This is a genomic window from Variovorax sp. PCZ-1 (genome assembly GCF_018413605.1).
Classification (GTDB): Bacteria; Pseudomonadota; Gammaproteobacteria; order Burkholderiales; family Burkholderiaceae_C; genus JANMDU01.
The window spans coordinates 1-57,671 of the sequence record NZ_JAHCDN010000004.1; the positions used below are offsets into that span (position 1 = coordinate 1).

Genomic DNA, 57,671 nt, shown 5'->3' on the forward strand with positions numbered 1-57,671 from the left:
TGAAGGGTTCAATTTTGAATTTGAACTTGCCTTGAAAACGCGCCAACGATGCCATAACCGCACCCTTGCCAAATTGATGGCTGTGGTGCAGGCTGGGAATTGCGATCTTGAAAGCGCTATGCGTTTCGGGATCAGCTTCGCATGCTTCGATGGTGATGACCTCATCGCACATTGGGAACAATTTTTCAGCGGCATCTTGGAGTTTGTTAGCGCCTCCAATGATGACCATGACGTGATTGCTTGCGGTCTTTGCCACTTGGCGCAGTTTGAACAAGGCGTGCATCGTTCCGGAATCGTCAAGCGTCACGCCATTTTGCAGAATAACGTTCCAATCGCCTTGTGCGCTTTGCTTTTCAGTTCCCTTGATGGTTTTGCCAATCACCATGAAGGCGGCATCCGACAACCAATTAAAGCGATGATCCACTTCAAGACTACGGACAAAGCGTTTAACACCAGCGGGTGGTTCGGGGTAGATGTTGTTAGCAGCTTCGACGTGAGCCTTGTTGCGTTCACCTCCACCGTGCCATGTGCGGATGATTTTGGGTTTGGGAAACTGAATACCTAAATCTGCGCCACCTTTCATAACCTGCTGTGCCATTGTCTGACGTGCTACTTCGCAATCGACTGCGCCATCGACGAGAACCACTGTCAAGCCAGTGGAAAGGCTGATGGGGTTATGCATTGCTGCCAAAGTTGGCAGCGATTTTGTTTTCAAGATTTTTTTCATGAAAATCTCCTTGAGAGAAGCTAGATCGCGTAGCGCGATGTGCGCCACTATCCCCTAGCCCAATTTATTTACAGGTGCTATAGTGTGATAAATGAAAATAGGTATGAAATTAGGTAATGATTAATTTAAAAATGCAATCTGATCTGTGGGAAACCATGTGGTCAGCACGGCAAGCTGTGCAATATTTTCTGCTTGACGACAAGCAGATGCGAGAAGATGGTGTTCTCGCAAGACGTATCAATTCAAGGCTCGATTCTTGGTTTGATGGTGCAAAAGGTGCGTTGCTGCAAGATGAGGTTTTGCGAGAAGAAGTGCCAAATCTCTCGCATATTCTTTCGCGCTTAGACGAGCATATGCTTGAGCGTAAGTTGACACGAGAGCTTTTGTTTCCTCCACCGCTCTGGATGCGTTTATTCAAAGAGTTGCAATTTCCCATTCAAGCGCATGCAATGAATGAGTTAAAGTTATGGCAGTTAAGAAACGAGGCTAAAGGCAGGTACTTTTTGTACAAGTACTGGAATGAGAAGAGGCAGAACTACATCGGCCCCAAACATGAGCCAACGGGGAAGCATGGCCGCACAGCACTTGAGCTAGCGAATGGTGATCTGCCTGACAAGCTCACCAAAATGGTGCTCGCCTTAAATTGGATCGTTGAAGCTTATGCAGGCTTCAAAGTAAAAACTAAGATAAAACCTGTTCCTGATGGCAAGGTAACGCCACGTAAGTCAAAACGGAATTTGCAGGAAGTCGAAGCGATCCAGAAAGCTATAGCTTCAAAGCCAAGCAAGCCCGGCAAGCGACGCAACATCAAGGCTCTACGAACACAGTATGGAACTGGCTGCGTAGATGCTGTTGAGCAAGCATTGGAGCACTGCGTTGAACGTCGGAAATCAAACGTCATTAAAGGCAGTAGTGACAATCGTCCTTACTCAACGTCATTAAGCCCGCTAGCGTTGATCGAACATCTGCAAGGCAGATACAGAACTGTCGCAAGGTATGCGGTCAGCACGTTAAAGCCTGTGCTCGGCCATTTTGTTCAAACACCGCGCGGACGACCGCCCACGCTGGCCGAACTGTCTGAGCGCGAATTTCAGGCAGCGAAGAAATCTCAACGCAAAAGCAGATAGCGCTTGATTTTCAGTTGTTCAATAGTCGCTTGCTTCAGGCTTAACATCCAAGATCAACGGCTCATCTCGCTTGCTTTGAATATAGTTTGCCCAATCTTGCATCAATTGCCTGCGTCGTTCGACCATATTAGAGCGTTGATAGGCCTGCACTGTCTTGTCGCCAACAATATGCGCGAGCGCGATTTCCAAAATATCGGGTTCGTATTCACCAACTTCCGCTCCCCATGTTCGGAATGAGGCTCGAAATCCATGAGCCGTATGCGATAGTTGCATGCGCCGCAGCAACTGGGTGAACGTCATGTCACTGAGGATGGCTTTCTTGGTGTTGGGAAAGATCAGACCTGTGAGTTTTTTACCATCCAACAGATTCTGTGGTTGAAGCAACTTGGCTTGCTCAAGCACCGACCATGCCTCGTTCGACAATGGTACGCTGTGTTCGCGATTGGCCTTCATGCGTTCTGGAGGGATTTTCCAGATGCGTTTGGCCAAATCGATTTCTTCCCATACTGCGCCGCGTACTTCACCTGAGCGTGAGGCATTCAAGACAATGAACTGGAAAGCCAACTTGACGGTATCCGATGATGTGCTGTTCATCACTGCTTTCATGACCGCGCCCACTTGTTCGTGTGGGCAAGAAGCGTAGTTGGTCGCCTCTTTCTGCTTGCCTAGTGTCATCTTGATTTGCGTCCATGCTTCACTGTCCAACCCAGCGCAGTAGCCCATTGCCGCAGCATAGTTGATGACAGTACGAATCCGCTGTAGAACACGACTCAAGGTTTCAGATTTCTTTTTCCATTCGGGTTTTAGGGCATTGCGGATGTGATCATTGGTAATGCTGCCGACTGGCTTGTGTCCAAAATGCGGGAAAGCATAGGTGGTGAGGGTGTTGATCCATTGATCGCTGTGCTTTTTGTTCTTCCAATCATCTTTGTGAATCGCGTGGTACTCCTCAGCACATTGTTTGAATGTCCGCGCCAGTTTTTCAGCGTTGGCTTCGGCCACTTCCCTCGCTTGCCGCTCTTCCTTGCGCTGAGTCATGGGGTCAATACCATCGTCAAGCAGTTGACGGCAACGGCGTGCGCGGTCACGAGCCTCAGCCAGTGACCAGTCTGGGAAAGAACCCAGCCCCATATAGTGAATTTTTTTGTTGAGGGTGTACCGAAAAGCCCAAGACTTGCTACCGCTCTTACTCACTTGGAGATAAAGTCCAGCACCATCGTGGTGGAAACCGGGAACATCCAGATTGCGCACGGCAACGGCTGTGAATCGCTCACGTGCGCGACTATGAGGAGCAGGTTCAGATTTCAGTTCGACGGAGGGGTTTTCAGAGCCGGGTTCGCTTTTCATATATGCGATTTTATCCACATTTATTTATGCGATTGACGAGAATCCTTGAGATTAAATGCGAGAACATGAAAGTTCAAACTCTAGAAAAATCTCAATCAAATCAACAGCCTAGCATGCGAATGATAGGTTATGATAGTGTTTGAGTGAAAAGTAAATAACGTCGTCCGCTCCGCCAAATCAAAGAAAAGCCACTTCAAGTTATTGAAGTGGCTTTTTTCATGGTCAAAGCCAATAGCCAAGCACAAAAGATCGAGCCCTCTACCTAAGTCTGCCCAGTGTTTCCCCGATTGTTCTGGGCAAGCACTGCCTCTAGGATGTATCTTTTGCGACCACTACAAGGATTTCCATGGCCTCCTCCAAACTCATTCTCGATTACGTCTACGAGCACGAAACAAATCGCGCCAGTCAGATCTATCTGACGCAGCCTACGGGTGGTGGCAATGTGGTGGACTACACATGGGCGCAATTGATGGATCAATCGCGTCGGATGGCCACGTATTTGAAGGCGCAAGGCTTTGAGCCAGGCGCACGCATCGCTATCCTCTCCAAGAACACCGCGCACTTCATCATGGCCGAGCTGGCTATTTGGATGGCTGGCTACACCACCGTGGCTATCTTCCCAACCGAAGGCGCAGACACGGTGAACTATGTGCTCACGCACAGCGAAGCCAAGATGCTGTTTGTGGGCAAGCTCGATACATGGGATAACCAAATCGGCGGTATTCCTGCAAATCTGCCCTGCATCGCCTTGCCACTCTCACCCAAAACCAGCTACCGCACCTGGGACGACATCACCAAGCAGACGCAGCCGATTGCAGGCAAACCCGCACGTGATGGCAAAGACATCATGTTCATCATGTACACCTCTGGCTCCACCGGCACACCCAAGGGCGTGATGCACAGCTTTGAGCGCGGCACAGCAGCCAGCGTGGGCTTTGATGCCTATACAAACCGCGAAATTGGCGCGAACTCACCTTACCGTGTGCTCTCTTATCTGCCGCTGGCGCATATTTTCGAGCGCGCCTGTGTGGAATGCGCTGGCTTCATCGGTGGCCGTGGCCGTATCTTCTTTGCCGAATCGCTCGACACCTTTGTGCAGGATTTGCAGCGTGCGCAACCGACTGTATTTATTTCTGTGCCGCGCCTCTGGCTCAAATTCCAGCAAGGCGTGTTGGCCAAAATGCCGCAGAAAAAACTCGACAAACTGTTGGGTATTCCTATTCTCGGCGGCATCGTGAAAAAGAAAGTGCTCACCAAGCTCGGTTTGCAAAACGCTTTGCTCGCTGGCTCTGGCTCCGCACCGATTCCACCCGCCTTGCTCGAGTGGTATCGCAAACTTGGCCTCAACTTGGTCGAAGGCTTGGGTATGACGGAAGACTTCGCGTTTTCTCACACCACCCGCAAGGGCAGCGCCAAGCCCGGTTATGTGGGCTTCGCGCACGAGGGCGTGGAGCGACGCTTCAGCGAAAGCGGCGAATTGCTGATCAAATCGCCCGGCACGTTTGTGGGCTATTACAAGCAGCCAGAACTCACCGCTGAATCGTTCACCGCCGATGGTTTCTTCATGACCGGCGACAAAGGCGAGCTGAGCGCCGATGGTCAACTCAAACTCACAGGCCGCGCCAAAGAGCTGTTCAAAACAGCTAAAGGCAAATACGTGGCTCCTGCGCCGATTGAGAACATGATCAATGAAAGCCCAATGGTTGAGCTCTCCATGGTCTCAGGTATTGGCCAACCAGCAGCTTATGCTTTGGTTGTGCCTTCCGAAGCCCTGCGCCCACAGCTCAAAGACCCAGCCGTGCGCGCTGAATTCGAAGCCGAGATGAAAGCCGTGCTCGCTCGCGTGAATGCGAAAGTCGCAGATTACGAGCAACTGGCCAAAATCGTGGTGGCACGCGAGCCTTGGAGCATAGAGAATGGCCAGCTCACACCCACGATGAAAATCAAGCGCGCCAAGATCGAAGGTGGCGTGGCTGCGAATGTGGATAAATGGTATGAGAGCAAAGGCCAGGTGATCTGGGCTTAACTAGAAGTTTGATGAATTGCTACTGATTCAGTAGCATTCGGCGCAGATCCTTTCAAGGGTCTGCGCCGATTTTCTTTGTGTATTGATTTATTGCTTTTGCCAGAAGCCGGTGTGAAGCGCGGCGATCTCTTCTTCCAATTCTGGCACTGGGCCAATCACTTCAATCGCTTTTTGGCCGCGTGCAAACACTTCACGGCAGGGCAGATTGAGCGTTGGGTTTTGGGCATCGTTGCCGGTGAAGGAAAGCAGTCGCTCTTCGGTCATGCCAAAGACAACACGGCCAATGTTCGCCCAATACAAAGTACCCGAACACATAGCACAAGGCTCCACATTGGTGACCATGCTGCATTGCCACAAATACTCAGCGCTGTACTTTTCTGCTGCGACGCGAATCAATGTGGCTTCTGCATGGTTGACAGTATTGATATTGCCTTGGCGCATCAACACGGTTTCGCCATCGGGCGCAATCAAGATCGCACCAAATGGATGGTGACCTTGGTTCATCGCCTCACGTGCTACTTCGTTGACCAGACGAAGCGCAGCGATCACTTGCTGTGGATTCATGGTCTTAATGGTTCTGTGAGCCGCGATGCGCCCAAGCCGTGGTGTGCTTCTCGATGTAGGAGAAGAATTCATACATCGCCATCGCCATCACACTGATGAGCACCAAACCAGCAAAGGCCAGCGGCAAACGCTGTTGGCTGCCCGCAGTTTGCATCAGCGAGCCAATGCCCGAATCACCTGCCGTCATCTCCGCGAGCACGGTACCCACGAAGGCCAAGGTGATCGCTACCTTGAGGGAGCCGTAGAAATACGGCATGCAGCGCGGCAGACCAATCTTCGTCAAGATATCCCAGCGCTTCGCGCCAAGCACACGCAGCACATCTTCCAGCTCAGGCTCGAGTGTGGCCAAGCCCGTGGCGATGTTCACCGTGATGGGGAAGAAGCTGATCAGGAAGGCGGTAAGAATGCCAGGGCCTATGCCAATACCAAACCACACCACCAGAATTGGCACAATCGCCGCTTTAGGCACAGCATTGAAGCCCACCATCAATGGATAGAAAGCAGCATAGGCCATGGGCGAAGAGCCCACGATGAAGCCGAGCAATACACCCACAACAATAGCGATACCGAAGCCCACCATCGTGACCCAGAAGGTTTGCCAAGCGGCTTTGAGCAAGGGCTCTTTGAACTCCACAAACTCTTTGGCGATTTGCAAAGGGCTGGGGAAGATGAATTCAGCGATATTGAAAATGCTCACGATGGCTTGCCATAGCAGCAGGATCAAGATCAAAACCGCCAGCGGAGCGAAGCGTTCAAAATTTTTCGTCATGATCTTCTTCCGCCTTACTGAGGAACGGCTGCGCCGGTTTTACGAATGGCACCAATATGCCCGCGCAACTCTTGCACGATGGCGGTGAATTCAGGGGTGTAAGTCACTTCCAAATCACGTGGGCGCGGTAAATCAATATCGCGCTCGACGATAAAGCGTCCGGGGCTCTTGCTCATGCAATACACGCGATCCGCGAGAAACACGCTCTCGCGCAAATCATGCGTGACCAAAATCACATTGAATTTTTGTGCGGCATGCAGATCACGCAGCGCACACCACAGCTCCTCGCGGGTGAACGCATCCAGCGCACCGAACGGCTCATCCAGCAGCAGCATTTTGGGCTCATGAATCAGCGCACGGCAAATCGAGGCGCGCTGTTGCATGCCACCCGAGAGCTGCCAAGGAAACTTCTTTTCGTAGCCGCCCAAGCCGACTGACTGCAAGAGCTTGGCAGCGCGCTCTTCATACTCTTTGCGTTTGGATTTGAAATTGCTGCGATAGGGCTCGACGATCTCCAGCGGCAAGAGCACGTTATCAATCGTCGTGCGCCAGGGCAGCAGCGAAGGCGCTTGGAAAGCCATGCCGGAGATTTTGAGAGGCCCGGTGACCGGCGCGCCATCCACATGAATTGTGCCCTTGCTGGGCATCTTCAAACCCGTGGTGAGTTTCATGAAAGTGGATTTGCCGCAACCCGAAGGGCCGACGATGGCGATGAACTCGCCCTGTGTCATTTGCAGAGAAATATCCTCTACGGCGAATTGGCCTTGGGCTAGAAGCTCGTCGTTGTAGGCAAGCCAGACATTTCGGAAATCAACAAACGGGCGGGTTTCGGTGGGGGACGTCATTTTTAGTACCAAATCAACTGATTGACGGCGTATTTATTGCGTCGAATGCTCACTAATAGATAGCAAAAAACCAGAAGTTTTTGAAGGCTTCTGGTCTTTCATGGGGAACGCTGCGCTTACTTCTTCACGGCAGGCAAAATATTGAGCTCTGCCTTGCTGGGCAAGAAGCTGCCATTCCACACATCGTCCACCTTCACGCGGCTCTTGGTGTTGAATGCATCAGAGACTTGCGAAGCCATGAGCGACATGCGGCCTGGGTTGATCTGACCGAAGCCTTCGGTGCGCGCATCCGCGCTGTTGATCACGGAATCGATAGCGAGTTTGAGGCGGCGCTCTTCGAGGGCGACGTTAATGATGCCATCGCGCGCCTTCACTGAATCCATGGCTGCTTCAGGTTTGGCCATCACTTCTTTGGCACCTTTGGTGAATGCGGCTAAGAAGGCTTTGACAGCCGCGGGATTTTCTTTGATCAGCTTGGGGCTGGCAATGATGGCGTTGCCATAGAGCTTCACACCGAAGGCTGAATAAGGCATCACCACAATGTCTTCTGTTTTCACGTTACGCGCTTCCAGATTAAGCAAGGAGGTGAAGGAAAAGCCGGTGATCGCATCGACATCACCGCGCGCGAGCATGGTCTCACGCAGGGGTGGATCCATCGTGACCCAGTTAACTGCGCCTACACCATTGGCTTTTTGGAAGATCGGGAAAGCGCGGCGGCCTGCGTCAAACACGGGAGCGCCAAGTTTCTTGCCCACCAGATCCGCAGGCTTGCTGATGCCGTTTTTCTTCAAGGTCAGCACGGCAGCTGGCGTATTGTTGTAAACCATCATCACCGCAACAGGCTTGTTGGGAGCATCTGGGTTGTTGGCGTGGAATTCCATGAGCGCAGCCATGTCGGCGAAACCCATGTCGTAGGTGCCGGTCGCGACGCGTTGAACGGCAGCGCCTGAGCCGGTGCCGGCATCCAAGCTCACATCGAGCTTGGCGTCTTTGAAATAGCCTTTAGCGATCGGGCTGAGAAACAGTGCCGAAGGCCCCTCGAAACGCCAATCCAAAATGAACTTGACGGGTGTGTTGGCTTGCGCAAAAGCGCTGGTCGCCAAAAGAGAAGCAGCGGCGATGCTCGTCGCGGCGAGGGTTTTGAGGGCAGAACGCTTGTTCATGAAAGCTCCAGAGAAGAAAACAAAAAAGGGCGATTAGGTCGGCACTTAAGCGTCACACGAGAAGATGTTTGCAAGAAGAGTGCCGCTCAGACAACGCACTACGCTCAGCCCCTGTGCACAGTTCGCGTGCGGATTGTATACAACTTGATGCTTAAATCGGTGCGCGGAAACCCGTAATGGGGCGGGTTTACACCATCAAATCATGCAAGCTGCGGGCGATGACCTGGGTGGCGCGGCGCAAATCTTCCAGATTCAAGCGTTCGTCTGCACGCTTCGCATGGGATTCCAGCACCGTACGGGGCCCCGCGCCATAAATGACACCGGGAATACCGCGATCCACATACAAGCGCACATCGGTGTACAGGGGGGTGCCCAAAGCAGGAATTGGCTCACCAAAGACTTCGCCACCGTGCTTTTGCAGGGCATGCACCAGTGGCTGATTACCCGGCAATGGCTTCATAGCTTGGGCGAGCAGCATGCGGCGGATATCGACCTTGATCGCACCGGAGCCGCGCGGAGGCTGATAGCTTTTGGCGGCTTGTGCGATGGTGTCGCGAATGCTTTGCTCCACCTGCGCCGCATCTTCTTCAGGGATCATGCGGCGATCCAGTTTGAAGCTGACTTTGCCAGGCACCACATTGGTATTCGTGCCGCCTTCGATCAAACCGATATTGAGATACGGGTGCGTGATGCCTTCTACTTTTGAAGTGATCTTTTTGTAATCGGCATTGAGCGCATACAGCGCGCTCATGATGTGATTCGCGCCTTGGATCGCATCTATGCTGGAATCAGGAATCGCCGCATGGCTCATTTCGCCATGCACCGTGACTTCCATTTGCAAGCAACCGTTGTGCGCCACGATCACTTGGTAGCTGAAGCCTGCGGCGATCATCAAATCTGGCTTGGTGATGCCTTCACTCAGCAGCCAATCGGGGCCGACTTCGCCGCCAAACTCCTCGTCATAGGTGAAGTGAAGTTCCACACTGCCTTTGCTCGGCTTGGCCACAGCTTCGAGAGCACGCAGCGCAAATGTGAAGGTGGAGAAATCGCACTTGCTCACTGCGGCTGCGCGGCCATAGATGAAGCCATCTTTCACCTCGCCGCCATAGGGATCCACGCTCCAGCCTTCGCCGGGCGGAACGACATCGCCATGCGCATTGAGTGCAATCGTTTTGCCACCATCGCCAAACTTTCTGCGCACGATCAGATTGGTGATGCTCTCAAGGCCTGCCGCCTTCACAGCGTCTTGCGGAGGTGCATGCTTCTCGGCTTCGTAACCAAAGCCCTGCAGCAACTCGGCCGTACGCAGCGCATGGGGGGTATTGTTGCCCGGCGGTGTGTCGGTTGGTACGCGGATGAGTTCTTGCAGGAAGCGCACCTGTTCGTCAAAGTGTGCGTCAATCCATGCGTCGAGTTTTGCGAAATCTGTCATTGATCTTTTTCTTGAGCTAAATTGTTGAGCAGTTGCATGAAGGCATCGATGCCCAGCTGCATATCGTCTTGCGTGGTGGATTCAAGTGGGTTATGGCTGATGCCAGAGTTTTCGCCGCGCACAAAGAGCATGGCTTGCGGCATGATTTCGTGTAGCTTCATCGCATCATGGCCTGCACCGCTGGGCATGGTGAAAATCGGCAGGCCGGTGGCTTGCACAGCCTTTGTCCAGCGGGCTTGCCATGCCGCATCAGAAGGGGCAGCGGCGACGCGCATGGTTTCTTCCAAGGTGTAGCTCACGGCGCGACGCTCGCAAATGGATTTCAATTGCGCGATCACATCATTCACCAACGCATCGCGCTGCGCATCGGTAGGCGCGCGAAGATCGAGGCTGAAGCTGCACTTGCCAGGCACAACATTGATCGAGCCATTGGGCACATTCAGCATGCCGATGGTGGCCACCGAATCACCATCCTTGGCTGCGCGGCTTTCCATATACACGCTAAGCTCGGCGAGCGCCGCGGCAGCATCGCGGCGTGTGGCCATGGGTGTCGTACCGGCATGGCTGGCTTGGCCGATGATCTCTCCGAGGTAGCGCACGCTGCCGTTGATGGAGGTGACGACGCCCAGCGGCAAATTCATGGCATTGAGCACAGGGCCTTGCTCGATATGCACTTCCACAAAACCAAGGTAGTTGGTTGGATCACGCTTCAAAAACGCTATTTTATTCATAGCATCTTGCGCAGATTCTGTGCCGGCAAACAGCATATTTTTCATCAAAATGCCATCGCTGTCCGCTTGTTCGAGCCATGCAGGATTGAAGTGCCCGGTCAGCGCGCCAGAGGCCAAAAAAGTGGCTTTGTAGCGCTGGCCTTCCTCTTCTGAAAACGCGACGACTTCAATGCCAAAGGGCAAACGCCTGCCCGTTTTGTGCAGCTCACGCACACACATCATGGGCGTGAAGAAACCTAAGCGACCATCGTACTTGCCGCCATTGCGCACCGTGTCGTAATGGCTCCCAGTGAGCAATGATTTCTTAGCGGATTTTTCAAGCGTTTTAGGCATTTCGACGGCATGGATACTGCGCGAAGCGCTATCTGATTCATAGCATCCAACCACATTGCCCAGCACATCGATTTCAACCGAATCAAAGCCGCACTCGCGCATGCGAGCGGCGATCTCTTGCGCGCAGGCCTTGTGCGCATCGGTCATGTAGGTGACGGTGAGTTGACCGTTTTCTTTGAAGCCGGGATCGCTGTGTGCACTCAGGCTTTCATGCCAATCCCAGAGCTCGCTGCCCAAGTCAGGTTGAGTAGCGAACTTATCGTTCAAACGGATTTCAGCGATGCGGTGGATGTTGCGCAGGCATTCAACCAATTCGAAATCCGGATGACCGTGCAAGCGACGTTCAAACGTAGCGATGATTTGCTGGCGAGTGAGGCCAAGGCCACGCGGCCCACGCACCGCGAGGATAAAAGGCCAGCCGAATTTGGCGTTGTAATCCGCGTTCAGCTTTTGCAGCTTGGCAAATTCTTCAGCGCTGCAGTTTGTCAGCCCAGCTTTGCTTTGCTCATGGGTGGACTCCGCTGTGAGCGATTGGCTCACCATGGCTTTGCCCGCCAATTCGGGGTGTGCGCGAATCAAGCCAAGCTGTTGCTCGCGGCTGGCTTGCGCGACGACTTGCGCCATCGCGTATTTGAGTGCGGCAAGCGTGGTGAACGGGCGCTGCGCCATAGCAGCATGCGCAATCCAAGCGGAGTGCTCGTAGGTGCCATCCAGAAGAGCTGTGGCTTCATCCTGTGAAGCCGCATTGAGTTGTTGTAATGTCAGAGTCATAGCGATGGATGCACTTTCGCCCAATGTTGTGCAATGTCAATGCGCTTGGCCACCCATACTTTGTCAAACTGCGCAATATGGTCGAGAAAACGCTGCAGCGCCGCGATGCGCCCAGGTCTGCCGAGCAAACGGCAATGCATGCCAATATTCATCATCTTGGGTTGATTCAATCCCTTGGGATCGCCTTCCGCGTAGAGTGCATCGAATGTGTCTTTCAGGTATTGAAAAAACGGATCGGCATGCGAGTAGCCCTGCGGCAAACTGAAGCGCATGTCGTTGCAATCGAGCGTGTAAGGCACGATGAGCTGATGCGCATCTGTGCCATCCGTCTTGCGCAGCTTCATCCAAAACGGCAAATCATCGCCGTAATAATCGCTCGCATATTCAAAGCCTTGATCAGCAACAAGGCGAAGCGTATTCGGGCTATCTCGCCCGGTATACCAGCCGCTGGCCTTGATCCCTAGAGATTTGAAAATCGCCAATGCCTCTTGCATATGCGTGCGCTCAAGGTCTTCAGGCAAGTTTTGATAATGAATCCATTTGAGGCCGTGGCAAGCAATCTCATGACCGAGTTCTTGAAATGCAGCCGTCACATCCGGGCAGCGCTGCAAAGCGGAAGCCACGCCAAACACCGTGAGTGGCAAATTCCGCTTTTCAAACTCCCGCAAGATGCGCCATACGCCTTGGCGCGAGCCGTATTCATAAATACCATCCATGCTCATATGCCGCGCTGGGAAGCTGGCGGGATTAAACATCTCGGAAAGAAAAGTCTCAGAGCCTGCATCACCATGCAAGACATGGTTTTCGCCGCCTTCTTCGAAATTCAAAACGAATTGCACTGCGATGCGCGCGCCGCCCGGCCATTGCGCATGCGGTGCATTTTTACCGTATCCCGCAAGATCACGCGGATAAGCAGCGGTGCTGTCGTAAATCTGTGCCACGCTCAAAGCCCTGCAAAACTGGCTAAGGATTCGTAGGATTCGCGCGATGGTTGATGCTTTTGGAGCTGAAGATTGTTAAATACTTGGCTCAAATGTTGATCCATCAAGGCCACGGCTTTTTCAGCATCGCCTTTGGCCAATGCTTCCACAATAAACGCATGTTCGTCATTGCTCTCTTGTGCCGCATGCGTGCTTTGATACATCAACGTGATCAGCGCACAGCGCGAAATCAAATCACTGAGCAGCTCGGCCAGCACGGTATTGCCCAAGAGCTCGGCCATGCGCACATGAAAATCGCCCAGCAGCTCAATACGGCCTGGCGCATCACCGCTCTCGACCGCAGCTTTTTCTTGGGCGACATGCTCAAGCAGTGTTTTGATCTGCGCAGGTGTTGCCTGCTCAGCAAAATGCCGCGTCATCTGCGCCTCTAGCATGCGGCGCACCTCAAACACTTGAGCCGCCTCTTCAATCGACGGTGAGGCAACAAAAGCGCCTCGCGCAGGCTCCAGCACAATCAGGCGTTGATTTTCAAGCTGATAGAGCGCTTGCCTGACCAAAGTACGCGAGACACCGAAATGATCCGCGAGCTTTTGCTCAACCAGCTTGACGCCAGGCGCGAGCCGATGCGCCACAATCGCTTTGGTGAGCGCTTGCACGATGTGTTGGGTGGTGGAGACTTCCATTGTTGCTAACCCTGCAAAGCTGATCAGCGAAATTGTATACACTAATCTGCGAATTGAAGGAATCTTGGCCATGGGCTTATCCACACACGTTTTAGACACCATGCACGGCTGCCCGGCCGCTGGCATGCAAGTGAGCTTGCATGAGCTTCGCGGCGCAGCTTATGCCCACGTCAAAAGCTTCACGCTCAATGCAGATGGCCGCAACCCCGATGGCCCTTTGTACGACAACGCCAGCCTGAAAATCGGGCGCTACCGCTTGAGTTTTGATGTGGCCGCCTATTTCCAGAGCAAAGGTGTGGCCCTGCCCGAGCCAGCTTTTCTGGAGATTGTGAATTTGGATTTCGGTATTGCACATGCTGACCAGCACTACCATGTGCCGTTGCTGTGCTCGCCGTGGAGCTATTCCACGTACCGAGGCAGTTGACACGTGTTTGTCATGTCAAATCAAGAAAATTGACATTATTTTTTGAGAATTTCATATGCAAAATCGCCGTCTAGCACTCATCAATACTGCGCGAGCTGCTACTGTTTTAATAGCATTTCCTCAGATCGCGCGTGCACAGCAGAACGCCACAAAAATCATCGTGCCTTTCGCGCCCGGCGCTGGCACCGATGCGGTGGGTCGCTTGGTGGCGCAAAAGCTGGGGGAGGTGCTGGGCACGACCGTGGTAGTAGACAACAAAACCGGCGCTGGCGGAGCGATTGGTGCGAAATTCGTTGCAGACGCTGCGCCAGATGGTCAAACCCTGCTGTTAGCCGCTGCGCCCTTCACCACCGTACCCGCTGCGCTTGCCAATGCAGGCTACGATCCTGTGCGCCAATTTGCACCAGTGGGCATGATCGCCAGCGGTCCTTTGGTTTGGGCGGTGAACAAAGATTTGCCTGTGAGCAATATGCGTGATTTTGTGCAGCTGGCCAAAGCCAGGCCCGGCTTTTACAACTACGGCAGTGCAGGCGCAGGCGGCATCAACCATCTGGTGCTGGAAATGCTGAAAAATCGCGCGGGCGTTTTCGTGACGCATATTCCCTATCGCGGCATTGCACCCGCCACGATGGACATGATTGGCGGGCAAATTCACATGGTCACGGGCACTGTGCCTGCGCTCAATCCCTTCATCAAGGATGGCCGCGTCAAGGCGCTGGCCGTGACGGCCTCCAAGCGCTCTAGTGCATTGCCCGATGTGCAAAGCATGGCCGAGGCTGGTTTTGCGGGTTTTGATGTGCTCAACTATTTTGGCCTGATGGCCCCCAAAGCCACACCTCATGCGACGATAGAGCGCTTGAACGCAGCGCTGGGCAAAGTGGTACAGCTGCCTGATGTGCGCGCCCGTTTCGCCTCCGATGCGCTGGAGCCTGTCAGCTCATCCAATGGCTCGCCGGCTCAGTTGGCCAGCTTCATCGAAAAAGATTTTTCTGGCTGGCGGCAGGTCGTCACGGCTCAAAATCTGAAGATTGACGCTGCCTAAACGCGGCTGTCAATCGCTCAAGGCTTCCAGGCAGTCAGCGCCGCCAGCGTCGCATCCGTCAGCGCATCAATTCGCGCGATTTGGTCTTCTGCATCAGTTGGCCAACCGCTGGTCTTGCAAGCATGCTCCAGCACAGAGCAAGCGTCTGACAGCACGATCGCGCCCACATTCGAGGCCGCGCCTTTGAGTGCGTGTGCGCGCAGCGAAAGAAGCACAGGATCAGTCGTGGCCAAACTGTTCTTGATGTCATCACGGCGCATGGGGGCGTCTTGGATAAAGAGGCCCATCACCTCGCGAGTCATGGAGAGTTCTTCATCGTCAAACTCTTTGAATTGCTCTAGGCGAGTCCAGTCAATCAAAGCTTGCTCAGACTCATTCTGAGGCGCTTTTTTTATATCTTTTTCGGCGATAGCCGGTTTATCTTCTGCGCTGAATGCTATTGAATTAGTAGCGTCGACATCGGCGCGCGCATACTGTGACAAGCCAGAGGAGAGCTCATCAATGCGCAGCGGCTTAGGCAAGAAACCAATCATGCCAGCATCTAAGCAGCGCTGGCGGTCTTCCTCCATCACAGAAGCTGTCAATGCAATGATGGGCGGCGCTTTGCTACCGTGTGCGCTGATGATCTGACGCGCGGAGCCGTAACCATCAAGCACTGGCATATTGGCATCCATCAGCACCGCTGCAAAACGTTTGCCTCCCGCCTGAAGAGAGGCAGCCACGCTATCCGCTGCTTGCTGGCCATCCATCACACTCACGGATTCATAGCCCAATTTGGTGAGCATACTCACAGCCACTTTGATGTTCACCAAGTTATCGTCAGCGACCAAAATGGTTTGATTTTTCACAGCTGACTTCTTCTCTGAAATCACCGCTTGAGAAGCGCCGCTGTTCGCGTACAGCAAGCGCGCCAAGATATTGAAAAGCTGCGATTGGCGATAGGGCTTGAGCAAGCGCCCCTCAAATTGACTCGCTTCGCCCTCGCTGGGAAGCGTACCTGAGGTCAGCAAAACGAATCGCGCCTGAGGCTTGATCTTGTGCACGGCCTGAGCAAACATGACACCATCCATCTCTGGCATATGCATGTCAGTGATCACCACATCAGCATCACGTATGGAGAGCCATTGCAACGCATCGGGTGCGTTGTCAAAAGCCACAGTATTCATCTTCCAGCGCTTGAGCTGCTTATCCAAAATCTGAATGTTGACGGGCATATCATCCACAATCACGGCCAGCTTGCCTTCTAAGCTCGCCAATTCAAGGATGGAGCTTTCAGATTTATCAGGGGCATCGCTGTAGTTCATGCGCGCAGTGAACCAGAATGTCGAGCCCTGCCCTGCCTCAGATTCAAGCCCCACCGCTCCGCCCATCATCTCGGCCAAACGTTTGCAAATGGCCAGCCCCAAACCTGTACCACCATATTTGCGGGTGGTGGATGCATCCACTTGGGTGAACGATTGGAACAGTGCACCTTGGCGCTCTTTAGGAATGCCAATTCCCGAGTCTTTCACGCGAAATTCAATCAGCGCCCCAGGCTGCGAGATGCCGTCAATCACACGGTTCAGATCGAAATCTTCTTTCAGATGCGCTGTGACAAAGATCTGGCCTTTTTCGGTGAATTTCACAGCATTGCCTAAGAAATTCAACAAGATCTGGCGCAGCCGTGTGATATCACCACGCACCCACGGCGGCACATCATCACCCACATCGATCAGCAGCTCCAGCCCTTTCTCGCGGGCGCGAGGCGCGCCGATATCGCAAGCTTCTTCAATAGCGCTCTGTACAGACAACGGCTCGTTTTCCAGATCGAGCTTGCCCGATTCGATTTTGGAGTAATCCAAAATATCGTTAATCACCGAGAGCAACTGATCACTGGACACACGCATGGTGTGTAAATAGTCTTTTTGTTCGTTGCTCAGCGGCGTATCGGCCATCAGCGTCGTCATACCCACCACACCATTGAGTGGCGTGCGGATTTCGTGGCTCATGGTGGCAAGGAAGGCTGCTTTGGCTTTGGCCGCTTGCAAGGCTTCTTCGCGCGATTCTTCAAGTTGCTGAGTACGCAGAGCAACGCGCTCTTCCAGATATTCGTTGGCTTCTTGCAAGGCTTGCTTTTGCACCTCGATAGCCGCACGATGCGTTTGAATTTCCTCTGCACTGTCATGCAAAGTGCGCGCCAATTGCCGCACTTCCAAAATCTTAGCTTGGGATTGCAAAGCTGGTACCTGCCCTTGCCCCATCTGAACAGCGGAGTGCATCAATGATTTGAAGCGATTGGAAAATCGCCAAGCGATGATCGCCGCTAACAGCGCACCGAAAACCACCACGCCAGCCATTGAAAACAAAGCATTTTTGAGGCCGTCTTGTACTTCACTAGAAAAATCAAGCTCGGGAGCGGCAACCACCAAAGTCAGAGGCAGGCCCAAATGCTCGGCAAAAGGCCGCATCGAAACCAAAGTATCGCCCACAGAAGTTTTGATCGCGCCATTGAAGCGCTCGCGCTGCACCGAGTCTTGCTTGTATTTGCCAATCAGCGGCTTCATTTGTGCGAACACCTCGCGCTGGATCGGATTGGCGCTGCTGCTGGGCGGTTGTCGATCTAATTTACCTGCTTGCTCCACGAAAAGAGGATCGCCTGCGGAGGTCGCGACCAACATACCGGAGTCATCCACGATGAATGCGACGCCACGCGACGAGATATTGATAATCTGCAAAGCCTCGGACAATTGCTTCAAATACAAGTCAGCGGCGAATACGCCGAGCACACCGCCATCATCCTCAAACACAGGCTGCGCCACAGTAATTACCAGTTGCTTTTTCGATGCTGATAAATAAACAGGCGTAAAAATGCGCTCGCGCTTGCTCAAAGCTTGGGTATACCAAGGGCGTGTGCGTGGCTCGTAATTTCTTGCTTCAGGCTCTAGTTTCTGGCTGCGATCGCCTGGCACGGCGGCTGAATAAAATTGCCGCCCTTCGTCCCCTTGGCGGCGAATGCCGATGCGTATCAAGCCTGTACCACCGCGCGTGATCTGCTCGACACCGTGGAATTCGCCCTTGTTCGTTCCAAAATACAAATAAGGTACATCAGCGGCCATGCGCGTGAGCGATGTGGCTAATTTCTCAAATTCCTCGGGTGAATTGAGCAGACGACGTGCTGTTTTGGTTTGCGAATCGCTTGGAGCAGCTGGCACCAAGCCATTCAATACCAGCCCTGCATTTTGTAGTTGTACTTCTGCATCCGCCTGCACACGCTGAACGACGTCGTTGATGATTTTTTGCGAAAGTTTATCAACGGTTTGAATGTTGCTTGAGTAGAGCAGCCAGCCTACCAGCACTGCCGGCACGATTGCAAACAGCAAGAGCAATGTCATCGACATGCTGCGCACTGTCCATCCGCCGCGCTCCTGCCGGGCGTGCTCCAACTTCGTCATAAATCGTCCTTCAGGCGTGCAAGCCAAGTATCTCTACAGCGTCTACAGCGCCTTGTCTGCCAGGCACACTCACCATGCCGCGCCTTCCAATGCGTGCTGCTCGATCCAGCAAGATATTGGTTTGTACGGTCGCGGCAATCGCCCAATCAGGCGGCTGGCTGCCCTGGAAGAATTTCAGTGTGGTGCTCACAGCCTCACCCACAGGTGTAGATTGCGAGCTGCTTGAAAACAGGCCATCCAACTTAGTGAAGGTCACCGGGCCGCTGTGCAGCGCGATATTGAGTCCGAATTTGGGTTGACCTCGATCACCAAAACTCTGTTGCATGAAGTTGTCCAAGCGTTTGCAGCCATCGAGCAAACCCATGGCCGCCTTCACAGCGCGAAGCGCATGATTGACGGATTGACTGTCGCCACTGCCCACAAATACACAGAGCATGCCATCGCCCACAAATTGCATATGCCTTGCGCCAAACAAATGCACGGTATCACCCACACCAGAATAGAACTGCGTGATCACGTCACCCAATTCATTGGTAGACAAGCGCTGCGTCCATTGCGTGTAATCTCGCACATCGGCATACAGCACAGTGGCACTTGGGTGGCGCTCATTGCCTTCAAACTGCCCGCTGTCAGGCCACTGTTCGGACAATTCTTTGGCCATGCGCTTTTCATACAGACGGCCAATTTTCTCTTGCTGCTCGGCTAAAGCGTTGGTGACAGCACGATCCACGATTTGCGCCTGAACTGCTTCAGCACGCACCAGTTTTGACAACTGCGCATTGACAGCATCACGCAGCTCTTGGGGTGCAAAAGGCTTGGTGAGGTAATCATCGGCACCTGTCGTCATGCCTTGACGCATGTGCGCGCGGTCTTGCAAAGACGTCAGCAGGATAATTGGGGTGGTGGTCGTGGCTTCGTCTGCGCGTACGGCTTCCAGCACGCCAAAACCATCCATATTTGGCATCTGCACATCGCTGACCACCAAATCGGGTTTGTGTTCGCGAATCAATGCCAACCCTTGTGCGCCATCTTCCGCGGCCAGCACGTCATAGCCTTCTTTTCGCAACACGCCTGAGACCAACACGCGCGTGCTGGCATCATCATCCATCACAACGATCAATGGCATGATCAGTTCTCCAGTTGGCCCAAGCAGGCCTGTTGTATTTCGTTGGCAAAAACCAGCTGCACATGCGCATAGCCAGCAATGTGTCGATTATCCGCGCCCGATATGGTGGCTGTACTGGCGGGGAAAACGATATTGTCGCAATGTGAGTAGTAGCAAGTGCAATGCTTTGCAAAATTGTGGGGCAAACGCGACGCATTATCCGCCAGCCAGGGGCTGCCTCGGCGCATTTGATGCCCGTTTTCGGTATGAGAGGCTGCCGCGATGGCGGTGCCCTGGTGTGGGGTGCCCAGCGTGAAAATATGGTGAATGCGCTTCATATCACCATCTCGGCCCACATATTTCGCAGCCCAAGCGCGAATCGCGAGCCCACCCATGCTGTGACCTACGAGCACTGGCGGCATACCCGTGGCCTTCTCGACCTGCCTTATCGCTGCTTCCACCACATCTGAATAGTCACTGATCGAGCCATAGGCCGGCTCCAAATCCACCGATACAAAAGCACGTTGCCGCGAATGCAGTTGCCTCATCCAGTCCGTCCACAGCGCACGATTACAGAAAAAACCATGCACCAGCACCATACCGCGCTGACTGGGCGAGGATTTCAAATGGTCAGCAATCGCACGGTATCGAAACGGCTGCCACCAAGCAAACACCTGGGTCGCAACACGCCACTCTGCAAGCCAAGCTTTGAGCCACTGCCTGAGGCTTGCTGGATGGACGAGGGTCTCTGCGCGATTGATCTGAGCCGCCCAAACGCATTGAATCCCTAAGATCAATGGCGTAAGCAGCCATGGGGCGAGCAGGCAAACAGTGGCCCACGCGCGCTGGCTATCCCAAAGCCAAGCTGCAAGTGAGTACGTCAAAGTCAAAACGCCGAGGTTAATCAAGCGCTGAAGCCATGCATTTGTCATCTTTGCATGATACCGACGGATGCTTGCGGCTCGTTGAGGCGTAGCATCCAAAAAAAAATCCCCACCAGCTTTGGCCGGCAGGGATCGATGTTTGGTGGTGATAGGTGGATTTGAACCACCGACATCAGCATTATGAATGCTGCGCTCTAACCAACTGAGCTATATCACCGAGAGCCAAGATTATACCGAAGATTGCTCAGTGGCTTTATTCGTGCTTGAAAGCCGCTTTTCGCTTGTTCACAAAGGCATCCATGCCCTCTTTCTGGTCTGCCGTGGCAAACAGCGCGTGGAACAAGCGGCGCTCAAACATCACACCGTCACTCAAACCGCTCTCAAACGCCCGGTTCACGCTTTCTTTGGCTGCCATCACCGCGATTTGACTGTATTCGCAGATCATGTTAGCTGCGGCCAGCACCTCGTCTTGCAGACCCGCCAAAGGCACAACTCGGCTGACCAGCCCGGCTCGCTCAGCCTCGCTGGCATCCATCATGCGGCCCGTCAGCGCCAAATCCATTGCCTTGGCCTTGCCCACCGCGCGCGGCAGGCGCTGCGTGCCGCCCGCGCCGGGGATGATGCCCAGCTTGATCTCGGGCTGGCCAAATTTGGCATTGTCCGCTGCGATGATGAAATCACACATCATGGCCAGCTCGCAGCCACCGCCCAAGGCGAAGCCGCTCACGGCCGCGATCACAGGTTTGCGAATGCCGCGGATGGTTTCCCAGTTCTTAGTGATGTAGTCGCCTTTGTACACATCAGCAAAGCTGTAAGTGGCCATCGCACCAATATCAGCGCCTGCAGCAAAGGCTTTTTCACTGCCGGTGATGATCATGCAGCCGATCTTTTCATCAGCATCAAAGGCCTTAAGCGCAGCGCCCAACTCGTCCATGAGCTGGCCGTTCAAGGCATTGAGTTGTTTGGGGCGGTTCAGTGTGATCTTGCCCACTGAGCCGAGCGTTTCTGTGAGGATGAGTTCGTATGTCATAGGCTGATCATAGCTTTGCTTGGGGAAAATCGTCGTGAAACAGCGATTTCCCGACTGCCCGGTTGGGGAATGGGTTTTTCGGGTAAATTAGAGATTGGAGACAAACATGACAGAACCGACTATCTTGTACGAAGAACGCGAAGCTGGGGATGCCAAGATCGCGCTGATCACTTTCAATCGTCCGGCTGCATTAAACAGCCTCATTCCCGCAATGCATGAAGCCTTTCGTGCGGCTTTGGCGCAGGCCAGCGCCAACCAACAAGTGCGGGCCTGCGTGATCACGGGTGCAGGCCGTGGCTTTTGCGCTGGGGCTGATTTGAGCAGCTTTGATTTCGCGCCTGGCCCTGGCCTCAAAGAACGCGCTAATCCCGGCCCGACGATTGAGGCGAATTTCAACCCTAGCGCACGCGCTGTGATGAATCTTCGTATGCCCACGATTTGCGCTGTGAATGGCGTGGCGGCAGGCGCCGGCGCATCGCTGGTGATGAGCTGCGATATGGCAATTGCTTCGCCAAACGCGAGCTTCATTCAAGCCTTCAGCAAAATTGGCCTGATCCCTGATGCGGGCGGCTCATGGCTGCTCCCCCAGCGCTTAGGGCTCGCACGCGCACTCGGCCTCGCGCTCACGGGCGACAAACTCACTGCAGCGCAAGCCAAAGAATTCGGCATGATTTGGGATGTACAAGACGACGCTCTGGGCGCTGCGCTTGCCTTAGCTGAGAAGCTCGCACAAATGCCAACCAAAGCATTGGTGGAAACAAGGCATCTTCTGCGCAGCGCACACAACCGCTCATTCGATCAACAACTGGACGCTGAGCGAGATATGCAGGGCACGCTGGGCTACACCGACGACTACATCGAAGGCGTGAATGCGTTTTTGCAAAAGCGCGCGCCACAGTTCAAGGGGCAATGAAGATGACAGCGCTTGAATTGGCCACAGCCGTTGGCAAGCAGATGTTTGCCAGCGATACCGCCTCGCGCGAGACCATGGGCATGCAGCTCATCGAATGCAAGCCGGGCTATGCACGCATGAGCATGGAGATCAAAGCCCTGCATCTGAATGGCCACAAGATTTGCCACGGCGGCTTCATCTTCACACTCGCTGATTCCACCTTCGCCTTCGCATGCAACTCGCATAACACCGTCGCAGTTGCTGCAGGCTGCAGCATTGAATTTCTCAGGCCAGGAAGGCTCGGCGATGTGCTCACCTGCGAAGGCATCGAGCAAACACTCTCTGGCCGCCACGGCATCTACGACATGAAAGTGACGAATCAAGAGGGCGAAGTCATCGCTATGTTTCGCGGTAAGTCTGCGCAGATCAAAGGCACAGTCTTGCCAAGTTAAATCTATTCACTATTAATTTGTGAGCACTCCGCGCAGTATCTATGCCGGCGAAAGGCCAAAATGCTTCAAAAAACATCATTTTTATTAGAACCTGTCGAGAAAGCACCCATCGCTGAGCTACGCGCTTTGCAGCTCAAGCGCCTGCAATCCACGCTCGCCCATGCGTACGAAAATTCGCCGGTCTATCGCGCCAAGTTTGATGAAGCTCGCGTCAAACCCAGTGATGTGAAAACACTTGGCTGTTTGAGCAAACTGCCTTTCACCACGAAAAAAGATTTGCGTGATGCCTATCCGTTTGGCATGTTTGCAGTGCCGCGCGAGCAAATCGTACGTATTCATGCGAGCAGCGGCACAACAGGTAAGCCCACCGTCGTTGGCTACACGCAAAACGACATTGATATGTGGAGCAATCTCGTGGCTCGCTCTATCCGAGCAGCAGGCGCGAAGCCGGGCGATCTGGTGCATGTGAGCTACGGCTATGGCCTCTTCACGGGCGGCTTGGGCGCGCATTACGGCGCGGAGAAACTCGGCCTCACCGTGGTGCCTTTCGGTGGCGGGCAGACCGAGCGGCAAGTGCAGCTCATCATGGATTTCAAGCCCACGATCATCATGGTCACACCCAGCTACATGCTCGCGATTGCTGATGAGATGGAGCGCCAAGGCATTGATCCGCGCAAGACGAGCCTGCGCATCGGCATCTTCGGCGCAGAGCCGTGGACGAACGAGATGCGTGCTTCGATTGAAGCGCGCCTGAACATCCAAGCGGTGGACATCTATGGCCTGAGCGAAGTCATGGGCCCCGGTGTGGCCAACGAATGCGTGGAGACCAAAGATGGCCCGACGATTTGGGAAGATCATTTCTATCCCGAGATCATTGATCCAGAAACGGGCGCAGTGCTTCCCGATGGCGAATTCGGCGAACTGGTGTTTACCAGCCTCACCAAAGAAGCCCTGCCCATCATCCGCTACCGCACACGAGACTTAACTCGCCTGCTGCCCGGTACAGCACGCAGTATGCGCCGCATGGAAAAAATCACTGGGCGAAGCGACGACATGATGATCGTGCGTGGCGTGAATGTGTTTCCTTCCCAAATCGAAGAACTGATCTTGAAGCAAGCTGCGCTCAGCGCGCACTACCAATGCATCTTGAGCAAAGACGGTCACATGGATGCACTCACCGTGGCCGTCGAAACCAAACCCGGCTTTGCTATCGAATCAGAATCAGCTCGCGCAGCATCTGCGGCGCTAGCGCACGATATCAAGACTTATATCGGCTCGTCTGCGGCGATTGAATTGCGTGCTGAAGGTGGCGTGGAACGCAGCGCTGGAAAAGCTAAGCGGGTACTGGATTTACGCAAATAGTCTTCGGCCAGAGGCACAGCGTCGAAAGAGGCGGCCTCGGAGCACAAGCAAAAACAATCAACGTGCGCGAATCAATGCAAACTGCGCCATCTCACCGCGACGGAACAACACATTGATCGGCTTGCTGCGGTCAGCCTTAGACAGGGCTGCATCAAACTCAGCCACTGTGTTCACTTCAGTATTCGCGACAGCAACAATCACATCGCCTTCGCGTAAACCAGCCCGCGCAGAAGCTTCTTGAGCCGCCGTGACGCGCACGCCGCCTTTGAGCTTGAGCTCTTTTTTCTGCGCATCGGTAAGCTCAGCTACGGCCAAGCCAACGACTTGACCAGCGCCTGTGGGCTTGGGTGGCTCAGCTGGTGCGGCAGCTTTCTTCACTGGCGTCTCTGCAGGGATTTCCACCACAGTCACAGCCAGATCGCGGCTTGCGCCACGCCGGAAGACGGTGATGGTGCTCTTGGTGCCAGGCTTGGTCGCGCCCACGAGGCGAGGCAGATCGGTGGAGCGTTCAATTGTTTTGCCATCAAACTTGGTGATGATGTCGCCAGCCTCTACGCCACCTTTGGCTGCAGGCGCATCGGCTTCTACTGAGCGCACCAATGCGCCGGCAGGCTTGGGCAGGCCAATCGACTCAGCCACTTCTTTCGTCACCTCACCAATCTGCACGCCGATTCGGCTGCGCACCACGCGGCCATTGGTGCGCAGCTGCTCACTCACACGCACGGCTTCGTCGATGGGAATCGCAAACGAAATACCTTGGAAGCCGCCGGAGCGGGAATAGATTTGGCTGTTGATGCCGATCACTTCGCCGCGCATATTCAGGAGCGGGCCACCGGAATTGCCGGGGTTGATGGCCACATCGGTTTGGATGAAGGGGAGGAAATCGCCTGTCTCGCGCGCTTTCGCGCTCACGATGCCAGCGGTCACAGAGTTATCCAAGCCAAAAGGTGAGCCAATGGCCATCACCCATTCGCCAACACGCACGCGGTTGGAATCGCCGATTTTCACGACTGGCAGACCTGTGGCTTCGACCTTGATCACAGCCACATCGGTACGCTTGTCTGCGCCGATGATTTTTGCTTTGAGCTCGCGCTTGTCAGTGAGCGTGACGATCACTTCGTCAGCACCATCGACCACGTGCGCATTCGTCATGATGAAGCCATCGGCAGACAAGATGAAACCAGAGCCCACGCCGCGCGGCACTTCACGCTCTTCTTGCGGGGCATTGTTGCGTGGCGGTGTGTTGCCACGCGGACCACCGGGCACGCGATCGCCGAAGAAGCGACGGAAAAATTCCTGCATCTCTTCATCCATGCCTTCGAGATTGCCGCCGCCAGAGCGAGAAGACACCTTGGCCAGCGTACGAATGTTCACCACGCTGGGGCCTGTGGCTTCTGCAAGTTCCGCAAAGTCAGGCAGGCCGCGCACAGCAGCTGCCGATTGGGCTTGTGCGCTTTGGCTCGGCAAGAGCGTGAGGCCAAACACCATGGATGAGCCGAAAGCGAATGCCACAGCAGTAGATTGCAGATGCTTGAGAAGAGGATGAGTTTTCATGAGGCTTGCCAAAAAAAGAATGACAACGAATGATGAGATGGATGAGTTTACTTTTTGCGCTCAAGTGCAGCTGCAAAATTGCGCAAGGTTTGCGGCGGTACTTCGCCCACAGCAGTGAGGAAATGCTCGTTCATACGGCGAAACAAAGAATGCGTCGCGCCGGCGCTTGCCAAGCCCTCTTGCGTGTGGCGTGTTTTATCAAAGGCTTCCAAGAAAAGCGAGACGGTGGCCAAACCATCGGAGAACACCCACTGGACCGTGCCATCACCGCTGACCAAACCAGACTGCGCCGAGCCGCGCTTATGGCAACTCACGCTCTTGAAGCCAGGCACGGGCGTTTTCAGATTCCAACCTTCAGCGGATGCAGTCGTTTTAACCACATCGGCCTGCTCGACGCGCCAACCCTCGGCGGGCTTCATCATGCTTTTGAGCTTATCGGCTTTCACCGGAGCATCAAGCTGAAGCTCCGAAAAAGCGGCCTGCTCCACAATCGTGCCGCTGGCATCCAAGGTCTGCAGTTTGAGCACGAGTGCACTCTTGCGCTCTGTCCAGATGCGGTAGCCATAGCGCAGCCCATCACGTGGGTTGAGCACCACCACATCAGCATCCAGGCCAGCTATGCGCTCTGATCCTAAGGATTTCACGGTGTAGAAATCTGGAATCTGATTCGCGCCGGGTTTAAGCAAATCGGAAAAACTCGCGCCAGCTCCAAGACCTTCGCGCTTTTCCATCCGCACTAATTTCGTCTCGGGCATGAAGGTCACGAGTTTGTCGTCTTTGCGGATCGAGCTGCGCGGCGCGCCGGTGAGAGATTCGATGCGCTCAATTTGACTGGCGCCATCACATGCATGCCAAATGCGGGCACTGCTCATGCCATCGCGGGAAGATTGCACCAGCGTGCCAATGTAGGAACGCTTTTTCATCGAGGCCTCGTGCATGCGCACCAACCATTCGTTGACCGAAATCGCCCCATCGCCCGTCGGCACAGGTGCTGCAACGGGCACTTGGGTCTGCGCAAACGCTGCCGCAAGGCATCCGCTCATTGCTATAAAAATCAGAGCATTCCGCGCAGATTCATAGCCGACTAGCATCGGATTTTTCTTCAAATACTGCATCATGATGACACCGCTACTCAAGGACGCTGTGCTGCCAAGGAAACGCTGCGCAATGATCCCGCCGGCTGCTGCAGGGCAGAAACACCACCAAACTGCTTGTGCGCAGCGAGCAATTCATCCAAACGAGGATCACGAATCATCGTCACTTCTTGACCCGCGATTTGAGAGCCCACCGTGATCAAACCTTGGCTCGCGGGGCTAACTGCTGGCGCGACTTGTTGATTGGCCATGACAGCGCCTTGTGGCATGCCAGCCTTTTCACCTACCGCGCCGAGCAAGCCCCAAACCAACGAACCGACGGCTGCCAACGCAGCAAATCCTGCGACCATCTTCCAGCGGAAAACGCCATCGTTGGCGGCTTCTTGCTGAGGCTGCAGAGTTTGCGGTACTTCAATCTTTGATAGGGCTGGCTGCGTCACGGCATAGCCTTGCTGCTCGCGCAACACTTGGCTTATCACGCTCATGCTGCGCCACTGCTGCATGATGCTTTCATCATTCAAGCTGGCTTTCACTAGCGCAGCCGCTTGAGCGGCGTCCAGCTGGCCGTCATGCAGTGCAGACAGCTGCTCTTGCTGGGACATGGGTTCAGATACTACGTACTTCATGATCGAATTCCAAAAATCACTTGACTTCAACTTCTACCAGCGCTTGCCGGTTTGTCGCTCAAGCATGGGCTTGATACGCACTGAGATTGCTTCCCTGGCACGGAAGATGCGCGAGCGCACCGTACCAATCGGGCAATCCATGGCTTCGCTGATATCTTCATAGGAGAGGCCTTCCATTTCTCTGAGTACCAAAGCGCGACGCAGTTCCTCAGGTAATGCCTCTAAAGCTTCGTTCACAGCTGCAGCAATTTCCTGAGCAGCGTAGGCGGCCTCGGGTGTATCCACTTCACCGCCACCGTTCATCAGAGCTTCGGCGAGAGGATTTTCCTCATCGTCGCTGCCGGATGAGAGGCTCGATTCGCTGATCACTGGGTTCTTGCGGACGGCCACCAAATGCTTTTTGGCCGTATTGATGGCGATGCGGTAGAGCCAAGTGTAAAACTGCGATTCACCCCGAAAGCCCGCCATGGCACGCCAAGCTTTGAGAAAACTCTCCTGCACCACATCTTGCATCGCGCCTTCATCGCGCACCATGCGAGAAATCATGCGCTCGAGCTTTTTGCGGTATTTGATGAAGAGCAGCTCAAAAGCGCGCTCGCCTTCTCGCCCGCCCGCTTTGGCAATTTCTACCAGGGCCTGATCTGGGTCTGGCTGCTGCACTGGGTTGGCGCTGACTGCGCTGACGGCATCCATCTCAGGCGACCACAGCTTCATCAGCAGACCCCATCGGTGAATGGACAGCACGACGCAGCTTGCTCCAAGCCCCAGCATGTGCCGGCGCTTGAGCTGCGTGATCTAGATGCCTCGCTTCGAGATGGAACCACTGTGTTGTTGTGTGAAAAAGCCTGTTATTCGCTGAATGAGCTCGAAAGCTCACCAACATGTAGGCTTGCAGATCAATATGCAGGCCTAAAGTTCCCGGTATTTCGCGCTGATCCTGCAAGTGATGCCATTGGCCTTGGGCGTAATGCAAGCTGCCGCGCGGCTTTTTCCAAGCGTCGTGAAGGAGCCAACCACTGGCACCTGCGGCGAGCGCCAGATAAGCCATGATTTTTAAGGAAAAATGGCCATTTGCCGGTATGAATACTGCGCAAGATGCTATCAATATGAGAGTGATCAGCAGCGCAAATGCGCGATACGCCCAACTCGCGCTGGGCGTGAACGTGAGGGCGGGCGGGTAGCGCATGGTTTGCTCCGCGCTGTGAACTGTGTGCTGAGTAGGGGCTCAGATCAAACGCGCTTGAAAACCAAAGCGCCGTTCGTGCCGCCAAAACCAAAATTGTTTTTCAGCGCCACTTTGATCTCTTTCTTCCGAGCGGTATTCGCACAGTAATCCAAATCGCATTCAGGATCTTGGTTTTGGATATTGATCGTGGGCGGAATGGTTTGGTGATGCATGGCGAGCACGGTAAACACGCTCTCCAAGCCGCCCGCGCCGCCCAGCAAATGGCCGGTCGCGCCCTTGGTGGAGCTCACCACGATGTTTTTGGCATGATCACCCAGCGCCGCCTTGATCGCGTTGGATTCGTTGATATCGCCCAGGGGTGTGGATGTGCCGTGCGCGTTCACATAATCTACATCGCTGGGCTTCAAATCCGCATTGGCCAACGCCGAAAGCATCGCGCGGCGCGGGCCATCCATATTTGGCGCGGTCATGTGACCAGCATCGGCGCTCATGCCAAAGCCGGCGATCTCCGCATAAATCTTTGCGCCGCGTGCTTTAGCGTGCTCGTATTCTTCGATCACCATCACACCCGCACCTTCGCCAAGCACGAAGCCATCGCGGTCTTTGTCCCAGGGGCGGGAGGCAGTGGCGGGATCGTCGTTGCGGGTGGACAACGCGCGCATCGCAGCAAATCCGCCGATACCCAGAGGCGAGACTGTGCTCTCCGCACCGCCGCAGACCATGACATCGGCATCGCCATACTCAATCATGCGAGCCGACACGCCAATGGCATGCAGGCCGGTGGTGCACGCGGTCACAACGGCAATATTTGGCCCCTTGAAACCGTATTTCATGCTCACGTGGCCAGAAATCATGTTGATGATGCTGGCAGGCACGAAAAATGGCGTCACGCGGCGCGGGCCACGAGTGGTCAGCTCGGTATGCGTCTCTTCAATCAAAGGCAAACCGCCGATACCCGAGCCGATGTTCACACCGATGCGCACGGATTGTTCGTCGCTCAAGGCATCATTCGTCGCAAGGCCCGCATCTTTCACCGCCTGCACTGCAGCGGCAATGCCGTAGTGAATAAAGGTATCCATCGTGCGGGCTTCTTTGGAGCTCATGTACTCCTCCACATTGAAGCCCTTGACTTCGCCCGCGATCTTGCAGGAAAAAGCACTCGCATCGAATTTGGTGATGGCGGTAATGCCCGATTGCCCGGCCACCAGTGCATTCCAAGCGGACTCCACCGTGTTACCCACTGGGCTGATGCAGCCCAAACCTGTGATGACGACGCGACGTTTGCTCATAAACAACCCGAAAAATCTTCCATCTCAAATGAAAAAGGGCAGGTAGCCTCGCAGCTACCAGCCCCTACACAACCAGCTTCTTAAGCAAGATGCGTTTAAGCCTTCTTGTGCGAAGTGGCGTAGTCAATCGCTGCGCCCACCGTGGTGATCTTCTCAGCATCCTCATCAGGGATTTCGATGCCGAACTCATCTTCCAAGGCCATCACCAATTCCACCGTGTCCAGCGAATCAGCGCCCAAGTCGGCTACGAAAGCCTTCTCTGGCGAGACTTGCGACTCTTCCACACCGAGTTGCTCGGCAATGATTTTTTTGACACGTGCTTCAATATCACTCATAAGTCCCTCTAAGGGTTGTTGAAAACCTGATGATTCTACCCGCTTAGAGCGTCAACTCTAAGGCCGGTCACTGTTTACATGTACATGCCGCCATTCACATGGATTTCTTGTCCTGTGATGTAGCCGGCTCGCGGACTGGCCACGAAAGCAACGGCATGGGCGATATCGGCAGGTTTGCCCAAATGCCCAAGCGCGATTTGGCTGAGCAAGGCTTTTTGCTGCTCTTCGGGCAAGCTGGCGGTCATATCCGTTTCGATGAAGCCGGGAGCAATGCAGTTCACGGTGATGTTGCGTGAGCCCAGCTCGCGCGCCAGCGCGCGCGTCATGCCCGCAAGGCCGGCTTTGGCCGCCGCGTAATTCGCTTGGCCGGGGTTGCCTGATGCGCCCACCACCGAAGTGATATTGATGATGCGGCCATAGCGCTGCTTCATCATCGGGCGAATCACAGCGCGGGAGAGGCGGAAGACGGCTTTGAGATTCGTGTCCATCACGGCATCCCAATCCTCATCCTTCATGCGCATGGCGAGCGTATCGCGCGTGATGCCTGCGTTGTTGACCAGCACATGCAGGCCGCCGCGCTCTTTGACGATTTGTTCAATGAGTGCATCGGTGGCGGCAGCGTCGGTCACGTTCAGCACCACACCGTGAATACCAGCGGCAGTGATCTTCGCTGCGCCTTCTGCGCTCGTGGCCGTGCCAATCACCGTCATGCCAGCGGCTTTCAATTCTTGTGCAATTGCAGCGCCAATGCCGCGCGTGGCACCGGTGACGAGGGCGATTTGTTGTTCTGTCGGTGTAGTCATGATGGCTCTCTGCTTAGGTTGTTGGTTTATTGAAGGATAAAGAAAAATTTCCGGACGCAAAGGGCGCAAAAGTTGCGCAAAAGACGCAAAAAAGAAATACAAAAAGAATTAGGAATGCACTGAATAATTTTTGATTTATTTGAATCTTATTTTCGGTATTTTCTGCGTCTTTTGCGCAACCTTTGCGCCCTTTGCGTCCGGCTGTTGGATTTCAGACTAAGAGCGCCTTCGCCTCAACCAAAGAAGCCGGATCAAACACCGCGCCACTCACGATTTCAGCATCAATGCGTTTGCACATCCCCGCCAGCACCTTGCCCGGCCCGCATTCGATCACGGTGTTCACGCCACGCGCTTTGATCGCAGCAATGCACTCCACCCAGCGCACCGGGCCGAAGGCTTGGCGATAAAGCGCGTCTTTGATTCTTGCAGCATCAGTCTCGACCGCCACATCAATATTGTTCACCACCGGAATTTGCGGCGCATTGAAAGTCAGTGTCGCCAATTTCTCACGTAGCTTCTCAGCCGCCGGCTTCATCAAGCTCGAATGAAAAGGCGCAGACACAGGCAGCGGCAAGCAGCGCTTCGCGCCCTTGGCCTTGAGCAATTCGCTCGCCTTCTCCACACCCGCCTTGCTGCCCGCAATCACCGTCTGCGCCGGATCGTTGAAATTCACCGCTTCCACCACTTCGCCGCTAGCCGCAGCAGCTTCCGCACAACCCGCAATCACATCCGCCGCACTCATCCCGAGCACAGCCGCCATCGCCCCCGTGCCCACCGGCACAGCCTCTTGCATCGCCGCCGCACGCAGGCGCACGGTTTGCACCGCATCTTTGAGTGTCAACACGCTAGATGCCACCAACGCCGAATACTCGCCCAGCGAATGCCCCGCCACCACAGACGGCACAACGCCGCCCTCAGCCAGCCAAGCCCGATAAGCCGCCACACCCGCCACCAACATCACAGGCTGCGTATTCGTCGTCAAAGCCAGCGCCTCCTTCGGCCCTTCTTTAATCAACTGAGCCACATCCTCGCCCAGCGCCTCTGAGCTTTCCTGCAGCACAGATATGACTGCGGGGTGATCACCCCAAGCGTCCAACATACCCACAGCCTGAGAGCCTTGGCCGGGAAAAACAAATGCAAATTTCTTCATTTCAATGATTCAGATTGATTATTCGGTACAGCAAAGTATTTGACAATTTCTTCAGACGAGACCATCGTGATAAGTATGACAATAGGTACTAAAGCGAAAGCCAAAAATAGAAACGAGGTCATTTGAAATGCTGCCCATACTATTGACGCAATGTGAATAAAGTTAAGGATCATGAATGCGCTCTTTGCATCTCGATTACCGCTCCAAGTCTTCACACATACGATTGGAACTGTAATTACCCCAGCCACAAACATTACGGTCATCGTCAAGGTCGCCCCAATGGGGTTTGAATGGTTCCAAGCTTCGTCAAACTTGAGAAACATTAACCAATTCTGAAGAAGGTAAAGCGGACTCGACCCCCACATCAAAAAAGTGAGGCACAAGAGACCCCAAATGCTGACTACAATTTTTAAAGGTAGTGGTGGCGGACGTTTTATTTCGTTCATAGCTCTAGCAGAACCGCACCCCAAGTAAACCCACCACCCACGCCTTCAAGCATCAGCGTTTCACCTTTCTTGATCTGCCCGCTGCGCACACCGTGATCAAGCGCTAAGGGGATTGACGCGGCTGAGGTGTTGCCATGATCAGCAACGGTGACGATGACTTTGCTTTCCGGGAGTTTGAGCTTTTTGGCTGTGCCGAGCATGATGCGGATGTTGGCTTGGTGGGGGATGAGCCAGTCGATATCGGCTTCTGTCTTGCCCGCTTTGGCCAATACTGAGCGGGCGACGTCTGCGAGCACGCCGACGGCGAGTTTGAAAACGGCTTGGCCGTCCATTTTGAGCGTCGGGTCGCCCAAGATCTGGCCGCCGCTCACTGTGCCGGGGGTGCAGAGCACGCCGACATGCTTGCCATCGGCATGCAGCTCGCTGGCCAAGAGGCCGGGTTCGCTGGAGGCTTCTAAAACGACGGCGCCTGCGCCATCGCCAAAGAGCACGCAGGTGGTACGGTCTTTGAAATCGAGGATGCGGCTGAAGACTTCTGTGCCCACGACCAAGGCGCATTTGGCTGCGCCGGTTTTGATCATCGCGTCAGCCACGGTGAGCGCATAGACGAAGCCGCTGCATACGGCTTGCACATCGAAGGCCGGGCAACCAGCAATACTTTTATCCGCTATTGATTTAGTAGCATTCTGCGCAGATTCCATGCCGTCAATCGTGCTCTTTTGCTCATAAAACTGGCCTAATTTATGCTGCAAGATGGCTGCCGTGGAAGGGAACACCATATCCGGCGTAGAAGTGGCGCAGATGATCAGATCCACATCACCAGCCACTTTTCCCGCAGCTTGCAGCGCGCTCACGCAGGCGGGTAACGCGAGATCGCTGGCCGATTGATCGGCTGCTGCGAAGTGGCGATTGCGAATGCCGGTGCGCTCGACGATCCATTCGTCAGAGGTTTCGATGCCATCTTTTGCCAGCAAAGTGGCCAAATCGGCGTTGCTGAGCTTGTTGGTTGGCAGGTAGCTGCCTGTGCCGGTGATGCGGGAATAGATCAAAGCGCTTGTCATGGCCTAGAGTTTGCCATGCTTTTTTATACTCAACGGCTAGCCAAACGACGAAGAGAAATACCGGACGCAAAGGGCGCAAAAGTTGCGCAAAAGACGCAAAAAAGAAAAACCAAATTAGAAATAGTGTGGTTGCTTTGGCCTGCAGTTTTTTAACAGGGCTTTCGGTATTTTTCGCGTCTTTTGCGTAATTTTTGCGTCTTTTGCGTTCTTATCTTAAATCAGCCTGCGACCTCAGATGCATTCGAAGCAGCAGCCAAAACTGGTGCAGCATGAGAAATTCGGGTTTTGAGTTTGTCGAGCAAACCGTGACTCGCTGCCTCATAAGCTTTTGTCAAAGCCGCCTCGAAAGCCAGAGCATCTGCCGAGCCATGGCTTTTGAAGACCAAGCCGCGCAACCCCAAAAGCGCTGCACCGTTGTAACGACGGTGATCAACGCGATCTTTAAACGCATTTAGCACCGAATAAGCACCGATAGCGGCAGTTTTTGTGAAAATGCTGCGAGAAAACTCATCTTTGAGAAACTGACCGATCATTTTGGCCAAGCCTTCGCTGGCCTTGAGTGCTACGTTACCCACAAAACCGTCGCACACCACGATATCCGTGACGCCGGTGTAAATATCATTGCCTTCGACGTTGCCATAAAAATTCAAATCACCGTTTTTAGCGGCAGATCGCAGTAATTCGCCGGTTTTTTTGATGATTTCATTGCCTTTGATGACTTCTTCGCCGATATTGAGCAGACCAACCGATGGGTTTTCGTCATTGTTGAGCACCGAAACCAAGGCCGAGCCCATGATGGCGAACTGGAACAAGTGCTCGGGCTGGCAATCCACATTGGCACCCAGATCGAGCACGGTGGTGCTGCGGCCTTTGATATTGGGCATTTGGGTGGCAATGGCTGGGCGGTCAATGCCGTCGAGCGTTTTGAGCACATAGCGGGCAATCGCCATCAAAGCGCCGGTATTGCCAGCCGAGACTGCTGCTTGCGCAGCGCCCTCTTTCACCTGCGCAATGGCCACGCGCATAGAAGAATCTTTCTTCTTGCGCAGCGCCACTTCCAAAGGATCGTCCATGGTGACAACCTCGCTGGCAGCAACGTGCTTGGCGCGCGGATGCGCCAAATCTTTCAGCGCCTCGGGCAGACCGACCAGGAGCAAACGAGCTTGTGGATGGCTTTCCAAAAACGCGCGGCAAGCGGGTAATGTGGAAGCCACGCCATGATCGCCGCCCATGCAATCCACGGCCAAAGTAATGGCCAGTTGCGTTTCATTGGAGGCGGATAGGGGCGTTGTCTCGCTCATAGATGAGAGTTTAGTTCACTATTATTTTAATAGCACTCCGCGCAGTATATACGCCGGCGAAATGCTTAAAACACTTAAAAATACCAAGAAAACCATGCAAAAAGCCCGACGCTCTCGCAAAAGAGCAGCGGGCTTTGGCTTTGACCTGCAATGAGCACAGCCAAACAGCTGCGCTAATGGCAATTACTCAGCAGCGACTTGCTTAGGCTTGATCACCTGACGGCCACGGTACATGCCGTTGGCGCTGATATGGTGACGCAGACCGGCTTCGCCGGAGTCTTTGTCGGTAACCACGTTCGCGGCCACGAGGGCATTGTGTGAACGGTGCATGCCGCGCTTGGACGGCGATTTTTTATTCTGTTGAACGGCCATGATGGGCTCCTAGAATTTGGGGTTCGCTGACTTTGTGCATCAGCGCAAAAGGGTATTCGGGCTTGCTGCATAAGGTATGGCAAATGCAGCAAAGCCTTAAATTATAACAGTTTCCAGCCGCATGCCAGCTACAATCAAGACTGTTCTCCCTATGCGCGGCTGTAGCTCAGTGGATAGAGTATTGGCCTCCGAAGCCAAGGGTCGTGGGTTCGATCCCCGCCAGCCGCGCCACCCCTCCGAAAACAAAAAACCGCTGAATTCAGCGGTTTTTTCATTGGAGAGAAGGGAATTCAGGTCGAAAACGAGGAGCCGCAGCCGCAAGTCGTCGTGGCATTCGGATTCTTGATCACGAACTGCGCACCTTGCAGGTCTTCTTTGTAGTCAATTTCTGCGCCAACCAAATACTGGTAACTCATCGCGTCCACCAAGAGTTGCACGCCGTTTTTATGCAACACGGTGTCGTCGTCATTGGTGATTTCGTCGAATGTGAAGCCGTATTGGAAGCCGGAGCAGCCACCACCCTGCACGAAGACGCGTAGCTTGAGATCGGGATTGCCCTCTTCGGCAATGAGATCAGCCACTTTCACAGCGGCGCTCTCGGTGAAGATGATGGGAGAGGGCATCTCGGTTTGGATGTTTTCGGCAACTGCGCTCATAGCGGCTCCTTGAAATTCAATACTTGAGTGAAATACTAACCTATTGGCAGAAAACCTGCTGATCCCAGTGCTTTAACCGTTGTTAGCGGCCAGCTTGAGCGCAGGCTTTTCGCCAGGAATCATTGGCTTTAACTGACCAGAGATGACGGCGCCTTGGTGCATTTCAAGCGCTTTGTAGCTCACATCGCCTTCGATCTGCGCCTTAGGCTGCAGCTCCAGCAGCTCAAATGCATGCACATGACCGATGATTTTGCCGTTGATGATGACGTGGTCGGAATACACATCGCCTTCGATCACAGCGCTTTCGCCAATGACGATGAGGCTATCGCTGTCTTCATTAGCGCGGATATTGCCCACTACATTGCCATCGACACGCATACCGTCGGTGAATTTGAGATTGCCCTGAATTTGCGTGCCTTTGTCGATCAGGCTGCGCACGGGGGGTTGTTTTTTCTTGCCAAACATTTTGTACTGCTCCAACGAGTTATATCTTCAAGGTCTGCACAGCGCGAGTAGCTGAGCCCTCGGTCACTTTTGCGGACACCTGTTTTACCACGACTTGCGGGGGCAAGTCGATCACGTTTTCCAGACGTCGGTATTGCGTGAATTGCAGAGCCTGCGCAGAGCCGCCCACCACTTGCGTCCAAGGTTTGCCGCCTGCGCCTGTACCGGGCATGCCACCTTGTAGACCGGAGAGCGTGATTTCCAGCTTGCCGTTGAATGCTGGCGCATTCTTGGTGGGCTGAATCACCAACACTTGCCATTTGAGCTGCGTGCCTGCGTTCAACGGCTCTGCTTGCAAGCCACGAATGGCCACGCCTTCATTGCCGCCCGTGGGGATGAGTTTTTCAAAGAAGCCGAGATCATCACGCAACGCGCGGTTTTCTGCCTCGAGCCTTTTCACCTGCTCAATGATTTTTTCTTGCGCGGCTTTTTCCGCAGTGAGTAAGCTGCCGGAGGTATTCAATACAGATTGCGCTTTATCACGCTGATCGCGTAATTGCACAACTTCCGTACGCAACTTAGCCAGCTCTTCTTTGGCATTGTCATCAATACCCGCTAGATCCTTGCCCAGCTCGAAGGCCCACAAACCAATGGCTGCGCAAAATCCGAGCATCACAGCGACTAAAGCCCAGCGCAATGGCCAAGGCATGGCCGAGCGAATCGCCATGCTGGGCGCGCTGATCGTGAGGCGGCGGCGGAGGAGTCGAAAACGCATGAGGGATAAGAATGTACTGCAAAAGGACAAAACCGCCGAACCTTGCGATTCGGCGGTCTGTTTGCAAGCGTAAAAATTAACGCTTGGAGAACTGCTTGCGGCGACGAGCGCTACGCAAACCGACCTTCTTACGCTCAACTTCACGCGCATCACGCGTCACGAAGCCAGCTTGGGAGAGTGCAGGCTTGAGCGTTGCATCGTAGTCAATCAGAGCGCGGGTGATGCCGTGACGGGCTGCACCGGCTTGGCCGGATTCGCCACCACCGTTGACGTTGATTTGAATATCAAACGTCTCAGCGTGGTTGGTCAAAAGCAGGGGTTGCTTGGCGATCATGATCGAGGTTTGACGGCCGAAATATTCAGCGATGTCTTTGCCATTGATCGAAATCTTGCCAGAGCCTTTTTTCAGAAACACGCGGGCGACGCTGCTTTTGCGACGGCCGGTGCCATTGTTCCATTCACCAATCATGTCGGCTCCTTAAATGTCAAGAACTTTAGGCTGCTGGGCGCTGTGCGGATGTTCGCCACCAGCATAGACCTTGAGCTTTTTGATCATGGCGTAACCCAGAGGGCCTTTGGGCAGCATGCCCTTGACAGCCTTCTCCAAGGCGCGGCCAGGGTGCTTGGCTTGCATGTCCTTGAACTTGGTGGCATAGATGCCGCCAGGATGACCGCTGTGGCGGTAGTAAATTTTTTGATCGGCTTTGTTGCCGGTCACGCGGATTTTGTCTGCGTTAACGACGACGATGAAGTCACCAGTATCGACGTGAGGCGTATAAATGGCCTTGTGTTTGCCGCGTAAACGGAGAGCTGCTTCGCTGGCAATTCTTCCGAGGACCTTGTTGGTCGCGTCAATCACAAACCACTCGTGTACGACCTCAGCGGGTTTTGCGCTGAAAGTGCTCATGAGTTTTCTCTTCTATAGTGAGATGGTTTGAACCGCCTTTTCCACGGTCGGTGCTCTTCTGTTGAGAGCCTCTTAGGTGGGTATTAAATCAACCGAGGACTGACCGCACCGCAGGGGCGGGCAAGCAGGCGCTCGGTGTATCTAGCTCTACCGCGGGCGGATGAACGCTGCAGAGCCCTAAATTATATGCCAAATCAAGGACTTAGCGCAAGTTGCCCTTAGAGGAGTTACCATCAGGGCATGTTCTCCTACCGCCACGCCTTCCATGCCGGCAACCATGCCGATGTGCTTAAACATTTGACTTTGGTGGCTATGCTGAAGTATTTGACTGACAAAGATTCTGCTTTGACGGTGATTGATACGCATGCCGGAGCGGGGCTGTATCGTCTCGATGGCGATATGGCTCGCACAAGCGCGGAGGCGACTCAGGGTGTGCAGAAGCTGTTTTTAGGCTCGGATTTAGAGCAAAAACAGCCCCTAGCACAGATAAATACTGCGCAAGCAGCTATTAAATCCGTAGCGTCCGCTTTGCAAGACTATCTGGATGCTCTAGCTAGCTTTAACTCTAATGCAACGGGGCAGCGCGTCTATCCCGGTTCGCCACTGATCATTCATAGTCTGCTGCGCCCTGAGGCTGACAAACTCAAGCTGTTTGAGCTACACCCCACGGATTACCGGAGCTTAAGTGGCCATGTGAAGCAGCTGGATGCGGGGCGGATGGTCACTGTGGATTGCGCCAACGGCTTTGAAAAGCTCAAGACTTTGCTGCCACCGCCGAACAAACGCGCTTTGGTGTTGATAGATCCGAGCTACGAAATGAAGAGCGATTACGGGCAAGTGAGCGCCTGCATACAAGATGCTTTGCTGCGTTTTCCTACTGGCTGCTATGCGGTTTGGTATCCGATCATTCCGCGCCCTGAAGCGCACAGTTTGCCCAAAAAGCTCAAGACGATGGCTGTGCAGGCCAAACGCACTTGGCTGCAAGCCACGCTCAATATTGGCCAAGAGCCACCGCGCCATGCGCCGGGCGAGAAGCCGAGCAAACTGGTCGGCCTGCGGGCGAGCGGCATGTTCATCATCAATCCGCCGCATACTTTGAAAGCAGCTTTGCAGGAAGCGCTGCCACAGGTGGTGGCGCAATTGGGGCGTGGGCGGGGTAAGGGGTTTACGCTGATGAATTAATCCATCTTTCTTGCATTCTGTGTTGAATAATATATTTACTTACATAGTATTGCGGAGGGCATATGATTTCATCTCGTTCTATTTCGTCCACAAAGCTGGCACTCGCTTGCGCAGCTGCACTCATCCTCAGTGCCTGCGGCGGCGGGGGTAGCGATAGCAGCACGACGACCTACAACCCCACTCAAGTCACACTCGCCTCATCGGCGGGCGATTTGAACAAGTATTTAGGTCGCTGGTCTACGGGCTGTGGATTCACATTTATCGCAGGCTCTAGCGCAAAGTCTGGGCTTGGCGGTTACCAATTTGCGACTCCAGTGAGTGCCACGGTCATCCCTGGTACGGTGACAGTCACTTTGTATTCCTCCACAAATTGCACGGGTACGCCAGTGAGTTCGGGTAGCAACCCAATGACAACAACTTTTGTTTCTAGTACCAATCCGGTTGCCACCTCGAACTCTCGGAGCAGTTCTGTGATCTTTTCTGGCAACGCTGATCGGTTGACGATTCAGGAATACAACAGAACGACCGGCGCATTGGTGGGCACAGCTCGCACCCAATACGCGGCTTTTTCTGCCAACTTTACCGAGCTTCGGATCGAGAACACCTCAACTTTCTCTCAATTTGATTCGGTATTGAAGAAATAAGCCGCATCAATTAACCAACCATGCGGTTGGTTAATTGATATACTTGGGCAATTCACAAGGAGTTGCCCGATGTACACCCAAGCGCTCGATCTTCCTCAAAGCACTGACACCAAACCGACATTAAAAGCCGTGGCCGCACCGCTTTCCGAGCGCGAGCAGGCGTTGCAAACCGCGTTTGACAAAAAGATTAATGCAGACGGCAAGATCGAGCCGCAAGATTGGATGCCTTCGGCTTATCGCAAAACGCTCGTGCGCCAGATCAGCCAGCATGCGCACAGCGAGATCATTGGCATGCAGCCGGAGGGCAACTGGATCTCACGCGCGCCTTCGCTCAAGCGCAAAGCGATTTTGCTAGCCAAGGTGCAGGATGAAGGCGGGCATGGGCTTTATCTTTATTCAGCGGGCGAGACGCTGGGCACTTCGCGCGACGAAATGCTCGATGCGCTGCACACCGGCAAAGCGAAATACAGCTCGATCTTCAATTACCCCACGCTCACCTGGGCAGACACGGGCGTGATCGGCTGGCTGGTGGATGGCGCAGCGATCATGAATCAGGTGCCAATCTGCCGCTGCTCCTATGGCCCGTATGCGCGCGCGATGATTCGCATTTGCAAAGAAGAAAGTTTCCATCAGCGCCAAGGCTATGAATCGCTGATGCAGCTCATGAAGGGCACGCCCGCTCAGCGCGAGATGGTGCAAGACGCGGTGAACCGCTGGTGGTGGCCATCGATTGCGATGTTTGGCCCGCCGGATGCGAATTCGCCCAACAGCGAGCAGAGCATGCGCTGGGGGATCAAGCGTTTATCGAATGACGAGCTGCGGCAAAAGTTTATTGATGCGACGGTGAAGCAGGCGGAGATTTTGGGCGTGACTTTGCCTGATCCAGATTTGAAATGGAACGAAGCGCGGCAATCTTATGACTATGGCCAGATTGATTGGGATGACTTCTGGAACGTGGTCAATGGCAACGGGCCATGCAACAAAGAGCGCTTGGCAACGCGCGTGAACGCACATGAGAATGGCGCTTGGGTGCGCGAGGCGGCTTTGGCTTATGCAGCGAAGAAACGCGCTCGCGAATTGGCTGTGGCGGCTTGAGTTTTAGGCGCGCCAACAATAGAACGCAAAAAGCGCAGAAGTACGCAAAAGACGCAGAAAAATCCGATTAAGTAAAACGTCAATTTCACCGTCTACCCAACATCAACTTCTGAATTTAATTTTTGCGACTTTTGCGTACTTCTGCGTCTTTTGCGTTCTCCTCTTTGAATACCAATCATCCTTATGACAACACAAGAACTCCCCCTCTTTGAAGTCTTCATCCGTTCCAAACAAGGACTCGAACATAAGCATTGCGGCAGCTTGCATGCATCCGATGCACAGCAAGCTTTGCAGATGGCGCGGGATGTTTACACGCGGCGGATGGAAGGTGTGAGCATTTGGGTGATCCCGTCGAATCAGATCACTGCTAGCCAGCCTGACGATAAAGACGAAATGTTTGAGCCGGCGAGCGACAAGATTTATCGGCATCCAACGTTTTACGATATTCCAGATGAAGTGGGGCACATGTAATGTCAGCCACTTACCTACTCCATCTCGCCGACAACGCCCTCATCCTCGGCCAGCGCAATGCCGAATGGTGCGGCCATGGGCCTGTGCTGGAAGAAGATATTGCCATGGCGAATATTGGCTTGGATTGCATTGGCCAAGCGCGTATGCTGTATCAACACGCTGCTGGGTTGATTGGCGGAGAGACGACTGAAGACACCCTCGCCTATTTTCGCAGCGCGTCTGAATTCAGAAACTACACACTGCTTGAGCTGCCGCATCAAACCGCCTTCGCGCCTTCAGCCAACGTGCCTCGCGATTACAGCATCACCATCACGCGCAATTTTCTCTACAGCACGCTCATGAATTTAGTGTGGCCCGCACTGCAAGCTTCCAAAGACGATCAGCTAGCAGCAATTGCTGCGAAGTCGAGCAAAGAAGTGCGCTACCACCTACGCCACTCTACAGATTGGATGCTGCGCTTAGGCGATGGCACGGCACTCTCGCATAACAAGATGCAAGCGGCACTCGATTATTTGATGCCATACACGCAAGAGTTTTTCACCACGGCTGCGTTTGAAAACGAAGCCTTGCGAAGCGGTATCGGCATCAGTGTGGCGAATCTCAAAGACGAATGGCAAAGCCGCGTAGCAACTGTAGTTACTGAAGCGACGCTACAAATGAGCCCTGCTACAGGCCACCTCACGCGCGGCAAAGAAGGCCTGCATTCCGAGCACCTGAGCTATCTGCTCGCAGAAATGCAAAGCCTTGCGCGCGAGCATCCGGGAGCGGTTTGGTGATATCGCCCGAGAAGTTGCAGGGTATCGTCGATCGCGCCCGCGTGCTCGCCGCCAGCGTGCCCGATCCTGAAATCCCTGTGATCACGATTGAAGAGCTAGGCATCTTGCGCGATGTGCAGGCTGTGCCCTTCGGCGAAGCCACTGCCGATGGCCAGCAAGGCTATTTGGTGGAGATCACCATAACACCCACCTACAGCGGCTGCCCCGCCATGGATCAGATTCGCGACGACATCTTGAATGAGATGGATGCTGAAGACATTCCTGCTCGCATCAAAACCAGCCTCGCGCCTGCATGGACGACTGATTGGATGAGCGATGCAGCCAAACTCAAGCTGCGCGAATACGGCATTGCGCCACCACAGCATTTAAGCAATGAGTACGGCAATGCCAATGCGATTCAATTTGCTCCTAAATCAATAGCAGCCCGCGCAATGAGTACAAAGGCAAACGGTGCTTTTTCATCAAAAACCATCATCTGCCCCCATTGCAGCAGCGATAACACCACAGAGACCAGCCACTTCGCCTCCACTGCCTGCAAAGCGCTCTACAAATGCCTCGATTGCTTGGAGCCGTTTGATTATTTCAAACCCTATTGACTGCCTCATGTCAACACCTCATTTCCATTCTCTCGTCGTCAAACGTATCGACGCGCTCACCGCAGATGCTGCGCAAATCACCTTCGCCATTCCGCCAAATTTGCGCGATGCGTTTGAATTCAAAAGTGGCCAGTTCCTCACGCTGCGCGCACAGGTAAACGGTGAATCGGTGCGCCGCAGTTATTCGATTTGCTCCACGCCTTCAATGCTTGCGCACTCGCAAGAAATTTCTGTCGGTATCAAGCGGGTTGAAGGCGGTGCGTTCAGCACTTGGGCAACCACGCAATTGCAAACAGGCAACGAGATCGATGTGATGCCCCCCGATGGCCGCTTCATCGTTAAAAAGCCAGATGCCAAGATGCGCCTTGGCATCGCAGCTGGCAGCGGCATCACGCCCATCCTCTCCATCGCAGCGCACACACTTGCCAGCGAGTCCAGCAGCCGCTTCACACTCGTGTATGGCAATCAGCGAACGAACACGATCATGTTTGGCGAAGCCCTACAAGATTTGAAAGACCGCTATCCCGGCCGCTTGCAACTCATTCACATCCTCTCGCGCCAAGCCACTGAATTGCCACTCAGCCATGGCCGCATTGATGCTGAAAAAATCAAAGAACTCACAAGCAACCTGATTGATCCAAAGGCAATCGACGAAGCTTTTATCTGCGGCCCTGAAGCAATGATTGAAGCTCTTGAGCCTGCACTGCAAACCGCTGGCATCACCAAAGACCGCATTCACAGCGAGCGCTTCATCTCCGCGCACACTACAAAAACGATAGCACTTCGCGCAGTATCTACGCCGGCGAACGGCCAAAAAGCCTTGAAATACAGCCTAGAAGTCATCCTCGACGGTAAAACCAATGCCATGCAGATGGGCGATGAAAATACTGTGCTCGACGTAGCGCTAGAAGCTGGCCTGGATCTCCCCTACGCCTGCAAAGGCGGTGTCTGCTGCACCTGCCGCGCCAAAGTGATCGAAGGCAAAGTGAGCATGGATAAGAACTACACGCTCGAGCAATGGGAAATCGACAAAGGCTTCGTGCTCACCTGCCAAGCGCGCTGCCAGACACAACGCGTGGTGGTGAGCTTTGATGAGCGATAAATGACAGTTTGATGATGAAGCTGACACACAGTCGTCACGCTCTCGTCACTCCGAAGTCACACATTGTGACTATCTTCCGAGTTGGTTAAGCGCATGCACCTCATGCACACCATCAGCCACCCAACTCTTAGGAAGCCAATATGTCATACCTGACCGATCGCGCGCGCGAAGCGCATGCAGCGATTCACACCACCACGCAAGTTCACGATGTCCCCGGCCAAACGCTGGACGATGTCATTCGTCAAATGCCGCTCGCGCGCCGCACTATGTTGCGCGGCGGATTCGGCGCAGGCTTGGGCGCTTTGTTTGGCGCAGCGGGTCTTTCCGCTTGCGGTGGCGGCGGAAGTGATCCTGCTCCAACCGCGCAACTCGCACAAGCCGCAGAGAGCTTTGCCGTCTCCTTCCAAAAAGTCCTTGCTTCCACGAATGACAACGTGACTGTGCCTGCTGGCTACACCATGGATGTGCTCTTCGCTGCAGGCGATCCCGTCGAGCCCAATTCAGTTGCGTATGCAGGCACGCCGCTCACCTCCGCAGACACAGAAAAATTCGCTGGCGGCAACCATGATGGCATGTTCTTCTTCACCTTGCCGAACGTGGACGGTAACAAGCGCGGCTTGCTCGCCATCAACCACGAGTTCCCTGATTTCGGTATCTTAGGTCTCACCAACTACAACGGTGCTACGGCCACTGCAGAGCAGAAGAAGATTGCGCTGTCGGCAGTGGGCGTGGCTGTGATTGAAGTGCAAGAAGTCGCTGGCAAATGGACGGTGGTCAAAAACTCCCCCTACAACAAGCGCTACACCGGCAACAGCAGCTACCGCGTGAGTGGCCCCGCAGCCAGCGTCGTCGGCAGCACGGTGATTGGCACACTGAATAACTGCGCCAGCGGCGAAACCCCATGGGGCACTTATCTCACCTGCGAAGAAACCACCGACAACTACCTTGATCCGACACAGCCCACCAATGGCTACGGCTGGGTGGTCGAAATCGACCCACAAAACCAACTCGCCGGCATGCCCGTGAAGCGCACAGCGCTTGGCCGCTTCGATCACGAAAACACCGCCTACATGCTGGACAGCGCTAACAACTTGGCGATCTACATGGGCGACGACAGCACGCCTGGCTGTATCTACAAATTCGTACCGAGTGCCAAGTTCACCCCCAACAACCGTGCAGCCAATACCAATCTGCTCGATGCTGGTACGCTCTATGTGGCGAAATTCAATGCCAATGGCACGGGCGAATGGCGCGCCTTGGTGCAAGGCCAAAACGGCTTGGTTGCTGGCGCGCAAGATCCTGGCGTGACCACGCAAAGCACAACGCCTCCTGCCCCAGTGACCGTGAACTTCAATACGCAAGCTGATGTGTTGATTGAAACCAAAGCCGCCGCTCGCGTCGCTGGCGGCACGCTGATGGATCGCCCTGAGTGGATCACTGTTGGCCCAGATAAGAAAATCTACATCACCCTCACCAACAACGGCGGCCGCGCTGTGACGGATGCTGCCAACCCACGCACGGCCAATAGCCAAGGCCACATCATCCGCTGGACGGAGACTGGCAACTCGCCCACGGCCACCACGTTCAACTGGGAAATCTTCCTGCTCGCTGGCGACCCACGCCGCGGCCCCAGCAGCGAAAAAGGCAACATCAACGGCGACACCTTCTCCAGCCCCGATGGCATTGGCGTTGATCCCAAAGGTCGTCTGTGGGTGCAGACCGATGCCAGCACATCCTCAGCCACCACGGCCACCTACGGCAACAATGCGATGTATTACTTGGATCAAACCACCAAAGAATCCAAGCGCTTCTTGGTGGGCCCCAATGGCTGCGAGATCACCGGCTTGGCCTACACGCCCGATCTCAAAACCTTCTTCATCAACATTCAGCACCCCACTGGTGCTTGGCCATCTAATGTGCAAGGCAACACACTGCCACCGCGCTCATCCACCATCGTCGTGCGCCGCACAGATGGTAAGCCAGTGGGTGCGTAAAACTCTTAGGCTTTGAATAACAAACGCCCCGCAGATGCGGGGCGTTTTAGTTTCAACTCAGTGCGGAAGTTCAATGAAAACTCTCAACGACTGAGCTCACTCGATCCGCATATTTCCGCTTCATTGCCGCATCACAAAAACTCGCTTCAAAACTGTTCTTAGCCAGTTGCACGGCATGCGAAGCATCTAAGCCAAGAGCGGTGAAAGTGGCCTGCCAGTTGTCGTTCATGTAGCCACCGAAGTAAGCTGGATCGTCGCTGTTGATCATGGCGCACAGGCCTGCGTCTAGGGGTTTGCGTAGGCTGTGGTCTTTGAGATCGGGGAAGACTTTGAGCTTTTGGTTAGAGAGAGGGCAGACAGTTAAGGGAATGCGATCTTTGGCCAAACGTTGCATCAGGGCGGCATCGCGGGTGGATTGCACGCCATGGTCGATGCGCTCGACTTTGAGCACATCGAGCGCGCTCCAGATGTATTCGGGCGGGCCTTCTTCACCTGCGTGGGCGACGAGGCGGAAGCCTAGTTCTTTGCACTTGGCAAATACTTTGGCGAATTTTTCGGGCGGGTGACCAACTTCGCTGCTGTCTAGGCCGACTCCGATGAAGTGATCTCGAAATGGCAATGCAGCTTCTAAAGTTTCAAAGGCTTCTTGTTCGCTCAAGTGGCGCAGGAAGCAGAGGATGAGTTCGGCATCTACGCCGAGGCCCGCCTTAGCTTCTTTGCAAGCGCGAGATAAGCCTTTAACAACAGTTTCCATGCTCACACCGCGCGCGGTATGCGTTTGCGGATCGAAGAAGATTTCTGCGCGGATTACGTTGTCTAGCGCGGCTTTTTCCAGATAAGCCCAAGCCATGTCGTAGAAGTCTTGTTCCTTCAACAGCACCGAAGCGCCTGCGTAGTAAATATCCAAGAAGCTTTGCAGATTGGTAAATGCATAGGCTTTACGCAAATCCTCCACGCTCGCATACGGGATGGTCACGCCATTGCGCTGAGCGAGTTTGAAAATCATCTCGGGCTCGAGCGAGCCTTCGATGTGAATATGCAGCTCGGCTTTGGGAATGCGGCGCAGTAGTTCGGGTAAGCGCTCGGGGGGGACGGGTTTGATGAGGCTCATGGTTAGCAAACTCCAAAGGTGATGCCAGACTCTTGCAGATAGCGGCGATAAGCCGAAGATGCTTTATCTGCCACCGTGTGCAACTCCGCACGCAAATCCAGCGGCAAGCGCTTGGGTGATTGTGATTCGAGCACAGGTTGATCCTGACCGAAGATGGTGTTTTGGAAACTTTGCAAAGCCGAATCAGGCGAATCAAAATCTGTCATGGCCATGCGAATCCACACACGCGAGAGCTCGGGCGTGATGGGGCAAACAAAGAGCGCAATGGATTCGCGGAAGTTGTCTTTATCAGTGATATGTGCACCCAGCGTGGAGGGATCGGGCGCTTTAGTCAGGATGCAGGTGTAGGGCGCGTTGACTTCGTAGGTGTAATCGACCATCGAGCCTGTGGTGGAATGCAGATTGCTCTTGGGCTGCCAAGCTTGGCAGTTGGTAGCTAGCAATCCCGTGGCAGTTTTTTGCACCTCGTAATTTTCCATCGCAACGTGCTCGCGGTCTCCTAGCCAGCCTTCATGTACAAAGCCAAAATGGCTCATGTCGAGAAAATTTTCGACGAGGCGCGGCGCGGAGGTTTGCACGAGATAGGGGCCGCAATTGACTTTGCGCAAACGCGTATCGCTCTCTGCTGCAAATGCGGGAATCGCGCTTTCACTTTTTTCCAACCGCACCCAGAGCAAGCCATACGCCCCATGCAATTCATAAACGGTAGCGCAATGGCTGGCAGGCGGCGTGAATGTAGGCAACGCGGGTACGAGTGTGCATTGGCCTGAAGCTGCAAACTGCCAGCCGTGATAGCCGCATTCCAAGCGATCATTCACCACACGGCCTAGAGAAAATTTCGCACCGCGATGCGGGCAGCGATCAGCCCAAGCATGCGCTGCGCCTTGCGCATCTTTCCAGAGCACCAATTCATGCCCAAGCAATATGATCGCCACAGGCGTGTTTGCCAAATCAGCGCTTGCCAATACGGGATGCCAGAGCGTTCTCTCTATCATTACGATGCCCTCATTACTACAAATTGAATAGCACTTTGCGCAGTACCTATGCCGGCGAAGGGCTATTTTTACTCGAAATTTGGCATAAAAAAGAGCCGCGCGAGGCGGCTCTCTTCATGCATGCGAGACCGCTTTACTTGCCAGCAGGGATCTTGCCTTCTACGCCCTTGACGTAGAAATCAATCTTGCCTTTCCAGTCATCATCGCTCTTGGCATCTTTGGCCAAGCGCTCTTTGCCAGCGTTGTCCACGATCGGGCCAGTGAACGGATCAAACGTGCCGGCTTTCATGGCGGCCTTGATCTCATCGACTTTGGCGCGCGTCTCAGCAGGCACTTGCTCAGAGACTTTGACCAAATCATTCTGGCCTTCAGGCACACCCCAGCGCGTGACGATGCCGCCCTTCCAGGTCTTGTCCATCACTTCTTGAATGGACTTGGTGTAGTAGTTGCTCCAATCCACAATAGCCGAGGCCAAATGTGCTTTGGGGGCGAAGCTGCTCATATCGGAATCCCAGCCGAAGGCGTATTTGCCAGCCTTCTCTGCGGTTTGCAGCACAGCGGTGGAATCGGTGTTTTGCAAGAGCACGTCTGCGCCGCCGTTGATGAGCGACTGAGCGGCTTCGCTCTCTTTTGGAGGATCAAACCAAGTGTTCACCCAAACGACTTTGGTCTTGACTTTCGGGTTCACGCTTTGTGCGCCCAAAGTGTAGGCATTGATATTGCGCAGCACTTCAGGAATGGGGAAGGAGCCCACGAAGCCGAGCGTGTTGCTCTTGGTCATCTTGCCGGCGATCATGCCTGCGAGGTAGGCGTCTTGGTAGAAGCGAGCATCGTACACGCGCATGTTGTCGGCGGTTTTGTAGCCGGTGGCGTGCTCGAATTTCACATCAGGGAAATCCTTGGCCACTTTGAGCATGGGCTCCATGTAACCGAAAGAGGTCGCGAAAATGATTTTGTTGCCTTGCTGAGCCAGATCGCGAATCACGCGCTCTGCATCAGCGCCTTCAGGCACTTTTTCCACAAAAGTGGTTTTTACTTTGTCGCCAAATTTGGCTTCCACAGCTTTGCGGCCGAGGTCGTGAGCAAACGTCCAACCGGCATCACCCACGGGGCCCACATACACCCAAGCGGCTTTGAGCGGCTCAGCTGCGGGTGCGGGCGCTGCAGCAGGGGCGGCAGCCGCAGGCGCTGGAGGAGGCGGGGTTTCTTTTTTGCCGCAGCCAACCAAAGCCGCGGTGGCCATGGCGGCGCTGATAGCAGCGAGTTTGAGCGCGGAGCGCTTCGTAAAGTCAGTCATCTCAGTTCCTTCTTGGGTAAATATGACAAAACAGGGCAAGCAAAAATCAAACCAACATTATGGGAGAAATCGGGCCATGCAGCCAGTCAACCATTGGGATTAAAGGGTTTTCCTAATGAAGCAGGCATATTCATACGAATCCATACCGGGTTGCGCGACATGATCACGAGCACCACAATCGTGGCCAAATAAGGCAGCATGCTCATGAATTGCGAGGGGATTTGCACCCCCTGGCCCTGCAAATGCAGCTGCAGCATCGTCACGCCGCCAAAGAGATACGCACCCAGCAAAGCGCGCGCTGGCCGCCAAGTGGCAAACACGGTGAGCGCCAAAGCAATCCAGCCGCGCCCGGCCACCATGCCCTCGACCCATAACGGTGCATAAACGACCGACAAATACGCCCCGGCCACACCACATAGCGCTCCGCCCGCCATCACGCCGCCTAAGCGCACCCAGCGCACGCGATAGCCTAAGGCATGTGCCGATTCAGGCGATTCGCCGATGCTGCGCAGCACCAGGCCAGCGCGAGTGCGAAACAGCCACCAAGCCAGCAGCGCTGTGAGGGCCATCGTTAAATACACCATGGCATGCTGGCGAAACAGCGCCGTGCCGATGAAGGGAATATCAGAGAGGAACGGCACTTCATGCGTGATACGGTTTTCCAGCTTTTTGCCCACATAGGCCACGCCCACGAAAGCCGAGAGCCCCGCGCCGAAAAGACTCAAAGCCAAACCGGTTGCATATTGATTCGTGCCCAGCCAGATCACCAGCCAGCCAAAGACTGCAGCCGCAGCAGCGCCCGCAAGCGCCCCTGCCACGAAAGCCAGCGTGTCGCTGCCGGTATGAAAGCCCACGGCAAAGCCAGCCACAGCTGCCATCAGCATCAAGCCCTCTGCGCCAAGATTGAGCACCCCTACGCGCTCATTGATCAGCAGCCCCAGCGCAGCCAAGGCCAGCGGCGTGCCTGCATTGAGCGTGGCGGCTAAGAGGAGAGCGATTTCATTCATTTTTTAAGTGTTTAAAGGCTCTAGCAGGCGTAATGACTGCGCGAAGTGCTACGAATTCGATAGTGAATCAGCGTATCGCAAGCAAGCAATGCGACCAGCAGCACGCCTTGAAAAACATTCGACAAAGCCGAAGGCAGGCCAATACGCGATTGCGCCAGCTCCCCGCCGATCAAAAACATGGAAAGCAGCGCCGCGCCGAAAATACAGCCTACTGGATGCAAGCGCCCGATGAAGGCCACGATGATCGCCGTGAACCCGTAGCCCACCGACACATGCGGCGTGAGCTGCGCCAGGGGCCCAAGCGCCTCCATGCTGCCGGCAATGCCAGCGAGTGCGCCGGAGGTGAGAAGCACTGTCCACAAAGCACTGCGGCTGGAAAAGCCAGCGTATCTTGCTGCGGCAGGCGCTAGGCCACCTACCTGCAGTTTGTAGCCTTTGAAGGTGCGGAATAAAAACACCGTCATCGCCGCAGCAGCCAGCAGTGCAATCACAAACCCCCAATGCAGCCGCAGACCTTTGAAGATGCGCGGCAGCAGCGTGCCGTCGTCAAACGTGACAGTTTGTGGAAAGTTAAACCCCTGCGGATCTTTCCACGGGCCGAACACCAAATAACTGAGCAGCAGATTCGCCACATACACCAGCATCAGGCTCACGAGGATTTCATTCGCGTTGAACTTATCTCGCAGCAGCGCCACAATACCTGCCCAGAGCGCGCCACCGATCGCACCCGCGAGCATGCCCAGCCACATGAAGACCCATGGCGAGAAGCTTTGCTTGGCTTCAGTTGCCCACATCGCCAAACCGCCTGCGAAGATCGCGCCCATCAGCAGCTGGCCTTCTGCGCCGATATTCCACACATTGCTTCTGTAGCAAAGTGCGAGCCCCAAAGCGCAGAGCACCAGCGGAATGGATTTGAGCGCAATCTCGCTCGCGCCGCGCCAATTCGCCCAAGGCTCGATCAAGAAGACGGAGAGGCCGCGCACGGGATCTTTTCCGAGCGCCACAAACAGCACGCCAGCCACCAAGATCGTGATGAGCAATGCCAAAGCAGGTGAAGCATAGACCCATGCTTTGGAGGGCTCAGGGCGTGGCTCAAGCCGCAGCATGTTGACCCTCCGCCGAGGTTTCCCACAGCCCGCTCATCCATTGCCCGATCAGCTCCACACTCGCAACTGAGCGCGCGATGCTCGGCGAGAGTTTTCCTTTAGCAATCACTTGCAAACGATCCGACAATTCCATCAACTCATCCAATTCTTCGCTGACCACGAGCACAGCGCATCCCGCATCGCGCAGCGCCAATATTTCGGCATGAATTTGCGCCGCTGCGCCCACATCCACGCCCCAAGTGGGCTGCGAAACGATGAGCAGCTTGGGCTGCGCTGAAATCTCGCGCCCCATGATGAATTTTTGCAAATTACCGCCAGAGAGGCTGCGCGCTGCAGCATTCGCACCGCCCGCTTTCACGCCGAAACGGCTGATGATGGCCTGCGCTTGGGCTTTCAATTGGGAAGGTGTGATCCAGCCAGATGCGGAGACTGCCTCTTGCCGCGTGAGCAACAAATTCTGCGCCAAGCTCATCACCGGCACAGCGCCGCGCCCCAGCCGCTCCTCAGGCACGAAATGCATGCCAAGCTCACGGCGCTCACCGGCCGGCAAACTGCCTACAGCTTGACCAGCAATGGTTATTGAGCCATGCGATGCGCGCGCATCTTCACCGCTGATCGCCGCCATCAATTCTTTTTGCCCATTACCTGAGACGCCCGCAATACCCAACACCTCGCCAGCATGCACGGTGAGCGAGATACCATCCAGATCGACGGCAAACGCATCCGATTTAGCAAGCGACAAAGCCTTCACTTGCAATACAGCTGCCCCGGCTGTTGATTCACGGTGCGCCAGCTGCGCAGGCTCAGAGCCGATCATCATGCGGGAGAGGCTGGCATTGGTCTCTTGCGCGGGCGTGCAAGTCGCCACCACCTTGCCACCACGCATCACGGTGCAGGTATCACACAGCGCGCGAATCTCATGCAGCTTGTGGGAGATATAGAGGATGCTGCAGCCTTGGGTTTTGAGCAAACGCAAAGTCTCAAACAGTTTTTCTACAGCTTGTGGCGTGAGCACGGAAGTAGGCTCATCCAAAATCAAAAGCTTCGGATTTGTGAGCAAAGCGCGGATGATTTCTACGCGCTGGCGCTCGCCCACGCTCAAAGTGTGCACGGGGCGCAGCGGATCAATCGGCAAGCCATATTCACTGGCCTTCGCAGTAATCGCTTGAGTCACTTGCGCGAGCGACTGCGAGCGATCCAAGCCCAGCAACACGTTCTCGGCCACTGTGAGCGTTTCAAACAAACTGAAATGCTGAAACACCATCGCGATGCCTAAAGCGCGTGCTTCTTGCGGATTGCGAATAGTCACCTCGCGCCCATCAAACATCATCTGCCCGCGATCAGCCGCCACCGCGCCATAAATGATCTTCATCAGCGTGGATTTGCCCGCGCCGTTTTCGCCAAGCACCGCATGGATCTCACCGGGCTGAACGCTCAGGCTCACCGAATCATTGGCCACCACGGCCGGGTAAGCTTTGGTGATGCCTTCAAGCTGAAGCCGAGCTTGGGTCATGCACTCACCTTCAAACTAGCCGCCACGGCCTTCACCTGCTCACGCAGCCAGCGCGCCTGCGCGGAAGCATGCGAGCGTTCGTGCCAAAGCTGGTAATACATAAGTGGAGGAAATTGAATCGGGCAAGGCAGGATTTTTACCGGAAGGCTGCCCAGAGAGCCACTCACGTAGCGCTCGCAGTATTGGCGGCCGGTGGTAAGCACAAGCAAACTCGATGCCACCATGCTGGGGATCAATCCGAAATGCGGGCAGCGAGCCGTGATGTTTCTCGCCAAACCTAGGCCAGAGAGATGATCGTCAATCACGCCCTTGGCGCCGGGGTGCGTGGGCGTGGGCGCGATGTGCTCGGCGGCCAGCCAAGCCTCCTGCGTCCATTTGCGGCGCAGCGCGGGATGCATGTCGCTCACAAGACAAACCACTTCATCGGAAAACAATTTGCCCATGTGCAAATCATCCGGCGGCTGCGGCCAATTGCCGATCACGATATCGCACTCGCCTTGCGCCAAACGCTGGCGATAGTCTTGTGCGCCCGTGAGCGGCTGAATATCAATTTTAGAAAGCGGTGCTTGGGCTTTGATGCGGCTCACAAGCTGGGGCAAGAACAGCGGATCGAGATAGTCACTCGCGGCAATCCGAAAGCTGGCCTCCGCCGTCTTCGCGTCAAAGCCGCGCGCATCACTGAACATCACCTCCGCAGCACGGATGATGTGCGCTGAGGGCTCAATCATGCGCAGGCCAGCATCGGTGGGTACCATGCCTGCGCCCGAGCGCACCAACAAAGGGTCGCCAGAGAGCTCGCGCAAGCGCTTCAAAGCCGCGCTCACCGCAGGCTGATACATGCCCAAGCGGGTGGCGGCGCGCGAGACGGAGCGTTCAGTGAGCACGGTATGCAAGACCTTGATGAGATGAAGGTCGATCTTGTCTAACAAGGCGCTGTTTTGCATACTGTCAGAGTGCTTGTGGCTATACGCAGAAAGGTATGTGATGGAAACAGTTTCAAGCTACCCTCTAGAAATGCAAGTTAAACCTCTTAGATTCCTGCACCGGGGGCAACTCCGTGAGATACAGAATGTACCACCCACGCGCACGCTCTTACAGCTGATTCGGGAAGACCTGCATCTGTGCGGCACGAAAGAGGGCTGCAACGAGGGCGATTGCGGCGCCTGCGTTGTCGCGTTGCGTGAGCCGGGCGCTTCTGAATTCAAAGCGGTAAACAGTTGCATTCGCTTTGCGCATTCCATCGAAGGGCTGGAGCTGACAACGGTGGAAGACTTGTCTTGCGCGCGTCAATTGCATCCCGCTCAAGAAGCTCTTATGCAATGCCACGGCTCGCAATGCGGTTTTTGCACACCGGGCTTTGTGATGAGCATGTTTGCACTGCATGAGAACTCTCTTGTGAGTCAGCAGCCCGTAGATCGCAGCGCGGCGCAGGTGGCTTTGTCTGGAAACCTCTGCCGCTGCACAGGCTATCGGCCCATTCTTGATGCAGCCGTGAAGATGCAAACACTATCAAAAGGTGAGCACTCTGCGCAGGATACATACCGGCTAGATGCCAAAAACGCTTATAAAAACGCATCGCAAACAGCCTCTGGCAGCTATTTGCTGCCCACAACGCTTGCACAGCTGCTGGCGTTGCGCAGCGCCCACCCAGAGGCGCAGATCGTGGCGGGCTGCACCGATGTGGGCTTGTGGGTCAATAAAGGCCATCAACAATTTGCACAAATACTCGACGTGACCCGCGTGGCCGAGCTGCGCCGCGTGGAGCGCTATCCGCATCACATCGCGATAGGTGCTGCCGTCTCGCTGCATGTTGCCTATGCCGCACTCGTGCAAGACCGCCCGCAGCTCAAAACCTTTGCCGAACGCTTCGCAGGATTGCCTGTGCGCAACAGCGGCACACTCGGCGGCAATGTGGCCAACGGCTCGCCGATTGGCGATTCCATGCCTTTGCTGATTGCTTTGAAGGCGAATGTGGTTCTCATGAGCGTGCGTGGCCATCGTGAAATGCCGCTTGAAACGCTCTACACCGGCTATCGCAAAAACGTGATGAGACCAGACGAAGTGCTCGCTTGGATCAAAGTGCCGCTCCCCACGGCATCCGAATTCAGCCGTGTTTACAAAATCTCTAAGCGTTATGACGATGACATCTCTGCGGTGTGTTTAGCCATATCGGTACAACGCAATGGCGATGGACTTCGCGCCATGAGCATCGGTGTAGGCGGTGTGGCCGCCACACCTGTGCGCGCTATCAAAACAGAAGCACTCTGCGCAGATTCTATGCCGGCGAACGGCTTATTTGATGCTATAAAAACCAGCCTGCAAGCTGAGTTTCAACCCATCTCCGACATGCGAGCTTCCGGCGCCTACCGACGCGAACTGCTCGGCGCTTTGGTGGATCGTTTCGCCAGTGATTGGCGCGGCGAGAAACTCGTGAGTCTTGAATCTTGGGATGCTCTTCAAGAGGTTCTGGTATGAGCGCGGGACTCCATGTTGCCCACGAGTCAGCCAAAGCTCAAGTGCAAGGCGCCGTCCGTTATGTAGACGATATCCCCGAACTGCAAGGCACACTGCATGCCGCGCCCGTGATGTCTCGCGTTGCGCATGGCCGCGTGCGAGGGCTGGATTTCAGCGCGGCTTTGGCATTGCCTGGCGTGCGCGGCATCGTCACCGCGCAAGATATTCCAGGCGATCCGATCCTCGGCGCGTTCGCACATGACGAACCCATTTTCGCCAGCGAACTGGTGCAGCACGTGGGCAACGTGATGGCGCTCATCGTAGCCGCTGACGTGATGACGGCTCGTCGAGCCGCCCGCTTAGTCAAAGCGGATATTGAAGAGTTGCCCGCCATCCTCAGCACGCAAGAAGCCCTAGAGAAAAACCATTTCGTCCTCCCGCCCGTACATGTGCGTCGAGGAGATGCAGATACAGCGTTACAAGCCGCGCCGCATCGCCTAAACGGAAGTTTCTCAGTCGGCGGCCAAGAGCATTTCTACCTCGAAGGCCAAGTGGCCTACGCGCAGCCACAAGAGATGGGGCAATGGCTCATCCACAGCAGCACTCAGCACCCCGGCGAAGTGCAGCATTGGGTGGCACATGCTTTGAAGCTCAACCTGAATGATGTGCGCGTAGAAACACGCCGCATGGGCGGCGGCTTCGGCGGCAAAGAAACCCAAGCCGGCCATCTCGCTGTTTGGTCTGCACTGGCCGCTCTTAAATTCGGAGCACCTGTCAAACTGCGTTTAGACCGTGATGATGATTTCATGATCACCGGCAAACGCCACCCCTTTGATTACGACTACGAAGTCGGCTTTGACGAGACAGGTTTACTCAGCGGCCTCAAAGTCAGCATGCGCGTCAACTGCGGCTTCAGCGCCGATCTCTCCGGCCCCGTCGCAGACCGCGCCATCTTCCACCTAGACAACGCCTACTTCCTACAAGACGTATCAATTAGCTCCTACCGCTGCAAAACCCACACGCAGTCTCACACAGCCTTCCGAGGCTTCGGTGGCCCCCAAGGCATGATGGTCATAGAAACCATCATGGGCGACATAGCAAGGCATTTGAAGCGCGATCCACTGGCAGTACGAATGCGCAATCTCTACGATGGAGCTTCAGAATTAATTGGGGTCAGATCTGAATTAATTTCTCCCACATCTTCGAACACCACAAAACTCAACGAAATTAATTCGGCTCTGACCCCAATTAATTCTCCGAACCGCGCCAACAAAGCAAAGAGAAACACCACCCACTACGGCATGCCCGTAGAAGACAACATCCTCCACGCCTTACTATCAAAACTAGAGCATTCCGCGCAATACATACGCCGGCGAGATGCCATAAACACTTGGAATTCAGCGCAAACCCACTTCAAACGCGGCATCAGTATCACCCCCGTCAAATTCGGCATCAGCTTCACCGCCACCCTCTTCAACCAAGCCGGCGCACTCGTGCATGTGTATACCGATGGAAGCGTGCAGATCAACCACGGCGGCACAGAAATGGGCCAAGGCTTGCACACCAAGATCGCGCAAATCGTGGCGCATGAGCTCGGCATTCCCTACGAGCTCATTCGCGCTACAGCCAGCGACACCAGCAAAATTCCCAACGCTAGCGCTACAGCCGCGAGCGCTGGTACAGATCTCAATGGCCGCGCCGCGCAATTCGCAGCGAGAAGCGTGCGCGACAAACTCGCAGCCTTTGTGAGTGGCTTAGATGGTTGCGGCGCTGGCGCAGTCAGCTTCAAAGATGGCCAAGTCATCTCGCCTAGCCAATCGCGCCCATGGCAAGAAGTCGTAGGCTTGGCATACGCCAACCGCATCCAACTCTGGAGCGACGGCTTCTACGCCACGCCCAAAATCCATTACGACAAAAAGACCCTCTCAGGCCGCCCCTTCTACTATTTCGCCTATGGCGCCGCCTGCACCGAAGTCATCATCGACACGCGCGCCGGCGAGAGCCGCATCCTCAAAGTAGACATCCTGCACGACGTAGGCCGCAGCATCAACCCCACGATTGATATCGGCCAAATCGAAGGCGCATTCGTCCAAGGCATGGGCTGGCTCACCACCGAGCAGCTCGTGTGGAACGACAAAGGCCACCTCTCCACCCACGCACCCAGCACCTACAAAATCCCCGCCACAGGCTGCATTCCCGAGCATTTCAAAGTCGATCTCTGGCCAGAAGCAAACCGCGAAGACAACAT

Annotated in this window: 55 protein-coding genes and 2 tRNA genes (1 of these 57 running past the window's edge); 18 read left to right on the top strand and 39 right to left on the bottom strand. The window is 54.7% G+C overall.

The genetic code is table 11. The annotated features are described in order from the left end of the window. On the bottom strand, positions 1–727 hold a 727-nt coding region (locus KIH26_RS14990), incomplete at its 3' end, for a hypothetical protein (protein ID WP_213446505.1). 116 nt (positions 728–843) lie between these two features. Between KIH26_RS14990 and KIH26_RS14995 the strand changes: the two genes are divergently transcribed. Next, positions 844–1,854: a hypothetical protein gene (locus KIH26_RS14995; protein ID WP_213446506.1), complete on the top strand. Its 1,011-nt coding sequence runs from the start codon at positions 844–846 to the stop codon at positions 1,852–1,854. An 18-nt stretch (positions 1,855–1,872) separates the two neighbouring features. Here the strand turns inward: KIH26_RS14995 and KIH26_RS15000 are convergent, their stop codons facing one another. Continuing rightward, the gene (locus KIH26_RS15000; RefSeq protein WP_213446507.1) at positions 1,873–3,201 is read right to left on the bottom strand and encodes a tyrosine-type recombinase/integrase; all 1,329 of its coding nucleotides are present in this window, start codon (positions 3,199–3,201) and stop codon (positions 1,873–1,875) included. A 346-nt stretch (positions 3,202–3,547) separates the two neighbouring features. Between KIH26_RS15000 and KIH26_RS15005 the strand changes: the two genes are divergently transcribed. Further along, positions 3,548–5,227, top strand: a complete 1,680-nt coding sequence (locus tag KIH26_RS15005) for an AMP-binding protein (protein ID WP_213446508.1) — start codon at positions 3,548–3,550, stop codon at positions 5,225–5,227. An 87-nt stretch (positions 5,228–5,314) separates the two neighbouring features. Here the strand turns inward: KIH26_RS15005 and KIH26_RS15010 are convergent, their stop codons facing one another. From KIH26_RS15010 to KIH26_RS15045, 8 genes are all read right to left on the bottom strand, one after another. Continuing rightward, positions 5,315–5,791: a nucleoside deaminase gene (locus KIH26_RS15010; RefSeq protein WP_213446509.1), complete on the bottom strand. Its 477-nt coding sequence runs from the start codon at positions 5,789–5,791 to the stop codon at positions 5,315–5,317. A gap of 4 nt (positions 5,792–5,795) precedes the next feature. After that, a complete protein-coding gene (locus KIH26_RS15015) occupies positions 5,796–6,560 on the bottom strand; it encodes an ABC transporter permease (protein ID WP_213446510.1) in 765 nt (254 codons plus the stop codon). 14 nt (positions 6,561–6,574) lie between these two features. Further along, on the bottom strand, positions 6,575–7,405 hold the full coding sequence (locus tag KIH26_RS15020) for an ABC transporter ATP-binding protein (RefSeq protein WP_213446511.1): 831 nt from the start codon (positions 7,403–7,405) through the stop codon (positions 6,575–6,577). A 116-nt stretch (positions 7,406–7,521) separates the two neighbouring features. Beyond that, positions 7,522–8,568: an ABC transporter substrate-binding protein gene (locus KIH26_RS15025; protein WP_213446512.1), complete on the bottom strand. Its 1,047-nt coding sequence runs from the start codon at positions 8,566–8,568 to the stop codon at positions 7,522–7,524. Between the two features lie 187 nt (positions 8,569–8,755). Continuing rightward, entirely contained in the window at positions 8,756–10,000 is a 1,245-nt protein-coding gene (locus tag KIH26_RS15030; protein WP_213446513.1) for a M20 family metallopeptidase, read from the bottom strand. Continuing rightward, positions 9,997–11,835, bottom strand: coding sequence for a 2-oxo-4-hydroxy-4-carboxy-5-ureidoimidazoline decarboxylase (gene uraD, locus KIH26_RS15035; RefSeq protein ID WP_213446514.1), 1,839 nt, complete (start codon positions 11,833–11,835; stop codon positions 9,997–9,999). Before uraD ends, KIH26_RS15030 begins: the two co-directional genes overlap by 4 nt. Further along, positions 11,832–12,776 carry an allantoinase PuuE gene (gene puuE, locus KIH26_RS15040; RefSeq protein WP_503005240.1) on the bottom strand — a complete coding sequence of 315 codons (945 nt, stop codon included), beginning with the start codon at positions 12,774–12,776 and terminating at the stop codon, positions 11,832–11,834. Before puuE ends, uraD begins: the two co-directional genes overlap by 4 nt. Positions 12,777–12,778: 2 nt before the next feature. Further along, positions 12,779–13,459: a GntR family transcriptional regulator gene (locus KIH26_RS15045; RefSeq protein WP_213446516.1), complete on the bottom strand. Its 681-nt coding sequence runs from the start codon at positions 13,457–13,459 to the stop codon at positions 12,779–12,781. Between the two features lie 70 nt (positions 13,460–13,529). Between KIH26_RS15045 and uraH the strand changes: the two genes are divergently transcribed. Beyond that, on the top strand, positions 13,530–13,883 hold the full coding sequence (gene uraH, locus KIH26_RS15050; RefSeq protein ID WP_213446517.1) for a hydroxyisourate hydrolase: 354 nt from the start codon (positions 13,530–13,532) through the stop codon (positions 13,881–13,883). Between the two features lie 55 nt (positions 13,884–13,938). Next, complete coding sequence (locus tag KIH26_RS15055; RefSeq protein WP_213446518.1) at positions 13,939–14,925, top strand: tripartite tricarboxylate transporter substrate binding protein; 987 nt, start codon at positions 13,939–13,941, stop codon at positions 14,923–14,925. Between the two features lie 17 nt (positions 14,926–14,942). Here the strand turns inward: KIH26_RS15055 and KIH26_RS15060 are convergent, their stop codons facing one another. The 5 genes from KIH26_RS15060 to KIH26_RS15080 form a co-directional block, all read right to left on the bottom strand. Next, positions 14,943–18,356: a hybrid sensor histidine kinase/response regulator gene (locus KIH26_RS15060; RefSeq protein WP_213446519.1), complete on the bottom strand. Its 3,414-nt coding sequence runs from the start codon at positions 18,354–18,356 to the stop codon at positions 14,943–14,945. Between the two features lie 10 nt (positions 18,357–18,366). Further along, positions 18,367–19,482, bottom strand: a complete 1,116-nt coding sequence (locus KIH26_RS15065) for a response regulator (protein ID WP_213446520.1) — start codon at positions 19,480–19,482, stop codon at positions 18,367–18,369. A 2-nt stretch (positions 19,483–19,484) separates the two neighbouring features. Beyond that, complete coding sequence (locus tag KIH26_RS15070; RefSeq protein WP_213446521.1) at positions 19,485–20,393, bottom strand: esterase/lipase family protein; 909 nt, start codon at positions 20,391–20,393, stop codon at positions 19,485–19,487. A 92-nt stretch (positions 20,394–20,485) separates the two neighbouring features. After that, positions 20,486–20,562 (bottom strand) — tRNA-Met (locus KIH26_RS15075). A 36-nt stretch (positions 20,563–20,598) separates the two neighbouring features. Further along, positions 20,599–21,375, bottom strand: a complete 777-nt coding sequence (locus KIH26_RS15080; RefSeq protein WP_213446522.1) for an enoyl-CoA hydratase — start codon at positions 21,373–21,375, stop codon at positions 20,599–20,601. 106 nt (positions 21,376–21,481) lie between these two features. Between KIH26_RS15080 and KIH26_RS15085 the strand changes: the two genes are divergently transcribed. From KIH26_RS15085 to paaK, 3 genes are read left to right on the top strand one after another with little or no spacing between them, the layout of a single operon-like run. Then, on the top strand, positions 21,482–22,288 hold the full coding sequence (locus tag KIH26_RS15085) for an enoyl-CoA hydratase-related protein (protein WP_213446523.1): 807 nt from the start codon (positions 21,482–21,484) through the stop codon (positions 22,286–22,288). Between the two features lie 2 nt (positions 22,289–22,290). Beyond that, positions 22,291–22,719: a hydroxyphenylacetyl-CoA thioesterase PaaI gene (gene paaI / locus KIH26_RS15090; protein ID WP_213446524.1), complete on the top strand. Its 429-nt coding sequence runs from the start codon at positions 22,291–22,293 to the stop codon at positions 22,717–22,719. Positions 22,720–22,779: 60 nt separating this feature from the next. Next, positions 22,780–24,081: a phenylacetate--CoA ligase PaaK gene (gene paaK / locus KIH26_RS15095; RefSeq protein WP_213446525.1), complete on the top strand. Its 1,302-nt coding sequence runs from the start codon at positions 22,780–22,782 to the stop codon at positions 24,079–24,081. Positions 24,082–24,138: 57 nt separating this feature from the next. Here the strand turns inward: paaK and KIH26_RS15100 are convergent, their stop codons facing one another. The 12 genes from KIH26_RS15100 to rpmF all read right to left on the bottom strand — a co-directional run bounded on the left by KIH26_RS15100 (position 24,139) and on the right by rpmF (position 35,298). Next, complete coding sequence (locus tag KIH26_RS15100) at positions 24,139–25,635, bottom strand: DegQ family serine endoprotease (RefSeq protein ID WP_213446526.1); 1,497 nt, start codon at positions 25,633–25,635, stop codon at positions 24,139–24,141. A gap of 47 nt (positions 25,636–25,682) precedes the next feature. Beyond that, on the bottom strand, positions 25,683–26,753 hold the full coding sequence (locus KIH26_RS15105; RefSeq protein WP_213446527.1) for a MucB/RseB C-terminal domain-containing protein: 1,071 nt from the start codon (positions 26,751–26,753) through the stop codon (positions 25,683–25,685). Between the two features lie 14 nt (positions 26,754–26,767). Then, positions 26,768–27,355: a sigma-E factor negative regulatory protein gene (locus KIH26_RS15110; protein WP_213446528.1), complete on the bottom strand. Its 588-nt coding sequence runs from the start codon at positions 27,353–27,355 to the stop codon at positions 26,768–26,770. Between the two features lie 33 nt (positions 27,356–27,388). Further along, a complete protein-coding gene (locus KIH26_RS15115) occupies positions 27,389–28,048 on the bottom strand; it encodes a sigma-70 family RNA polymerase sigma factor (protein ID WP_213446746.1) in 660 nt (219 codons plus the stop codon). 1 nt (position 28,049) lies between these two features. Next, positions 28,050–28,541, bottom strand: coding sequence for a hypothetical protein (locus KIH26_RS15120; protein WP_213446529.1), 492 nt, complete (start codon positions 28,539–28,541; stop codon positions 28,050–28,052). Between the two features lie 44 nt (positions 28,542–28,585). After that, a complete protein-coding gene (gene fabF, locus KIH26_RS15125) occupies positions 28,586–29,830 on the bottom strand; it encodes a beta-ketoacyl-ACP synthase II (protein ID WP_213446530.1) in 1,245 nt (414 codons plus the stop codon). Positions 29,831–29,925: 95 nt separating this feature from the next. Further along, positions 29,926–30,165: an acyl carrier protein gene (acpP, locus tag KIH26_RS15130; RefSeq protein ID WP_213446531.1), complete on the bottom strand. Its 240-nt coding sequence runs from the start codon at positions 30,163–30,165 to the stop codon at positions 29,926–29,928. 74 nt (positions 30,166–30,239) lie between these two features. Then, entirely contained in the window at positions 30,240–30,968 is a 729-nt protein-coding gene (gene fabG / locus KIH26_RS15135) for a 3-oxoacyl-ACP reductase FabG (RefSeq protein WP_213446532.1), read from the bottom strand. Positions 30,969–31,179: 211 nt separating this feature from the next. Beyond that, positions 31,180–32,118 (bottom strand): ACP S-malonyltransferase, encoded by a 939-nt coding sequence (gene fabD / locus KIH26_RS15140; protein ID WP_213446533.1) that lies wholly within the window; start codon positions 32,116–32,118, stop codon positions 31,180–31,182. A 442-nt stretch (positions 32,119–32,560) separates the two neighbouring features. Continuing rightward, entirely contained in the window at positions 32,561–33,625 is a 1,065-nt protein-coding gene (locus KIH26_RS15145) for a beta-ketoacyl-ACP synthase III (RefSeq protein WP_213446534.1), read from the bottom strand. A 218-nt stretch (positions 33,626–33,843) separates the two neighbouring features. Continuing rightward, positions 33,844–34,926 (bottom strand): phosphate acyltransferase PlsX, encoded by a 1,083-nt coding sequence (gene plsX, locus KIH26_RS15150; RefSeq protein ID WP_213446535.1) that lies wholly within the window; start codon positions 34,924–34,926, stop codon positions 33,844–33,846. A 183-nt stretch (positions 34,927–35,109) separates the two neighbouring features. Further along, positions 35,110–35,298, bottom strand: coding sequence for a 50S ribosomal protein L32 (gene rpmF, locus KIH26_RS15155; RefSeq protein ID WP_213446536.1), 189 nt, complete (start codon positions 35,296–35,298; stop codon positions 35,110–35,112). A gap of 155 nt (positions 35,299–35,453) precedes the next feature. On the opposite strand from rpmF, the gene KIH26_RS15160 reads away from it, so the two are divergent. Further along, a tRNA-Arg gene (locus KIH26_RS15160) sits at positions 35,454–35,529 on the top strand. Between the two features lie 59 nt (positions 35,530–35,588). Here KIH26_RS15160 and erpA read toward each other — a convergent pair. From erpA to rplM, 5 genes are all read right to left on the bottom strand, one after another. Next, complete coding sequence (gene erpA, locus KIH26_RS15165; RefSeq protein ID WP_213446537.1) at positions 35,589–35,954, bottom strand: iron-sulfur cluster insertion protein ErpA; 366 nt, start codon at positions 35,952–35,954, stop codon at positions 35,589–35,591. Between the two features lie 72 nt (positions 35,955–36,026). Next, positions 36,027–36,419, bottom strand: a complete 393-nt coding sequence (locus tag KIH26_RS15170; RefSeq protein ID WP_213446538.1) for a bactofilin family protein — start codon at positions 36,417–36,419, stop codon at positions 36,027–36,029. A gap of 19 nt (positions 36,420–36,438) precedes the next feature. Continuing rightward, entirely contained in the window at positions 36,439–37,173 is a 735-nt protein-coding gene (locus tag KIH26_RS15175) for a DUF6776 family protein (protein WP_213446539.1), read from the bottom strand. 76 nt (positions 37,174–37,249) lie between these two features. Further along, the gene (rpsI, locus tag KIH26_RS15180) at positions 37,250–37,642 is read right to left on the bottom strand and encodes a 30S ribosomal protein S9 (RefSeq protein WP_213446540.1); all 393 of its coding nucleotides are present in this window, start codon (positions 37,640–37,642) and stop codon (positions 37,250–37,252) included. A gap of 9 nt (positions 37,643–37,651) precedes the next feature. Further along, complete coding sequence (gene rplM / locus KIH26_RS15185) at positions 37,652–38,080, bottom strand: 50S ribosomal protein L13 (protein ID WP_213446541.1); 429 nt, start codon at positions 38,078–38,080, stop codon at positions 37,652–37,654. A 240-nt stretch (positions 38,081–38,320) separates the two neighbouring features. Here rplM and KIH26_RS15190 point away from each other — a divergent pair, with 240 nt between their 5' ends. The 8 genes from KIH26_RS15190 to KIH26_RS15225 all read left to right on the top strand — a co-directional run bounded on the left by KIH26_RS15190 (position 38,321) and on the right by KIH26_RS15225 (position 45,940). Further along, positions 38,321–39,262 (top strand): 23S rRNA (adenine(2030)-N(6))-methyltransferase RlmJ, encoded by a 942-nt coding sequence (locus tag KIH26_RS15190; protein ID WP_213446542.1) that lies wholly within the window; start codon positions 38,321–38,323, stop codon positions 39,260–39,262. Positions 39,263–39,324: 62 nt separating this feature from the next. After that, positions 39,325–39,906, top strand: a complete 582-nt coding sequence (locus KIH26_RS15195; RefSeq protein WP_213446543.1) for a hypothetical protein — start codon at positions 39,325–39,327, stop codon at positions 39,904–39,906. Between the two features lie 69 nt (positions 39,907–39,975). Next, the gene (paaA, locus tag KIH26_RS15200; RefSeq protein ID WP_213446544.1) at positions 39,976–41,001 is read left to right on the top strand and encodes a 1,2-phenylacetyl-CoA epoxidase subunit PaaA; all 1,026 of its coding nucleotides are present in this window, start codon (positions 39,976–39,978) and stop codon (positions 40,999–41,001) included. Between the two features lie 183 nt (positions 41,002–41,184). After that, positions 41,185–41,472, top strand: a complete 288-nt coding sequence (gene paaB, locus KIH26_RS15205) for a 1,2-phenylacetyl-CoA epoxidase subunit PaaB (RefSeq protein WP_213446545.1) — start codon at positions 41,185–41,187, stop codon at positions 41,470–41,472. Further along, entirely contained in the window at positions 41,472–42,248 is a 777-nt protein-coding gene (paaC, locus tag KIH26_RS15210; protein ID WP_213446546.1) for a 1,2-phenylacetyl-CoA epoxidase subunit PaaC, read from the top strand. Before paaB ends, paaC begins: the two co-directional genes overlap by 1 nt. Then, positions 42,248–42,844: a 1,2-phenylacetyl-CoA epoxidase subunit PaaD gene (gene paaD / locus KIH26_RS15215; RefSeq protein WP_503005259.1), complete on the top strand. Its 597-nt coding sequence runs from the start codon at positions 42,248–42,250 to the stop codon at positions 42,842–42,844. The genes paaC and paaD overlap by 1 nt, the downstream gene beginning before the upstream one ends. A gap of 7 nt (positions 42,845–42,851) precedes the next feature. Next, complete coding sequence (gene paaE, locus KIH26_RS15220; protein WP_213446548.1) at positions 42,852–43,946, top strand: 1,2-phenylacetyl-CoA epoxidase subunit PaaE; 1,095 nt, start codon at positions 42,852–42,854, stop codon at positions 43,944–43,946. Positions 43,947–44,086: 140 nt separating this feature from the next. Beyond that, positions 44,087–45,940, top strand: coding sequence for a PhoX family protein (locus KIH26_RS15225; protein WP_213446549.1), 1,854 nt, complete (start codon positions 44,087–44,089; stop codon positions 45,938–45,940). A 70-nt stretch (positions 45,941–46,010) separates the two neighbouring features. Here the strand turns inward: KIH26_RS15225 and KIH26_RS15230 are convergent, their stop codons facing one another. The 7 genes from KIH26_RS15230 to KIH26_RS15260 form a co-directional block, all read right to left on the bottom strand. Further along, positions 46,011–47,051: an adenosine deaminase gene (locus KIH26_RS15230; RefSeq protein ID WP_213446550.1), complete on the bottom strand. Its 1,041-nt coding sequence runs from the start codon at positions 47,049–47,051 to the stop codon at positions 46,011–46,013. A 2-nt stretch (positions 47,052–47,053) separates the two neighbouring features. Beyond that, positions 47,054–48,046: an aromatic ring-hydroxylating dioxygenase subunit alpha gene (locus KIH26_RS15235; RefSeq protein ID WP_213446551.1), complete on the bottom strand. Its 993-nt coding sequence runs from the start codon at positions 48,044–48,046 to the stop codon at positions 47,054–47,056. A gap of 133 nt (positions 48,047–48,179) precedes the next feature. Next, a complete protein-coding gene (locus KIH26_RS15240; RefSeq protein WP_213446552.1) occupies positions 48,180–49,343 on the bottom strand; it encodes a BMP family ABC transporter substrate-binding protein in 1,164 nt (387 codons plus the stop codon). Between the two features lie 86 nt (positions 49,344–49,429). Then, the gene (locus tag KIH26_RS15245) at positions 49,430–50,350 is read right to left on the bottom strand and encodes an ABC transporter permease (RefSeq protein ID WP_213446553.1); all 921 of its coding nucleotides are present in this window, start codon (positions 50,348–50,350) and stop codon (positions 49,430–49,432) included. Between the two features lie 20 nt (positions 50,351–50,370). Beyond that, positions 50,371–51,456: an ABC transporter permease gene (locus tag KIH26_RS15250; protein WP_213446554.1), complete on the bottom strand. Its 1,086-nt coding sequence runs from the start codon at positions 51,454–51,456 to the stop codon at positions 50,371–50,373. Then, positions 51,443–52,969, bottom strand: a complete 1,527-nt coding sequence (locus KIH26_RS15255) for an ABC transporter ATP-binding protein (protein ID WP_213446555.1) — start codon at positions 52,967–52,969, stop codon at positions 51,443–51,445. The genes KIH26_RS15250 and KIH26_RS15255 overlap by 14 nt, the downstream gene beginning before the upstream one ends. Continuing rightward, positions 52,966–53,913, bottom strand: a complete 948-nt coding sequence (locus KIH26_RS15260) for a LysR family transcriptional regulator (RefSeq protein WP_213446556.1) — start codon at positions 53,911–53,913, stop codon at positions 52,966–52,968. The genes KIH26_RS15255 and KIH26_RS15260 overlap by 4 nt, the downstream gene beginning before the upstream one ends. A 70-nt stretch (positions 53,914–53,983) precedes the next feature. On the opposite strand from KIH26_RS15260, the gene xdhA reads away from it, so the two are divergent. Together xdhA and xdhB are read left to right on the top strand one after the other, a co-directional pair. Further along, a complete protein-coding gene (gene xdhA / locus KIH26_RS15265) occupies positions 53,984–55,444 on the top strand; it encodes a xanthine dehydrogenase small subunit (RefSeq protein WP_213446557.1) in 1,461 nt (486 codons plus the stop codon). Further along, a protein-coding gene (xdhB, locus tag KIH26_RS15270; RefSeq protein WP_213446558.1) for a xanthine dehydrogenase molybdopterin binding subunit crosses the window boundary here: on the top strand, positions 55,441–57,671 show its 5' portion. It continues 160 nt past the right edge of the window; the window shows 2,231 of its 2,391 coding nt (coding positions 1–2,231); its start codon is at positions 55,441–55,443; its stop codon lies off the right edge, out of view. Before xdhA ends, xdhB begins: the two co-directional genes overlap by 4 nt.

Coding starts and splice junctions, on each gene's coding strand:
- paaE (WP_213446548.1), top strand. CDS start 42,852: ATGTCAACACCTCATTTCCATTCTCTCGTCGTCAAACGTATCGACGCG.
- KIH26_RS15255 (WP_213446555.1), bottom strand. CDS start 52,969: ATGACCCAAGCTCGGCTTCAGCTTGAAGGCATCACCAAAGCTTACCCG.
- KIH26_RS15085 (WP_213446523.1), top strand. CDS start 21,482: ATGACAGAACCGACTATCTTGTACGAAGAACGCGAAGCTGGGGATGCC.
- paaC (WP_213446546.1), top strand. CDS start 41,472: ATGTCAGCCACTTACCTACTCCATCTCGCCGACAACGCCCTCATCCTC.
- KIH26_RS15145 (WP_213446534.1), bottom strand. CDS start 33,625: ATGACAAGCGCTTTGATCTATTCCCGCATCACCGGCACAGGCAGCTAC.
- paaB (WP_213446545.1), top strand. CDS start 41,185: ATGACAACACAAGAACTCCCCCTCTTTGAAGTCTTCATCCGTTCCAAA.
- rpmF (WP_213446536.1), bottom strand. CDS start 35,298: ATGGCCGTTCAACAGAATAAAAAATCGCCGTCCAAGCGCGGCATGCAC.
- KIH26_RS15235 (WP_213446551.1), bottom strand. CDS start 48,046: ATGATAGAGAGAACGCTCTGGCATCCCGTATTGGCAAGCGCTGATTTG.
- fabD (WP_213446533.1), bottom strand. CDS start 32,118: ATGAAGAAATTTGCATTTGTTTTTCCCGGCCAAGGCTCTCAGGCTGTG.
- acpP (WP_213446531.1), bottom strand. CDS start 30,165: ATGAGTGATATTGAAGCACGTGTCAAAAAAATCATTGCCGAGCAACTC.
- KIH26_RS15245 (WP_213446553.1), bottom strand. CDS start 50,350: ATGAATGAAATCGCTCTCCTCTTAGCCGCCACGCTCAATGCAGGCACG.
- KIH26_RS15260 (WP_213446556.1), bottom strand. CDS start 53,913: ATGCAAAACAGCGCCTTGTTAGACAAGATCGACCTTCATCTCATCAAG.
- KIH26_RS15005 (WP_213446508.1), top strand. CDS start 3,548: ATGGCCTCCTCCAAACTCATTCTCGATTACGTCTACGAGCACGAAACA.
- erpA (WP_213446537.1), bottom strand. CDS start 35,954: ATGAGCGCAGTTGCCGAAAACATCCAAACCGAGATGCCCTCTCCCATC.
- uraD (WP_213446514.1), bottom strand. CDS start 11,835: ATGACTCTGACATTACAACAACTCAATGCGGCTTCACAGGATGAAGCC.
- KIH26_RS15055 (WP_213446518.1), top strand. CDS start 13,939: ATGCAAAATCGCCGTCTAGCACTCATCAATACTGCGCGAGCTGCTACT.
- KIH26_RS15065 (WP_213446520.1), bottom strand. CDS start 19,482: ATGCCATTGATCGTTGTGATGGATGATGATGCCAGCACGCGCGTGTTG.
- KIH26_RS15110 (WP_213446528.1), bottom strand. CDS start 27,355: ATGAAGTACGTAGTATCTGAACCCATGTCCCAGCAAGAGCAGCTGTCT.
- KIH26_RS15105 (WP_213446527.1), bottom strand. CDS start 26,753: ATGATGCAGTATTTGAAGAAAAATCCGATGCTAGTCGGCTATGAATCT.
- plsX (WP_213446535.1), bottom strand. CDS start 34,926: ATGAGCGAGACAACGCCCCTATCCGCCTCCAATGAAACGCAACTGGCC.
- KIH26_RS14995 (WP_213446506.1), top strand. CDS start 844: ATGATTAATTTAAAAATGCAATCTGATCTGTGGGAAACCATGTGGTCA.
- KIH26_RS15060 (WP_213446519.1), bottom strand. CDS start 18,356: ATGACGAAGTTGGAGCACGCCCGGCAGGAGCGCGGCGGATGGACAGTG.
- KIH26_RS15195 (WP_213446543.1), top strand. CDS start 39,325: ATGATTTCATCTCGTTCTATTTCGTCCACAAAGCTGGCACTCGCTTGC.
- KIH26_RS15025 (WP_213446512.1), bottom strand. CDS start 8,568: ATGAACAAGCGTTCTGCCCTCAAAACCCTCGCCGCGACGAGCATCGCC.
- KIH26_RS15240 (WP_213446552.1), bottom strand. CDS start 49,343: ATGACTGACTTTACGAAGCGCTCCGCGCTCAAACTCGCTGCTATCAGC.
- xdhA (WP_213446557.1), top strand. CDS start 53,984: ATGCAAGTTAAACCTCTTAGATTCCTGCACCGGGGGCAACTCCGTGAG.
- KIH26_RS15115 (WP_213446746.1), bottom strand. CDS start 28,048: ATGGATGCCGTCAGCGCAGTCAGCGCCAACCCAGTGCAGCAGCCAGAC.
- KIH26_RS15045 (WP_213446516.1), bottom strand. CDS start 13,459: ATGGAAGTCTCCACCACCCAACACATCGTGCAAGCGCTCACCAAAGCG.
- rpsI (WP_213446540.1), bottom strand. CDS start 37,642: ATGATTGGTGAATGGAACAATGGCACCGGCCGTCGCAAAAGCAGCGTC.
- KIH26_RS15190 (WP_213446542.1), top strand. CDS start 38,321: ATGTTCTCCTACCGCCACGCCTTCCATGCCGGCAACCATGCCGATGTG.
- KIH26_RS15250 (WP_213446554.1), bottom strand. CDS start 51,456: ATGCTGCGGCTTGAGCCACGCCCTGAGCCCTCCAAAGCATGGGTCTAT.
- KIH26_RS15070 (WP_213446521.1), bottom strand. CDS start 20,393: ATGACAAATGCATGGCTTCAGCGCTTGATTAACCTCGGCGTTTTGACT.
- KIH26_RS15080 (WP_213446522.1), bottom strand. CDS start 21,375: ATGACATACGAACTCATCCTCACAGAAACGCTCGGCTCAGTGGGCAAG.
- KIH26_RS15225 (WP_213446549.1), top strand. CDS start 44,087: ATGTCATACCTGACCGATCGCGCGCGCGAAGCGCATGCAGCGATTCAC.
- KIH26_RS15230 (WP_213446550.1), bottom strand. CDS start 47,051: ATGAGCCTCATCAAACCCGTCCCCCCCGAGCGCTTACCCGAACTACTG.
- KIH26_RS15170 (WP_213446538.1), bottom strand. CDS start 36,419: ATGTTTGGCAAGAAAAAACAACCCCCCGTGCGCAGCCTGATCGACAAA.
- fabF (WP_213446530.1), bottom strand. CDS start 29,830: ATGAGCAAACGTCGCGTCGTCATCACAGGTTTGGGCTGCATCAGCCCA.
- KIH26_RS15010 (WP_213446509.1), bottom strand. CDS start 5,791: ATGAATCCACAGCAAGTGATCGCTGCGCTTCGTCTGGTCAACGAAGTA.
- KIH26_RS15000 (WP_213446507.1), bottom strand. CDS start 3,201: ATGAAAAGCGAACCCGGCTCTGAAAACCCCTCCGTCGAACTGAAATCT.
- paaI (WP_213446524.1), top strand. CDS start 22,291: ATGACAGCGCTTGAATTGGCCACAGCCGTTGGCAAGCAGATGTTTGCC.
- KIH26_RS15030 (WP_213446513.1), bottom strand. CDS start 10,000: ATGACAGATTTCGCAAAACTCGACGCATGGATTGACGCACACTTTGAC.
- KIH26_RS15120 (WP_213446529.1), bottom strand. CDS start 28,541: ATGCGCTACCCGCCCGCCCTCACGTTCACGCCCAGCGCGAGTTGGGCG.
- rplM (WP_213446541.1), bottom strand. CDS start 38,080: ATGAGCACTTTCAGCGCAAAACCCGCTGAGGTCGTACACGAGTGGTTT.
- KIH26_RS15175 (WP_213446539.1), bottom strand. CDS start 37,173: ATGCGTTTTCGACTCCTCCGCCGCCGCCTCACGATCAGCGCGCCCAGC.
- KIH26_RS15020 (WP_213446511.1), bottom strand. CDS start 7,405: ATGACGTCCCCCACCGAAACCCGCCCGTTTGTTGATTTCCGAAATGTC.
- paaA (WP_213446544.1), top strand. CDS start 39,976: ATGTACACCCAAGCGCTCGATCTTCCTCAAAGCACTGACACCAAACCG.
- fabG (WP_213446532.1), bottom strand. CDS start 30,968: ATGACTACACCGACAGAACAACAAATCGCCCTCGTCACCGGTGCCACG.
- KIH26_RS15015 (WP_213446510.1), bottom strand. CDS start 6,560: ATGACGAAAAATTTTGAACGCTTCGCTCCGCTGGCGGTTTTGATCTTG.
- uraH (WP_213446517.1), top strand. CDS start 13,530: ATGGGCTTATCCACACACGTTTTAGACACCATGCACGGCTGCCCGGCC.
- KIH26_RS15100 (WP_213446526.1), bottom strand. CDS start 25,635: ATGAAAACTCATCCTCTTCTCAAGCATCTGCAATCTACTGCTGTGGCA.
- paaK (WP_213446525.1), top strand. CDS start 22,780: ATGCTTCAAAAAACATCATTTTTATTAGAACCTGTCGAGAAAGCACCC.